Below are 44,486 nucleotides of genomic sequence, written 5' to 3'. Positions count from 1 at the left end.
TTGCATAACACAAACCGAAGAGCCTTTATTGTAAACCAATCTTACACAGCCCAAAGTGCGCCGCAATAGCGACTCTTGTTCGGGTGTGGGGTAAAATCGAAACGAATAGGCTTTTTCCATGTCTCACATTCTAGCATATATTTCGTAAATGTTCTAATATTTAACAGTAAAGCCGTCGTAGAACGACGGGGTTTCAGACCCAAATTTTCGATGACTGCGATAATCATACCGTTACTGCGGTTTAGCACTCTGTGTAAGGTTTTTACGACCTAAGAGTAGATATACGGAAGGAACAAAATATAACGCTATTAAAGTGGCGCCACCTAACCCACCAACAATACTAATCGCAAGAGGTGGCCAAAAACCACTGGGATCAAATAATAAAGGGATAAACCCGATAATCGTGGTTAAGGTGGTTGCTACCACATGACGAGTAGCTCGCATAACCACATTTCGAGTTGCTCGACGTGAACCAAGGCTGGCTTGAGCATCATGACGCAAAGCGTCAAGAATTACGATTGAATCATTAACACAGATTCCTAACAGTCCAATGATCCCTAAAATCGCTGTAAACCCAAAAGGATAATTAAACAAGGCCAATGATCCTAAGCCTAGTCCTAAGGATAAAATCGCAACAAGAATAATAATACTTGCCATACGGAAAGAATTAAAAGTGAGGACTAAACTGGCCACCATAACGATCGCTAAAACCCCAAGAGTTGCAATCAAATTACTTAAAGCATCCTGACGTTCTCCTTGTTCTCCGCCAAAATCCCATGAATAACCATAGGGTAACTGAAAATTACTCATTTCTAATCGTTTTTCAAACTCAGAGAGTACTTGTTCCGGTAATACACCAGCCGGAATAAAACCCTGTATGGTATTCATCCTTTGGCCATTACGACGTGAAATAGCAACAATATCGGGGACAATTTCCACATTTCCCACCGCTGATAAGGGAACAATTGTCGATGAAGTTGCAGAATTTCCTGAAGATAAGAGGTTTAATGAGCTAATTTCAGCTAGATTGCTCCGTTGACTATTAGAAGTCCGAACTCTCACAGGTAGTTCTTTTGTTCCTTCTAAAATCGAGCCTCCGACTGTTCCCTCTAAACTGGTGTCTAATTGACGAGCAACGGCTCTTTTATCTAACCCTGCTAAACGTAGCTTTTCTTCATTAAGATTGACAGCTAATTTGGGCAAACTTTCGCTTAAAGTGGCGCGAGTATGGATAATATCAGGGGTTTTAGCTAATTCGGCGCGAACTTGATCGCCTAAAGCCTGTAATTGGGCTAAATCTGACCCATATAAGCGTAATTCAATCGGTGCATCAAAAGGAGGACCCTGTTCTAATTGTCGGACAATAATTTGCGCTTGGGGAAAGGCTTGATCTAATTCTTGCTGTAAGGTGCGAATTAACGCACCCGACTTGACGTTTTTCTGAAGTTGAACAATTCCTTGAGCATAATTAGGAGATTGTTCTCGATTTTGTAAGACATTGTAGTAAAAAGAGGGCGCACTTTTCCCAATAAACCATTGAACGTCTTGAATTTCAGGATGCTGTAAGATTAACTTTCGGGCTTGCATCACTTGAGACTGGGTTTCGGGTAAAGACGCACTGATGGGTAATTCAAAGGTTAAATGAAATTGTTCGCGATCGGTGGGGGGAAAAAACTGTTGTTGTAGGGTAGGAAAGCTCATAAAACCCCATAAGGGAAGAATAAGAATAAGGGCGATCGCTAATAAGGGACGTTGAAAAGTGCGATCTAAACTCCACTTATAAAGATAGGTTAAACGAGAATGGGTAAATCCGCTTTGCCACCAATATCCATTTGTGGGGGTTGGTTGCCAATGATGTAATCTTCCCGCTAAGGCAGGAATCACGGTGACAGATAGAATAAACGAGCTAATTAGGGCTAAAATTACGGTTACTCCAATCGTTCCCGTAAATTCTCCAGTTGCTCCTGAAGCGGTAGCAATGGGCAAAAAAGCGATAACACTGGTAAAGGTAGAAGCGAGTAAGGGAATAAAAATATGATGTACGGTAGTAGCAACGGCTTTGAGCGGTGATATACCTTCTTCTTCTTTTAAAGCCATTTGCACCTCATCAACCACAATAATCGCATTATCAATTAATAATCCCAAAGCGATAATTAACCCTGTCACCGAAATTTGATGTAGGGGAATGCCTAACACCTTCATACTGCCAAAAACCATCAAAACTGATAAAGGAAGGGATGTTCCCACGATTAAAGATGATTTCCAGCCCATGATCACAAAGGTGATCCCAAAAACTAAGACAGCCCCCATGATCAGGTTTGATAAAACCGAGTCCAGTTGTTGCTGCACATAACGACTTTGATTAAAGATAATGTGTAGGCCAATTCCTTGAGGAAGGTTTTTTTCAAATCTTTCTAACTTAGCCTTGGCGACTGTCATCCAAGAATCTAAGCGTCTATCAGATTCCACAAAAGCAGTAATTGCGATCGCCCGTTTTCCCTTAATCATCGCGACTTCTCTGGGCGGATCTTCAATTCCTTTACTAATATTTGCAATATCACCTAATCGCACTACTTGACTAGACGAACCTGATTTAATTGATAAACGATTTAAACGGTCTAAAGAATCTAATTCTCCTTCAATTTCCAGCAATAAGTTACTTTGTTCGCTTCGTAATTGGCCGGCAGCAACTTTGGCATCACTTTCTAAGATTTGTTGAGATAGGGACTGTATGGTTAATCCTAAATGGGTTAATTGTTGGGGAGCAACTTCAACTCGAATTTCCTCCGTAGGATTGCCAAATAATTCAACTTTTTCTGTTCCTTCAATTAACCGTAAATCATCTTCTAATTCTTGCGCCCAACGGCTCAAAATGCCATAATTCGGAGGGCTTGATAATTGCCAAGTTAAAGCAACAATTAAGGCGTTGGCTTTGGGTTTTGATTCTTCAAATTCAGGGAGAGAAGTTCCCGATGGTAATTGAGAAACAGCATCATTGACTTTATCACGAATTTGTGACCAAACGGGATCAACATCGGTAATTTGGTCATTTAATTCAATGGTAATGCTGGAGAAGCCAAGCTGAGAGGTAGAATCAATATTTTGAATTTCTTCGACTTCTAGTAAAGCTTGTTCTAATTTATCAGTAACTAGCGTTTCTACTCGTTCAGGGGTTGCGCCTGGAAATTGGGTGTTAATGACCGCAAAACGAGGGGTTAATTCGGGATCTTCCATACGAGGTAAACTGAAAAAGGAAGATAAGCCCCAAACGGCGATCGCCAAAATAGTTAAAACTAATAATCGGACGTTTTTATAAAAGATGGAAGACATAGGAGAATGATGAATTAAGAATTGAGAATTATGAAGTTCGGGGGAGAAAGTAATAAGTAATAAGTAGGGTTTGCGGCAAAAAGTTTTTCCTGGGGGCAGGGTGTGGGGTGTAGGGTGTGGGGTGTAGGGTTTTACCCATTTTCAGGTGGTCAATTACCTAATTTTCAGGGAAAAAGTCCAGGAATTTTCTCCGCGATCACTCCCAGATCTGGTACTTTTTGATTTCCCAAAAGTCTAAAAGTCTTACCCAACAAGGTTTTTAGATTTATTCAGCAAACCCTAAGTAGGGAGGCACAATTATTTGTCGGATGGGTTAGCGGTAGCGTAACATAATCGGGCGTTGGGTTTCATGCTTCAACCCAACCTACGTTCTGCTCACTGTTTACTGTTTACTGATTTTTACCTTTTGCCCCGAAATAATGCGATTTGTGCCATTAGTAATCACTTTTTCGGTTCCGTCTAATGTTCCTCGCACGAGAACTCGCTCCCCATCGGTGTATAAAACCTCCACATCCCGACGTTCTACGACAAATCCTTGGGCTGCATTCCCATCTCCTAGGACATAAATCGACCATAATCCTCGAATTCCCTTAACAAGAGCGGTACTAGGTAGCCAATAACCCGAAGTATTAATGTTTTGTTGCCATTTCCAGGTGACAATTTGTCCAGTGGTTAGCAGCGGTGAGGTAGCCTCGCCGCTACTTCCTGCTCCTTTAACTTGAAAAACCACCGTCACGGTACGACTGGCAGCATCTAGTTCAGGTAAAATTGCCTTAACGGTCGCTGAATAAGATTTTTGGTCAATTTTTAGGGTTTGTGATTGTCCGATCTTAATCTCAGAAGTCAGGGACGTAGGAACACCAATATGGGCTTTAACGCCGTCTAATTGTACCAAACGCACCACCCCTTGACCCGCTTGTACCGCCGTTCCTTGATCGAGATAACGTTTTTGAATTTTGCCCGAAAAAGGGGCTTTAAGAACGGTCTTTTCTAAATCAAGTTCAATACTAGCTAAACGACTATCTAGCTGTTTAATAGCTGCTTTTTGGGCTTCAATCACTTCCCTGCGAGTCCCTGCTAACAACTCATCCAGTTGACTTTGAGCCTGTTTAACCCTTGCTCGCTGTTGAGTTAAGATTTCAGGGCGTGTTCCTGCTAATAGCTCATCTAATTGGCTCTGGGCTTCATTAACCCTTGCCTGTTGACTATCCATATCTGTGACCACTTCGTCAAACTGTTCAAGAGAAATAGCCCCTTGCGTATAAAGATTCTGTCGTCGCTCCCGTTTACTACGAGCCAAAGCTAATTGTGCTTGCAGGGTTTTCAAACGCGCTTGGGCTGCCGCAATGGTTTCAGTGCGAGGTCCCACTTCCATCTCTTGTAGTTGAGCTTTTTCTTGAGCCAAATTTGCTTGGGCTGCGGCAATCGTTTCAGCACGAGAACCCGCCTCCATTTCCTTTAATTGTGCTAAAGCCTGTTGTTTTTGGGCTAATAAGTCTTGTGTTTGGGCGATTAATTGACGGTCATCTAAACGAGCAAGGGGCGTTCCTTGATTCACCCATTGTCCTTCTGTCACCAGCAGTTGAGTCATTGTTCCTCCTCGTTCAAACCCTAAATCACTGGTATTTTGAGCGACAATTTCCCCAGTGTAAGTTCGAGACTGTTGATAAGCATTGACCTGTACTAGCCGGTCAATTTCAACGGGGAGAAGATGTTCATTTTCGGCAACCGAAGGGGCGATTGGTTGAGTTGGTTGACTCATTGACCCAATCCCATAACCAACTCCTAACAATAAAAGTCCCCCAAGATACCATCGCCGAACCCCTTGGAAACGGCGTTTTGATTGTTTTTGAGGTTCAGAAGAGGTGGCAGTGATTTTTAGGGGATATTCCGACATAGGAGGTGACATAGGATGGTTATCTGGCATAAGTCTATTCATTAAAGAATTTAACGTGAAGACGGGGATGGGTCTCAGCTTATCTACAACTGCTGTCCTATTCTTTCCGAATTTTATTTTTCAAACGACACCCTACGGCAATAATGCCTAAACTCATTAAGCCAAGGGTAACAGAAGGTTCAGGAGTCGAAACAATTCTCAGTTGCAGGGGAAATTGAATAGAAACCACGGGATTTAATGGGCCAATTGAGGGATCGATAAAAACGTCATCTGGGACAACGGCGGCATCTTCACTGACTAATTGTACTTTATTAGAACCCACATCGACTAAGAAAGCATTGGCTAATCCGTCAAATTCTCCGAGCAGGCCAGCTACCTTAGAAACACTAAAGGGATCACTAATAATCGCTTCAGAGTCATCATCAGGAGCGGTGGTTGCGCCATATTCTAAGAATGAATAAATATCGCTATAACCAAAGCTAAGAATTTTAGTGTTGTCCAACAATAAAAAGCTTTCCACTTCCTTAGGATTAGCGGCATAAATGCGTTCTTCTAGAGAAGACGTAGGAGAGGAAAAATAGTTCTCTCCATTAATATCATTTCCTAAATTCCAACTCTTGGTAAAATCCCCGTTTTTAGGACCAAAACTAAACCCAATACGATCGACATTAATACTGTTATTGGTGAGGAAAGTCGCAAAGTTAGAAAATCCTGTAATATTATTTAACAATGTGGCGGCTCGGGTTGCTCCTAAAGGATTAACCAAATTTTCGGGACTAAAATCAATCCCCGCAGCATAATAGGGGGCTGGATTTCTGGGTGAATTTAAAGCGGTTTCAGTGTGACCGGCGCCATAGCCCACAAATCCTTGAGGAGTCGGGTCTGTTCGTTTTCCAAATAACCGCAAACAGTTATTAGAAGCAATAGGCCGAGTTGCAATAAATTGGATGGAACTAAAATCAAATAAATCACCTGTTTCACAACTAGCAGCACGAGTGGGAAGGGGAGCTAATAAAGTGGCTGTTCCAGCGGTAGTTAGCCCAAGCAATAAAGCAAAATGACGCATAGACATGAGTTTTTTCCTAATTCAAAATAGAGAGATTATGAAAAACCTTTTGTGGTTTTTGCTGATCAGCATACTTCTAAATTGCTGAAGATTAGAGATTTAGATAGATTAATTTTAGATTTGATGATTAAGTTTTTTTAAGTTCAATCTATCTAGACATCATCTAAGTAGGGAGGCACAATTATTTGTAGGATGGGTTAGCGGTAGCGTAACATAATCGGGCGTTGGGTTTCATGCTTCAACCCAACCTACGTTCATCTTATATTTAATTCCACCCACCCACTTATATCTAGTTTAAAATAGGAAAGTCCTCAGCAAAATGGAGAATCTTTGGCAGAAGACGACTTTGACTGCGATTAACAGCCCGAAGGTATCGACTAATGTGAATCTCTTTCTTCCTTTGGCTCTTCGGTTTGTGTTATGCAATGGACTGGGGTTATAAAAGATGGAACCCTTATATACAAGGGCATTTGGCGATTTTTCTCAATTGTTTTTGATCTAGAGCGAACTAATCAATTAAATCTCTTGCCAGATAAGGATTTAGTCGATTTATGCCCCCATATCGAACCATACCAAGTCCCGAAGAGCCCTTCCTTTAATCCGTTTCCCCGCATCATAACCCACCTCTTGATTAATCATCGTGGCGGTTTTGACCGATTGGCTGTCTAAAACTCCCGCGCTCGCCGCCGTTAGATGACCTTCCATCGTCCTGACGTAATCCCGGAGACAGTTATGGATTTTCAGCCATGTTCCGTCTTGAGTCCACTTTCTCAAGTAGTAGTAAGCTAAGACGCATCTTAACCGCCTATCCTTAGATTAGCTAAATCTCCCCTAATCCCTTTACTTTTGCCTCTTGCAAGAGTGCAAGAGTGCAAGAGTGCCTCATCTCAACAAGCAATTTAAATGCGCGGGCAGCTTATACTGTCCCGTCAGGCGGGTAGTCCTGGGGCAGCCACCGCCACGCGCATTACCTACAGAGGACGTAAAATAGGGCGTTGATGACACCGATGCAAAAGTTAGTTCGGGTCTAGGTTTTAAGAAATTCCGCCCAAGAAGATTCATATCTCAAATCAGCAACGCCTTGCATGACTACTTACTATAATTTGAAGTGCGGAATGTGGGTTTTAAAAATTTGCGGAAAGACGCATCTCCGCTTGTAGATCAAAGACAAGCTCAATACAACACTTTCCGAGACGGAACATCCCATGCAATCACCGAAAGGCTTACTGTATAAGCACTTCAACCCTAGTAGTTGTACTTGAGCGATCAGCCAAGTGCTGTAATTTCCTTATCAAGAATTAAGAAGATCAGGAAATCAGTTTTGTCTGTGATGGAGTGAAAACCATCTTTTGTCAAAAAATTATCTATTTTGAAAATTATAGGAACAGTCTCATGCTTTTAACTCCAAACTGTAACCCTCTTAACTCCCTTAACTTCTCTCATTCTACGACTAACTTTCTTAATTCCGTCCCTCAGCAAGAAATAGCTGAATCCATATCTGTTATTCAATATTTAATCAATCAAATCCCTGAATCTGTATTGTGGATCGATTCCCAAGGACGGATTAAGCATTACAATGATGCGGCTTGTGCTTTATTGGGATATTCCAGAGAACAGTTATCTAATTTGACTATAGAAGAAGCTGCTCAAGATTTTTTAAACTCAGATTGGTCTAGATACTGGAAATTAATTCAACGTCGAGGTTTTGGACGTTTGATCACACACCATCCTTATTATGGGGATCATCAATCCCTCGATATTACGGTTAACCTTCTCAAATATGGAGATCAAGATTATATAAGCATAGTAGCTCGTTCCTTAAATTTTCTAGAATCTGAAAAAGATGGCTACGCTTGCAGAATTCATCCTTCTGTTAACTCAAAACAAGCTCCTCAATCGTTGATACAGCCTTCTTCTACCCCGCAACCGAATTTCTTTGATTCTTTGGCTTCTTTCTACCCTAATAGTTCTCAATTAAAACCCGTTTTTGAGTTTATTGAGGCAAATTATAGTCAACCGATTACCCTCAATGATGTGGCTGGAGCGGCTGGTTATTCTCCTGCTTATTTAACCAATTTAGTTAAGCGTCGCACCGACAAAACGATTATTCATTGGATTGTGGAACGAAGAATGCTAGAAGCCCGATCCTTGTTACTGAAAACCCATGAGTCAATTACCAAAATTGCCGCCACCGTTGGGTTTACTGACCCCTATTATTTTTCCCGTCGCTTTAGTCAGTTACATAAAGTATCTCCTAAACGTTGGCGAGAAAAATATCAAACTCAAGTAGCTTAAATGATGGCTGAGTTTTAGGTTTTAGGTTCTAAGTATTTAAACTTTACACCTTACATAATCATGATTGAGGTGGGCAATGCCCACCTTAGTAGTGCTTAAATTATCCCTGTTTGATGGCAGAAAGATAAGGAGATTGACGAGAGAGTGAAAGGGTAATACCTAGTTGGGATAAATCAACCATTTTATCTTTTAGGATAAACCCTAAGCCATATTTTTCTACCACAGGAAGCGGTAATTTGGCGGCATGACTATAAACCACTCTAACGGTATCTTTGCTTCCTTTATTGGGTAAATTATTAGGTTTTTTTTGAACAGATTCACCTAAAAACTGGAGAGAGCTACAGGTTTTATTTGCTTGTTGGGCAATGTGGAGAAATTCAGAAATTGCTTGCTCTAATTCCTGTGTCAAGGCATTAATCTTCTCACCAACTTCCAACAGTTGATACTCCTGTTTAGATAACAGTTTTTCTAGCTTATCTTGCAGTTCTGTTTCAAGCTGTACAACGGCTGAAGTTAATAATTCTTGGAGCATTTGCGGAGATTTATGAGCGGTTTCAATCGGTTGAGTAGTGGAATAAATCTCTGTAACAGATGGGTTAAGAACATGAGTCTCTATCATAATTTTTACCTAGTAACTAGCAACTTAACTTTGTTACCTTTTATTGTAAGAAAAAAGGAGTTGAAATTTAATGGATAATATTTTGTATTGTCTGCTAGGTTTTTCGATTATATTTATATGGTAAAAATGTACTAAACTTGACCATAAAAAATAGGAATAAAAAAAATCCAGTTTTGGCGAAAAATAAAACATGGCTGATCAATGGATAGAGGAATAAACTAGGAATATAAGTTAAGCAATCTTAGTTTGCTAAAACACTTTTTTCACGTTAAAGGAACTTAACCCATGATGACAACTGTTCAATCTCCTTCTACCGTTGAAGACATTCAAAACTGGCTCGTTGATCAGTTTGCTCAACAACTCGATGTTGACCTTGATGACATTGATATTGAAGAACCTTTTGATAATTATGAACTCGACTCACGAAAAGCGTTAGTTTTATTAGGACGCTTAGAAAAATGGCTCGGAAAGGAATTAAATCCTGTGGTCATTTTTAACTATCCCACCATTGCTGAATTAGCAACCCGATTAGGGGAATTATATCTTTAACTTTTTCTTGTATTCTTTCTTATTCACTCTCTTCCTCATCACATTTTAGGAGAATTTCACCAATGGTTGCTACTAACACTAATGAGTATGATGTTGTGATTATGGGAGCAGGTTTCGCCGGGGTCTGTCAAGCAAGACACTTACTTCTAAATGTTCCCAACATTAAAATTGCACTCATCGATCCTCGTCCAGAAGAAAGAACTAATAAAGACCTCAAAATTGGCGAATCAATGGTGGAAATTGCCACCCTATTTGTTTGCAAAGAATTGGGGTTATATGAGTATATGATCGAAAATCATCCCCCTAAATATGCTCTTAATTTTCATTGGGCAAAAGATGCATATAAAACTGACACCATTGATGATTATTATCATATTTGGGCGAATCGACAATTTCCCCTTGGCACGTTTCAAATGAACCGGGCAAAATTTGAACGGGATCTCCTAAAAATGAATAAAGCGATGGGAGCAACTTTTTATCAAGGTCGAGTTGTAGATGTTGATTTAACCTCAAAAGATGAACTCAAAACCGTTATCGCTAAAGTCGAAAATGAACAGATAACTCTCAAAGCAAAGCCCGTTATTGATGCCGCAGGACGGAAGTTTATTATTGGTCAAAAAACCGATAATCTCCTATTTGGAGCAGATAATCTTTTTGGACTTGATACCGGTTCTGTTTGGGTTAGAGTTAACAATATTGATCGCACCATTTTTCACGATGGTTATGATCCTTATGGTACAACTTGTAGCCATTACTATGCAACCAATCATTGGTTCGGTCATGGTCATTGGTTATGGATGATTCCTACCGAGAAGGATAGTCAAGAAATTTCCATTGGCATTGCTTATCATCGTTCAGCGATCGCTGATTATCAAATTAACACAAAAGAGAAATTTTATGATTTCTTAAAAGCCAATCATGAAATTCTCTATCGTTTAGTGACCAGTGGTGAAAATATTGATTTCCACTATTTGCCGCGGCCAGCCCATACCAGCAAAACCATGTTTTCAGCCGATAATTGGTATGTAATTGGAGATGCCGCTTGTATTTTTGATCCTTTTTATTCTTTGGGATCTAGCATGATTTCCTATCAAATTGAATGTACGACAGAAATTATTCGCAGTAAATTAGCAGGAGAAGCTATTGGCGAGAAAAAACAAGCGGCGTACAATGATTTTATCCTAACTTACACGCGGTTTAATAACCATCTAATCAAACATCATGATCAACAGTTAGGAGATGCCAGTATTATGAGTTGGCGCATCTATCATGATTATATCTGGTGGTTTGGTGTCCAAGTTCCTATGTACACAGGAAAATGGTTTCTAGACTTGGATTTTCTAGCACGATATACCCTTGGCTTAAAAGAACATCAAACAGGATATTGTGAACATCTTTATCAACAATTTAATGAAGTCATTAAACAAGGAAAAAATTTAGGTTTTATGGATTGTTATCGAGGCGATCAACTTTGGGGAGATTATCATACTCTTCAACATTTTGATAACTTTGTCGAAAATAGCAAACTTGAACCCAAACGGTCTAATGTCTTTGCATCTATGAAATGGACAAATTTCTACACAGCAATTTGGTATGCTAAATTTCTCTGGAAAGGTTTTGGGTGGCGTGGCTTTTTAAATGGGAAAAATCTTTACTATTTGGCCGAACATTTTGTTCATATGCTGCAAGCAATGATCGGTGAAATGTTTTATAAACATTTTACTAAAGGGATTCCTGATAATAGCCAAATTGAACAAATGCGTCAAGAATTTACCAACTATCGTTATCGTCCTCAACTGAATTCTTGGCTAAAAGAAGAAGTGAAAAGATCGCCCGAAAAAATGCCTATTGGTGTCTAAATTTGGGTTAATCACTTAGGCATAGCTAAAAGATAACATCAAAAATCACAAGATAGCATCTTTTACCTTTAACCCTACGCAATTACTGTCTATTAATTACGGATATCTCAACTATGAAACCTATTGCAATTATTGGGATTGGCTGTCGTTTTCCTAAAGCCAATAATCCTCATGAGTTCTGGCAATTATTATCAAATGGAATTGACGGAATCACCGAAATTCCTAAGGAGCGCTGGAATATTAATGAATATTATGATGAGAATCCTGAAACACAGGGAAAAATGAATTCTCGTCATGGGGGATTTTTATCGCAAGTTGATGGGTTTGATCCTAATTTTTTCGGGATTTCTCCTAGAGAAGCCTTATTAATGGACCCTCAGCAACGCTTACTCTTAGAAGTAGCTTGGGAAACCATTGAAGATGCAGGAATAACACGGGAACAATTAGCAGGATCGAAAACAGGTGTATTTGTGGGAATTGCCACAAACGATTATAGTCGCATTCATGCAGGATATAGCCACCAACCTCAAGGCTATGATTTAACAGGAAACTGCACAAATATCGCAGCCGGTCGTCTTTCCTATCTTTTTAACTTAAAAGGTCCTAGTTTAGCGGTAGATACGGCTTGTTCTTCCTCTTTGGTCGCAGTGCATCTCGCTTGTCAAAGTTTATGGAATGATGAGTCTTCAATGGCGATCGCAGCAGGGGTTAACCTGATTTTATCCCCTATTGGTAATATTGCGTTAAGCAAATTGAAAGCCTTGTCTCCTGATGGACGTTGCAAAACCTTTGATGAAAGCGCCAATGGATATGTGCGAAGTGAGGGAGTCGGTTGTATTATTCTCAAACCGTTGGCTCAAGCGATCGCAGATAAGGATTCCATTTATGCGTTAATTAGAGGAACTGCTATTAATCATGATGGACGCAGCAAGGGGTTAACGGTTCCCTATGGACCGGCACAAGAAAGCTTGATTCGATCAGCCTTGAAAAATGCCGAAATTGAGCCAAAAGAGCTTAATTATGTGGAATTACACGGGACGGGAACATCTTTAGGCGATCCCATCGAAGCGATGGCCTTGGGAGCTGTGTTAGAAGAAGGACGAGACAAGGATAATCCTTGTTTGGTGGGATCGGTAAAAAGTAATATAGGACATCTCGAAGCAGCGGCAGGAATTGCCAGTGTGATTAAGATGGCACTTTCCCTGAAAAACAAGCAAATTCCGCCCAGTCTGCATTTTAACAAGCCGAATCCTTATATTCCCTTTGATAAGTTACCCCTTAAGCTTCAATCATCTTTAATTACCTGGCCACAACAGGAAACAACCGCCAAGGTGGGAATTAGTTCTTTTGGATTTTCGGGAACAAACGCTCATCTTATCTTGGAAGAAGCTAATTTATCTCACCAAGAACCAATTTCCTTAACTTTCCCTCATTTACTTCCTTTATCTGCCCATAGTCAAGAAGCGGTTAGAGATTTAGCTCAAAATTATGAAGATTTCCTGAAAGATCAAGCTTTAACCGCTGAATTTGTCCAGAATCTTTGTTATAGTGCTAGTTTAAGACGGACTCATCATGCTCATCGTCAGGCAGTTCTGGTTCATTCTCCTGAAGAATTATTGAAGGGTTTAAAAGAGTTAGAAACGATTGATTTATCGACTCAATCTAAGCCTTCAAAACGTAAAACCAACATTGCTTTTGTCTTTTCTGGCCAAGGACCTCAATGGTGGGCAATGGGACGGGAATTATTAGCAACAGAACCGGTTTTTCGCTCTGTTATTAAACAATGTGATACTTTGATTCAAAAGTATGCTAACTGGTCATTATTAGCGGAATTTAATGCGTCTGAAGCTCAATCTCGTTTACAAGAAACAGAAGTTTCTCAACCTGCTTTATTCGCTTTACAAGTTGGATTAGCTAAATTATGGCAATCTTGGGGGATTAATCCTAAATCTGTGGTTGGTCACAGCTTGGGAGAAGTTGCAGCCGCCCATTTTGCGGGAATTCTAACTCTTGAGGAAGCCATTCATTTGATTTGTCAGCGCGGACAGTTGATGCAGCAAGCAACAGGAAATGGAAAAATGCTTGCGATTGAATTACCTGTTAATGAGGTAGAAAATTTAATGGCTGCTTGGGAAAATAAATTAGAAATTGCTGCCATTAATAGTCCTTATTCAACGGTTGTATCTGGGGAGTCTCAATCGCTCGATCAATTAATTGCTGAATTGTCCCAAAACCATCCTCATATTTTCTACAAAGAACTCCCTGTTAATTATGCTTTTCATAGTCAACAAATGACTACTTTTGCGGATAAGTTAGTGAAAAAATTAGGAGAGCTTAAGCCTCAAAAAAGCACCATACCAATTTTCTCAACCGTAACAGGTGATCAACAAGAGGGGACATTATTTAATGCCGCTTATTGGGGACAAAATATGCGTCAGACGGTACGTTTTAACCCTGCGATTGAAGCAATGATTAAATCTCGTCATACTATCTTTGTTGAAATCAGCCCCCATCCTGTTTTATTGGGATATATTAAAAGTACCTTGCGAGAACAAGATACTGAGGGATTTGTTTTACCCTCTCTAAGACGAGAACATTCTGAACGGGGAACGCTATTAAATTCTTTAGGAAAGCTCTACACTTGGGGACAGTCGATTAATTGGGAAAAATTATATCCCGAAAATTGTCAGTTTGTTAAGTTACCGCTTTATCCTTGGCAACATGAATCTTATTGGGTAAGTGATGCTAAACCTCAATTTAAGTCTGTTTCTTCTGCTTCTAGTTTACTTAATTTATTAGTTGAAGGCAAAACTGAACAACTAACAGAACAGTTAAATCAAAGTGATCAATTATCACCTGAAGTCAAGCAGTTTTTACCACAATTATTACAGTTATTTGTTGGGGAAGATGCAACAATAACAGGCAAAATGCCTATCCTACAGGATGTGAGTAAAAACTGTTATCAAGTGGAATGGCAACTCAGTCCTTTAAACTTAAAAAATAAGCCTTCTCAAGGAGAACGGTGGTTAATTTTTAATGATAATCAAGGAGTTGGTAAAGCCTTAGCAACAACGCTAAATGATGCTTATATTTTGGTGTCTTCTGGTCAAACTTATCAGAAGTTGGTGTCAGGTCATTATCAAATTAATCCTAATAATGTTAAGGATTTTCAACGGTTGTTACAAGAGCTAACTGAACCGATCACCAAAGTGGTCTATTTATGGGGGTTAGACAGCGATATTAACTCCCAACCCTCTCAAACTCGTTCTTATGCCAGTTTATTGTATCTAACACAAGCTTTAGCTGAATGTAAAACTAAAGAACCCCCTAAACTTTGGGTCATAACACAACAAGCACAACCGGTGAATGATGCTGTTAAACCGCTTAAAATAGCACAAACGTCCTTATGGGGAATGGGTCAAGTCATTGCCCTTGAATATCCTAATTTATGGGGAGGATTGATTGATTTAGAAGAAAAACAACCATCGTCTCAAGCAATTATTGCTGAAATAACAGAAAATCTAGGAGAAGATCGCATCGCTTTTCGGGATCATCAACGATATGTTGCCCGTTTAGTACCTAATAAAGCAATAAAAAGCTCAAACATCAATTTTAAGAAGACAGAAGCCAGTTATCTCATTACTGGTGGCTTAGGCTCTTTAGGATTAAGTTTAGCAGATTGGTTAATTGAAAAAGGTGCAAATCATTTAATCTTAACCAGTCGGCGAGCCTTAGCTGACCATTCAACGGATAAACAGGTAAAAATCAAAGCTTTAGAGGATAAAGGGGCTACTATTCAAGTAATTGCCGCTGATGTCAGTGATTATCAACAAACCCGTCAACTTTTTCACCAAATTCAAGAAAATTGTCCTCCCTTACAGGGTATTATTCATGCGGCAGGGGTTTTAAGCGATCGCACCATTGACAAGATGGATTTCCATTGTTTTGAGAGCGTATTTAATCCTAAAGCAGCAGGGGCGTGGAATTTACACCAACTTTCTCAAGATTTATCCTTAGATTTCTTTGTTTGTTTCTCTTCCATATCTGCTTTAATCGGATCACGAGGTCAAATTCACTATGCCGCTGCCAACCATTTCTTAGATGGTTTAATGCACTACCGTCGAGAGTCTGGACTCACAGGGTTAAGCATTAACTGGGGACCTTGGGCTAAAGGGGGAATGGCCACGCAAGGCTATGAAGAAGGCTTAAAACGCCTGGGAATCAATCCATTACAACCTAATTTAGCCTTGGATACTTTAGATGCTCTAATCCATGGTAATGTTACTCAAACAATGGTAGCAGAGATTGATTGGTCTAAGTTTAAAACGATTGTTGCAGCAAAAGGACGGGTGGCTTTCTTAGAAGCGTTATTCAAGCAAGATCAGGATAATTTTGGGCAAACGGTCGAGAATTTCCCCCAAACCATCCAAAAAAACCCTCCTCACCGACGAGTCACCCTATTAACCACTCGTTTACAGCAAGAAGTAGCGCAAGTCTTAGGAATTCACGGAGATACTTTACCAGATACTGATCAAGGGTTCTTTGAGATGGGAATGGATTCTTTAATGTCCGTAGAACTGAAACATCGTCTAGAAGGCTTATTTTCTGTCTCTTTACCTTCCACCTTTGCTTTTGAGTATCCCACTATTGGTGATGTGGTGCAGTATTTTGTCCAAGAAGTATTTGCTTGGCAAGATAATTCAGAAAATTCTCAGATTTCTTCGGAAACCGAGTCAACGGACGTTGTAGTACTCCACCAAGCCCTTGCTGAATTGGAGTCGCTGTCAGAAGTAGAAACAGAAGCCCTAATGGAGCGAGAATTGGCGGAATTAGAAGCATTACTTTAACAGTTATCAGTTATCAGTTAAGTAGGTGGGTGGAATTAAATATAAAATGAACGTAGGTTGGGTTGAAGCATGAAACCCAACGCCCGCATGGGTTACGCTACCGCTAACCCATCCTACAAATAATTGTGCCTACCTACTTATCAGTTATCTGAATACCTAACACCTCACACCTAATATCTAAGGAGCATTTTAACATCATGGGTTCTCATCACCAGAAAACAGAATTAACGCCGTTACAAAAAGCAGTTATTGCGCTTAAAGAAGCTCGTAACAAGATTGAAGCCTTAGAACGGCAAAAAAATGAACCGATCGCTATTATTGGCATGGGGTGTCGTTTTCCGGGGGGTGCAAATAGTCCAGAGGCGTTTTGGGAGCTATTATCAAGGGGAAAAGAAGCAATTGTCCCTGTTCCTAGCCAAAGATGGGATGCTGAGGCTTATTATGACGAAAATCCCGATCTTCCTAACAAAACTTATGCTCGTTATGGTGGGTTTATTGACGCGGTAGATCAATTTGATCCGCAATTTTTCGGGATGACTCCCCGGGAGGCGATCGCACTAGACCCTCAACAACGATTATTATTAGAGGTAAGTTGGGAAGCGTTAGAAAATGCCGGAATTGCACCTCAGAAGCTGACAGGGACGCAAACAGGCGTATTTGTGGGCATTGGCTTGGATGATTACGCAAAACGGCAAATTAAGCAACAAATTCCCATTGATGCTTATACGGGATCAGGAAATGCGTTTTGTTTCGCTTCAGGTCGCTTATCCTATTTTTTAGGGCTACAAGGACCCAGTTTAGCCATTGATACCGCCTGTTCTACCTCTTTAGTCACGGTACATCTGGCTTGTCAAAGCTTACGCAATAGAGAGTCAAATTTAGCTTTAGCAGGGGGAGTTAGTTTAATGCTATCCCCGGAGGTGACGTTATATCTTTCTAAAACCCGCGCTTTGTCCCCTGATGGTCGTTGTAAAACCTTTGATAAAGATGCAAATGGCTATGTGAGAGGGGAAGGCTGTGGAATGGTGGTCTTAAAACGCTTTTCTGATGCTATAAGCGATGGAGACAACATTTTAGGCGTAATTAGAGGCTCGGCGGTCAATCAAGATGGCCCCAGTAGTGGTTTAACGGTTCCCAATGGATCAGCGCAAATGGCAGTTATTCGTCAAGCATTGGAGAATGCAAAAGTAAAACCCGAACAAATTAGCTATTTAGAAGCACACGGGACAGGAACAGCGTTAGGCGACCCTATTGAAGTACGGGGGATTAACAATGTACTATGCAAAGATCGTTCCACTGATAACCCCTTAATGGTGGGTTCAGTAAAAACGAATATCGGCCACCTAGAAATTGCAGCCGGGATGGCCAGCCTATTAAAAGTCATTTTATCCCTAAAAAATCAAGAAATTCCCCCCCATCTTCATTTTAAAGAACTTAATCCTGATTTAGCGGCTGCTGCAACCGCTCTCAAAATTCCTACCGCTTCTCTGCCTTGGCAGCGAACAGAAGAACCTAGAAGGGCCGGAATTAGTGCATTTGGATTAAGTGGCACAAATGCCCACATTATCATCGAAGAACCGCCTCAATTAAGCTTTAATCCTTCTGAAGTGGATCGTCCTGCTCATTTACTCACTCTATCAGCGAAAAGCGACGATGCTTTAGATGATTTAGCGCAAAAATGGGTCAACTATTTAGAGAAAAATCCTCAATTAAACCTAGCAGACTTAGCTTTTAGTGCCAACACGGGACGAGGACAATTTAACCATCGTCTGGCAATTTTGGCAAAATCAACCCTTGAAGCCAAGGACTCTTTAACAGCATTTACGCAAAAACAACCTTGTTTGAATGTTTTCAGCCAAGCAGTTGCAAAAAGTCGTCAAAATAAGATTGCTTTCTTGTTTACAGGACAAGGTTCTCAGTATGCAGACATGGGACGACAACTGTATGAAACTCAACCCACCTTTCGTCATGCCTTAGAGGAATGCGATCGCTTATTGCAACCTTACCTAGAAAAGTCCTTATTAGAGGTTTTATACAGTGATTCTAGCTTATTAGACCAAACTGCTTATACTCAACCCGCCCTATTCGCCATTGAATACGCATTATATAAATTATGGCAGTCTTGGGGCATTAAACCTGATGGGGTTTTAGGTCATAGTGTGGGGGAATATGTGTCCGCTTGTGTTGCAGGGGTTTATTCTCTCGAAGAGGGAATCAAGTTAATTGCCGAAAGAGGACGCTTAATGCAGTCTTTACCCCAAAAAGGCGCAATGGCGGCCATATTTGCCCCTATTGAAACAGTAAAATCTGTTATTTCTCCTTATGGGGATCAAGTTGAGATTGCCACTATCAATAGTTCGGAAAATATCGTTATTTCGGGTGACAAGGAAGCGATTAATCGGATTAAAGCGGATTTAGAATCACAAAGCATTGAAGTGCGTCTGCTTCAGGTATCTCATGCTTTTCATTCCGGGATGATGCAACCGATATTAGCAGAATTTAAAGTGATCGCTGCTAAAATTAGCTATAAAACACCCCAATTAGATTGGATTTCCACCGTCACAGGTGAAGAAATCAGCCAAGCAGTAACAGAGGACTATTGGTGTCAACAAGTGCGTCAATGCGTCCAATTTGCCCCAGCAATAGAAACCTTAGCCAGCCAAGGTTATAATCTATTTATTGAAATCGGCTCTCATCCGATTTTAACGAGATTGGGTCAAAAAACCTTAGCAAACCCTGATTATCTGTGGTTATCTTCCCTACAACGAGGACAGGATGATTGGCAAATTTTATTACAAAGTGTGGCAAAATTAGCCGTTTCTGGGGTTAATATTGATTGGAATGGCTTTGATAAAGATTATGCTCGTCTTCGTCTTCCTTTACCTACTTATGCTTTCCAAAAACAACCCTACTGGTTAACCGTAGGGGAGCCTAGTTTGCGCCCAACCCAAGGGACAGAAACCTTAGAAGGGCAAGACTTACACCAAAGCCAAGAAAGAGAAACTGTAGGGGTGCCAGACTTGCGCCCAACCCAAAAACAAAACGAAACCAAGGCTGAAAGCTTAGAAAGTCAATTAATTGCTTTAATAAGTCAAATTACGGGTTTAAATCCTCAGCAATTGAGTTTGAATGTTTCCTTAGAAGCAGATTTAGGGTTAGATTCTATTATGATGACCCAATTAATGAACGGGTTACTATCATTAATTCCTGAAGAGCAACGTAGTCAATTTAGTGAAACCTTTTCCCTACGCCATTTAATGCAAGTCTCCAATCTTCAGGAATTATTAACCATTCTTCAATCTCATACTTCATCCCCCAAACCTCAAATCTCTAACCCTAAACCACAAACCAAAAACCTGAAAACACAACCCTCGAATCTGGTTCCTATTCTCCATAGTCAAATTCCCTTGTTAATGAGTTATTGGAGTCTCAATTCTAATAGTTTATTTACTAAGGTTAAAATTGCAGGAGAATTTGACTTAAATATTGCTCAACAAGCATGGAAACTGTTAATTAATCGACATCCCATGTTACGGGCGCAATTTCAGATTCCAGAGGATGCCACCTGCTTTGCAGACTATCAATTAGAAGTGCTAGAAAACCCCATTCCTCCTGAAATTATTGTTAAAGATTTCACCACTTTAACTCCCGATGAACAAGGGGAGAAAATTGAAGAAGAAATCTATCATTGGTTAAACTATAACTGGTCTTTAACGCAATGGCCACTGCATGGATTTTCTGTGCTTAAATTATCCGATCAAATTCATCAATTATTTTTAGGGAATGAACACTTAATTTCAGATGGGTTAAGTAACCATGTCATGATGCGGGAATTCTTGGAAATTTACCGGGCTATAGTTGCTAAAGAAACGCCAAATCTTCCCCCTACATTGACTGTAGAAGATTATCGAAAACAGGTTCAATTAATGAACGATTGGCAAGATATTGAGGAAGATCGAGCCTTAGCAGAATACAATAATGCTGTGTCTGGAATGTCCTATCGTTGGCAACCTAAACAGCAGAAAAATGCTCAAAAATCTCCTCTCTTTTACAATCAAAAGTATCTACTTTCAGCAGAAACTACCTCTCAATTAATCGACAAAACCCGTCAATGGCGAGTCCCGATGAATGCACTATTATTAGGTGCATTTCTAAAAACTATGTCACAAATAGATTCAAAAGCTGAAAATATCGGAATTTCGATTCCCACCAGTGGACGAATTTACCCCGAAGTAGATGCAACAGGTGTGGTTAGTAGTTTTGCTCAAAATCTGGCATTAAGTTTTGCTAAACCTCAATCTGAGCAAGATTGGCCGACCTTTTTAAGCCAAATTCAGCAAACTGTACAACAACATATTGGCACCGGTTTAGATCGGGCGCAAACTCGTCAAATGGGAACAATTTTTCGAGACAATATTACCCTAGAAAAGGGTAAAATTCCCCCTCATAGTCTTTCTTTAATACAGGAGGCTTTAAAGTCTAATTTATACCTTCCTTATACGGGACAAACTCACCTGCAACCTCAGTATGATGCTTTATCAATTACTGACTATCAAGCAGGAGGAATGAACGCAACTGGAACAATTGATATTCTGCAAGAAATCTTTAATAATCGTCTTCATCTATTTGCAAGTTACGATTACCATCACTTTGACTTATTGCTAATAGATCAATTAATGACAGCCTATGTCAGCCAAATTGAAGAACTAGCCAATTTACCCGTGCAAGATCAAGTTATTATTTCTCATTCTTTCTCTATTTCTCTTAATACAGAGATTGAAGAAATGCTACGACAAATAACTTCCGAAATTTGTCATTGGACAATTGAAGAAGACGAAATAAGTGATGATTTGGAGGCAGATTTAGGACTAGATTCTTTAGAACGCATTCGCCTTGTTACCAAGCTAGAAGGGATTTATGGCAAACAATATCGCCAAGACCTTTTAAATTGTCGTACCTTGCAAGAAATGGCTGCTATTTTAGCCCCATCTCAACCTTCAATCCTCAACAGCTATCGGTAAAATACAGTCTGACAAATTAATATTAGGAAAAACAAAAATATGTCATTTCTACTTAGATAGGAATCCACAAATATTTATGATATTCTGAACTTTTTTTGTCCAGCTATACCTCAATCAGCGAAGGTTCGTAATTAGTCCTTAATGGCTACCTGCTAAAAAACCAATGGGCGCAGGCTTTGCGCCCCTACCACCTAACATCTAATAGAGGATTATTCTTATGGCTTTTTCCCCCGAAATTCCCTACTATAAAATTATTAAACAAGCACAATTAACCCCTGATGCGATCGCTGTTTTAGATGAGACTTGTCCCCTAACTTATCAACAATTAGACCATCTTTCTAATCAAGTTGCTGCTTATTTACAGACTCAAGGTGTTAACCCCAATACCAGAGTAGGAATTATGACGGAACGAAATCCAGGCATGATTATTGGTATTTTGGGAATTCTTAAAGCCGGTGGCTGTTATGTACCCTTAGATCCCGATTATCCCGTCGAAAGATTGCGTTATATTCTTCATCATGCCACTATCGAGATTTTACTTACCGAACATCAGGTAAGTGAACAGTTAATTTCTTGTGTGACAGAACCTTTACCCTTGCAAACCGTCCTCTTTTTAGATGAAGGAGAAAGATTAAACAAAATTAATGATTTAACTCAGATTACCACTTCTATCTGGCAAAAACACAGTAAAGAATCCATAAATCTTTGTAATCGTCCTGAGGATTTAATGGTAATTCTTTATACGTCTGGATCAACAGGACGGCCAAAAGGGGTAATGTTAAACCATCGCGGTTATATGAATCGTCTAGAATGGATGCAAAAGACATTTTCCCTGAAAACAGGCGATCGCATCGCACAACGCACCTCTTTTTGTTTCGATATTTCCGTATGGGAAATTTTCTGGACGTTAATGGAAGGTGCAACAATATGTCCCGTCAAACGCGAAGTAGTCTTAAATCCTTGGGAATTTGCTGCCTGGATTAAAAAGACTAAAATTAATGTAATGCACTTTGTTCCCTCCCTCTTTGGGGAATTTATCAGTGCGATTGAAAACGAATCTTGGACATTTCCTGATTTACGCTGGTTAATCTTTAGTGGGGAAGCTTTACCCATGTCTTTTATCCAAAAATGGCTTGATTGTTATGGATTAAAGACAGGTTTAGCCAATCTTTATGGACCGACAGAAGCCTCAATTGATGTGACTTACCATATTATTACAGAACGTCCTGACGAACGCACCAGCAGCCAAATTCCCATCGGAAAAGCGATCGATAATGTCTATCTCAAAGTGTTGGATGATCAGATGCAACCTGTTAAACAAGGGGAAATGGGAGAACTTTGGCTTGGTGGCGTACAATTAGCGTTAGGATACCTCAAAGATCCTGAAAAAACCGCTAAAGCGTTCTGTTCTAATCCTTTTTCTGATGTCTCTGGTGACTATATTTATCGGACAGGTGATCTAGTCAAGGAATTACCCGATGGTACGCTGGAATATCATGGACGTATCGATAATATGGTCAAAATTCGGGGTTTTCGCATTGAATTAGGGGAAATTGAGAGCATCTTAACCACTCATCCCAATGTCCGCGAGGCCGCCGTTTTAGCTATTGATTACGGTGAAGGACAAAAACGATTAATTGCTTGTTTATCGGGGGATAAAATCAAAAACCGAGTTCTCAAAGCACATTTAGAACAAAAACTCCCCCATTACATGATTCCTCAACGATTCGCTTGGTTTCCACAACTTGCTAAGAATCATAACGGAAAGTTAGACCGTAAAGCATTAGCCGCCGAATTACTTGCTCCTCCCGCTGCTCCCCCTACTCCTTCTCTTGTCCCCCTTGGACCGGCACAACGTTGGTTAGTCAACTATTTTGAACCTCCCTATCAATGGTTCGGTTATACTCGTTTTCTCTATCATCAGTCTTTGAATCTTGATATTTTCAATCAAGCTGCTAATCTTTTGGTGCAACGTCATGAAGCTTTTCGGACGGTTTGCCTACAAAATCAAGGTAAATGGCAGCAATACTTGATCAATGATCCTCAACCTATCCTGGCAGAGTATTGGGATGGAAGCCACTTAACAGAAGCAGAACGTAATGCTAAAATTCAAGCTCAAATGTCAGATTTAGCTAAAAAAATCCAGATTGACCGTTGGCCACTCACTGCCACTCTTGTCGTTAAAGTTAGTCCCTATTGCTACGATATTACGATGGTCGCTCACCACATCATTGCTGATATGTTAAGTGCAACCCTCTTGTTTAAGGAACTTTGGAGTGCCTATCATCAATTATTGGTAGGAAGTGAGCCGACTTTTCCTAACCCTAATCCTCAGTCTTACTTAGATTTTGTGCAAGTCTTGAGGGATGAGGAGAAAAAAGGAACAATGAACGAACACTTGAATTATTGGAAGGAACAATTTCCCGATGCAGAGAGTCGCTTTGAAGTCCCCGTCGATCATGTCAAAGGCCCAAATATTGAAGCTTCTGCCGAAAGTGAGCGATTTGTCCTAAGTAAAGCGCAAACTAAACAGTTATTAAGCCAAGGCAAGGTTTATTATCAGTCTAACTTTTATCCTATTCTCCTTGCTCCTTTATACCGTTTATTAGGTGATTGGAGTCAACGCCAACAGGTGGTTATCAGTCATCGTAGTCATGGGCGAGATTTAGGCGAAGGTCAGTCTTTTATGGAAAGTATGGGCAATTATGCTGTAAATTTTCCCATAGGCATTAATTTATCCACTTCTACGACTTGGCAAAAAACTATCAGTACCATCAATGAGCAGTTTGAAAGCTTACCAATGAATGGCGTAACTTATGATTGGATAGGTGAGTCTTTACCTGAATATCTCTATCCTGATAGTAATTTAACCCCAGTAAGGGCTAATTATCTGGGAAATCGTTCGGTTCCTCTCTCTGACTTGTTTGAGTTTGTTTATGGCGAGCGCGATTGTCGTTTATCGCCACTGGATCAAAAACGTACCACATTGATTGAATTCTTTTTCCTAATCATAGATGGTCAGTTAGAGATAAGAATTGAATATTCTCGTAATTTCCATCTTCCTACGACCATTGAAAAAATCGGACAAGATTACCTCATTCTTCTTGAGGAATTAGTGCCTATTGGTGTTGCTGATTCCTAACCTTTCAGGGGGGAGTGTCAAGCAGTCCGTGGCATTGACTCATATTAAATCCGTTTGATTAAGTCAGGAGAATACTTTGGCAAAAGTGCTACCTCGAAAATGTCTTGACTATCGTACCCCGAATGAGGTATTCCCCAAAGGTAGATCAGATAGTGATGCAATTCAGACTTGAATTGGCGTCACCAAGAGCGTGATGGACTGCTCTAGTTACCAGATTTTTCCCCCCCCGAACGCTTACTAAAAATCATCCATTTGTGAGAGTAGATCATCCATTGTATAAACTTGGAACTCTGCCTAAACTGAAGCTAAAGGGAATCAAACAATTCTTTGTTCATTCTTTAAGAACTATTCGTTGTCTCTACAGACTGCTATATTATTGATTGGAGAACACACCTACAATGTCTGCTCAATCCTCAACCTCTAGCCTAACTGCTTTACAAAAAACACCGATCGCTATTATTGGAATGTCGGCCTTATTTGCTAAAGCCAAGAATTTACAGGAATATTGGCAAAATATTCTCGGTAAAGTGAATGGAATCACTGAAGTGCCAGAAAGTGCCTGGAATTTAGAAGATTACTATGATCCAGACCCGAAAGCACCAGATAAGACCTATGGTAAATGGGGGGGCTTTTTGCCTAAAATTGATTTTGACCCCTTAGAATTTGGTCTGCCACCTGATACGTTAGAAGCTTTAGATTCGGCTCATTTACTTGGTTTAGTGATGGCTAAACAAGCTTTAGAAGATGCGGGTTATAACCAAGGAAAAGAGTTTAATCGAGAAACAACAGGGGTTATTTTAGGAGGAAGCGGACTCTGGAAAAGCATTACTCCCTTAACCAGTCGTCTGCAATATCCTCTCTGGAAGAAAATTTGCCAAAAAAGTGGTTTATCTCAAGAACAAACCGACAAAATTATCGAAAATATGAAGGCTGCCTATGTGCCTTGGCAAGAAAATTCTTTCCCCGGTATGTTACCAAACGTCGTAGCAGGTCGTATTACTAATCGCTTTGATTTAGGAGGAACTAATTGTGTGGTGGATGCAGCCTGTGCGAGTTCCTTAAGTGCTTTAAAAATGGCGATCAGTGAATTAATTGAAGGCCGTTGTGACATGATGCTTACAGGGGGCTTTGACACGGATAATTCCATCCTTAACTATATGTGTTTTAGCAAAACTCCAGCTTTTTCTAAGAAAGATTGTCTCAATCCCTTTGATGCTACCTCCGATGGCATGATGGTAGGGGAAGGATTGGGAATGCTGGTGATTAAACGGCTTGAGGATGCAGAACGAGACGGAGATCGCATCTATGCAGTAATTAAAGGCATCGGGACTGCTAGTGATGGTCGTTTTAAAAGTATCTATGCACCGCGTCCTGAAGGTCAAATTAGAGCCTTACGGCGTGCCTATCAAGAGGCGGGATTTTCTCCCGCTACCTTGGGGTTAGTTGAGGCCCATGGTACTGGAACACCAGCAGGAGATTTTTGTGAATTTACAGCCCTGAATGAGGTTTTTAGCGAAAATAACGCAGAAAAGCAAACGATTGCTCTGGGTAGTGTCAAATCTCAAATTGGTCATACCAAGGCGGCGGCGGGTGCTGCAAGTTTAATTAAAACGACTTTGGCCTTACATCATAAAATTCTTCCTGCTACCATTAACATTACCGAACCCAACCCTAAATTTAAGATTGAAGACTCGCCTTTTTATCTCAACACCGAAACCCGTCCTTGGTTGTCCAAAGGAGAGACACCGAGACGGGCCGGGGTTAGTTCCTTTGGCTTTGGGGGAACAGATTATCATGTGGTGTTAGAAGAATATACGCCCAAATTACCCCAAGGAGAAAATCGAATTCATCACCGTCCCCAATCAATTTTACTCTGGGGTCAAAATCCTGAAGAATTAAGACAAACTTGTCAAAAAGCTCTAGAACAGTTGCAATCTCCCCAAGGGTCACAAGTTTATATTGAACTACAAAATCAAAGCAAATCGGCTCAACTTCCCTTAAAGGTTGCTAGAGTGGGCTTTGTTGCGACTTCCTTGGCGGAAGCTATTAAATTACTGCAAGCAGCCGTTAAACAGTTGCAAAAACAGCCTCAAGCAGAGGCATGGGAACATCCCCAAGGTATTTATTACCGTAAGACGGGGTTATTACTGGAGGGAAAAGTCGTAGCATTGTTCCCCGGCCAAGGTTCTCAATACCTGAATATGGGTCGAGAAATTGCCCTAAATTTGCCAGAAATCCAAACCGCTTATCAAAAATTGGACATATTGAGAGCTAAAGCGGGTTTAACGCCCCTTTCAGCAGGAGTATTTCCGATTCCTACCTTTAACGAGGTGGACGAAAAACGGCAAACCTCTTTACTGCAACGGACGGAAAATGCTCAACCTGCGATCGGGGCTTTCAGTGTAGGACTGTATAAAACGTTGCAAAAGACGGGATTTAAGCCAAATTTTGTGGCCGGTCACAGTTTTGGGGAATTAACCGCACTCTGGGCCGCAGGCGTTTTCACCGACGACGATTATTATTACTTGATCCAAGCTAGAGGCCAGGCTATGGCCGCACCGAAAGGAGCCACCCCTCAAGGGGCGATGTTAGCGGTGACTGGGAAAGTATCTCAGATAGCGCAATGGGTTGAAGGAATGGCCAATGTGCAGATTGCTAACTATAATGCACCTGAACAGGTGGTATTATCGGGATTAGCCTCAGAAATTGCCACTATTGAGAAGATTTTAAGCTCTCAAGGCTATCAGGTTACGCCTTTACCCGTGTCTGCTGCTTTTCATACTTCTCTAGTACGTCATGCTAGTCAACCCTTTGGGAAAGCGTTGGATCAAGTGACGTTTCATGCGCCCCAACTTCCGGTTTATGCTAATGTGACCGCGGCCCCTTATCCCAAAGATTTATCAGGGATGCGTCAGCTTTTAGAAGCTCAGTTGTTGAATTCGGTTCAGTTTGTCCAACAAATTGAAAATATTTATGCTCAAGGCGGATATTGCTTTGTGGAAATTGGACCGCGCCAAATTCTCACTAACTTAGTTAAACAGATCTTAGGCGATCGCCCTCATCTGGCCATTGCACTCAACCCCAGTCGGCAAAAGGACAGTGATGTTCAACTCTCACAAGGAGTAATGCAGCTTCGAGTTTTAGGTTTACCGTTAAACGATCCGGAAAATGCAGCTTTGACGGTGAAGACTCCTTCAAGCAAACGCAAAGGTATGATCCTGAAGCTGAATGCAACCAACTACATCAGCGATAAAACCAAAGCTTTGATCGGAGCTGCATTACAACCTGATTCACCTGCGGAAATAGAACCGTCAGTTGATTCCCAAACGGTTGAATCTAAGTGTGAGGAAGTGAAAGGGTCGGAAAACGAGGAAATTTTAGCCTCTATTCCTTCCGTCAACCCTTATCCTTCTGATTCTCAGCCTCTTTCAGAGGAAATTCCAACACTCAATTTATCTATCGTTTCTCGAGATCAAACTGTAACCATGACTATGAACAACGCTATTTCTAACAACATCAACCCTCTTTTACAGGCATTCTACCAATATCAACAGAGTCTTGCCAAGGTTCACGAAGAGTACATTAAACATCAATCCCAGAGTTTTCAATCAGTGTTGCAGTTATTCAAACAAAAAGAGATGACAGCAGTTGCTCAAATTGACGAACTCTCTACTCCTGCTGCTGCTTCGGAGAATTCAAAATTTGATCGGCAAAATTCAGAGGTTTCCTCTGTTAGCTTTCCTGATCCTACCCCTTTTAAGTCTGAACCTCAGCCCTTACGGACTCCAGAACCTCAACCTTTAAACACTGCACCTCAACCCTTACCGACTCCCGAACCTGAACCTGTTCACATTTCCCCCATTGTCAACTACTTAGAACCTCGTCAACCCATTGCAGCCATCTCTACACCTGAACCTGTGTCAGAAGTGAGCGAACCTTCTTTAGACTCCATTCAAGATGATGCACTAAGTCAAGCCTTATTAGAGGTTGTCAGTGAAAAAACAGGCTATCCTACGGAAATGTTGGAATTAGAAATGGATTTAGAGGCAGATTTAGGCATTGACTCGATCAAACGGGTAGAAATCATGGGAAGTCTGCAAGAAGCTTTCTCTGGGTTGCCCAAACTTAGCCCTGAAGCATTAGCAGAAAAACGTACCCTAGCCCACATTGTTCAGTATTTGAGGGAGAAAATGATGGTGACAGAAAAAAAAATAGCTTAGTTGTTACCTCTACCCAGTCTAACCATCGAAAACACGGTGATATTGGACGTTATCAAATGAAACTGAAGCCCCTTGCTGCACCTGATTATTGGGATTTTCCCTCAACCCCTGATCAAACCTGTTTGGTGACCGATGATGGTTCATCTACTACTGCCCAAGTTGCTCAAAGTTTGCTAAACCAAGGCTGGCAAGTTGTGGTTCTCAGTTTCCCTCAATTCCTTATTCCTGTGCGTTCTTCTCTTCCTGCGGGGGTTCGACATTTTGTTCTCAATCATTTAAGTGAAGAACATTTACAAGCACAATTGGGAGATATATTTAAAACTTGTGGACTGATCGGCACATTTATTCATTTACATCCTCTCTCTCAGGGGTTTAATCAAGATCAAGAGACTTCAATTAATTCTGATCAAGCGATTGTTAAACAAGTGTTTTTACTAGCCAAACATCTTAAATCTTCTCTGACGCAAGCGGCCAGTCAAGGACGCAGTTGTTTTCTCAGCTTAACCCGTTTAGATGGAGAATTTGGTCTCAGTGGAAAACGAGAATTTAGCCCTATTAGTGGCGGTTTATTTGGCTTAACGAAAACCTTAAATCTAGAGTGGGAATCGGTCTTCTGTCGCGCTCTAGATATTAGTCCCGACTTAGATGAAATGACAACGGCTCAAATTGTTTTAGCTGAATTGCATGATCCTAATAGCTTAATTCAAGAGGTGGGTTATACCCCAAAAGGTCGAATGACTTTGACTTGTGAATTAGCTTCTTTGAGCAGTAATTAGGGAAAAGTTAATAGTTAGAATAAAATTAGCTGGGCGCGAGCATTGCGCCCCTACAGAATTATATTTATTCAAATAAATTACGGTATAAATTCTGATTTTTAGCTAATATATACTAACTATTAAATATCAACTATCAACTATCAATTATCAACTAACACGGTATGTTCCCCATGATTAATGATACTCAACTTAATTCATCTTCGGTGGTTATTGTCAGTGGTGGTGGCCGAGGAATTACGGCTCAATGCGTTATCTATTTGGCGCAACAATATCATTGTAAATTTATTTTATTAGGTCGTTCGCAAATTTTAGATCCTGAACCTGAATGGAGTCTTTCTTGTCAAGATGAATCTGAGTTAAAGAGGCAAATTATGCAACATTTAGCAACTCAAAATGAAAAACCAACTCCGAAAAAAGTTCAAGCACTGTATCAACAACTCTGTCAAAGTCGGGAAATTAAGCAAACCTTATCAGAGATTGAAAAAGTAGGAGGAAAAGCCGAGTATTGCAGTGTTAATGTTACCGATTCACAGCAAGTAAAAGCAACTTTAAGACCGATTATTCAACGTTGGGGAGAGATTACGGGCATTATTCATGGTGCGGGAACGTTAGCAGATAAATTAATTGAAAACAAAACTGAACAGGATTTCGATAAGGTTTATAGTGTCAAAATTGATGGGTTAAATAGTTTATTAGGTTCCCTAGAAGTTAACCGATTAAAATTTATTGCCTTATTTTCTTCTTTTGTTTCATTTTATGGCAATATCGGTCAATCTGACTATTCTTTAGCTAACGAAATTTTGAACAAGTATGCTTATTTACTTCAACAAAAATATCCTAAATGTCATGTGGTTTCTATTGGGTGGGGTCCTTGGGATGGGGGAATGGTGACACCACAGCTTAAACAGTTGTTTGAGCAGCAAAATATTAAGGTTATTCCTCAACAAACAGGGGCGCAAATGTTAGCAGAAGAATTAACCCAAACTCAAGCTAAAACCCCTCAAATTATTGTGATGAGTAACCCTATTTCTCCTTCTCCTAAACTGGTTACACCGCAAAAGCATAGTTACCGTTTATATCGTCGGTTGACGTTACGAGGAAACCCTTTCGTTTATGATCATGTCATCGGGGGAAATGCAGTTTTACCCGCGATGTGTGCCTTAGCATGGATCACTAATAGTTGCGAACAACTTTATCAAGGATATCGTTTTTTAAGTTGTCATAACTATCAGGTGCTTAAAGGAGTTGTCTTTGATAAAAGTTTAGCTAATTTGTATTGTTTGGATCTGACTGAAGTTGATAAAACAGAAGATGAAATTAAATTTGAAGCCTTAATTTGGAGTGAAACCGCTAAAGGAATTCCCCTTTATCATTATCGGGGGATTATTAATATTACTAAACAAGTAATAGCTGAGAGAAAACTTGAGGAAAGTATTCAGACTGTTACGGAATCTTTCCTTAATTTACAACCCTATCAAGCAGGAGTTCTTTTTCATCAGCCCAGATTTCAAGGAATTAAGAAAATCTTAGAAATTAATAAAAACGAACTTGTTTTTAACTGTTACTTACCTCGAATTTCTGCACAAGATCAAGGACAGTTTAGTGTTCAATCCTTTAATTCTTATACGGCTGATCTCTTGTTTCAATGTCTTTTAGTTTGGGTCAGAAAACACTACAATTCTGGTAGTTTACCCCTAAAACTAAATGAGCTTGAGCAGTTTAGTTCCCTCCCTTTTAATCAAGAATTTTGGATCAAATTATCCATTAATGAACATAGTGATACTAAGGTAATTGCTAATGCACTTGCTTATAATTCTCAAGGGAAAATTTATTTAGAAGCAAATAATATGGAGGTTACTTTGAGTTCTTGTCTTAATGTTTTGTTTCTTAACAATACGGTGAATTCATCGAATACTGTTTGCTTGTAATTTTTTCTCAATTGATACCCTATTTACATTTTCACAGGAGATATTATGAAACCTTCCAAATTAGCGATCGCTGGACTAAGTGGCTTCTTTAATCAACTGTTAACCAGTCAACAACTATCAGCTTTAATTTATCAAGGAAACTCCCTTGATTATTCTAACAAACCGATTAGTGATCATTCTTGGTCTATCTTATCAAAGATGTCTGATCAAGGGTTAAAAGATTGTACTTGTAAGATAGGAAAAAAAGTCGCTTTAATTACTGCTAATAATATTAGCAACAATCAAGAAACTGAGCTTAAAAATATTAGTTATCAATTGGAAAGATTATGGAATTGTTCCATTGTTCCCTTTCAATTAACCCAAGGATCTGATTCTTTATTAAAGTCTCTCGAATTAGCCCAAATTCTCTTAACCGCCAAAGAAGTTGATACAGTTATTATTAGTGCGCTTAATAGGAATTGTGAGTCTATTATTGGCGGAGCTTTAATCCTCAAAGATTATGAAACAATCCCCAACAATAATAATACGCTTTTTTACGGGATTATTGATAGCTTTAGTAAAATAGTTAACCCCTTATCTTCTCCATCAGTTGCGATTAAACAAAGTTGTCAGCAAGCATTTAAAAATGCTAAGATTCACCCCTCAAATATTGGTTATTTAGCTGTTTCCTCAAGAGAGATAGATCAAGGGTTATTAGAAGCTTATTATGCTAATCATAATAACCTAACTTGTGCAGTTGGAACAGTCCAAGAGAATAATAATAACTTAGGGATAACTGAAGATTTAATTAGCTTAATTAAAACAGCACTTTGCTTAAAAAATCGTTATCTTCCTGCTTCCGCTCAACTGTTAACTTCTAATCTTACTCAAGAATGGCAAAATAGTTCTTTTTATCTACCTGATGTATCACTTCCTTGGTTTCTTGAAAAAGGACAAGAAAAACGCTATGCTGCGCTTAATTTAGTCAATCAAAATAATACTTATAGTCATTTAATTTTATCGGAAGCAACTCCTCAAAGTACACCCAATAATGGCTATTTACCCTATGCACCATTTTATCTATTTCCCCTCGCTGGAAATGATAGTTCATCTTTACAAAGTCAGCTTGATAACTTAACCCATAGTATTGAAAACAGTTTCTCCTTACCCCATCTTGCCAAAGAGAATTTTATTCAGTTTCAACAGAATTCTCAGTCTCCTTATGTTGTAGCAATTGTTGGGAATAACAAAGAAGCTTTGCAAAAGGAAATTAAACAGGCTAAAAAAGGAATTGATAAAGCCTTTCATACAGGAAAGCCGTGGAAAAGTCCCCAAGGAAGTTATTTTACCCCTAAACGGTTAGGAAAAGTGGGTAAAGTCGCTTTTGTTTATCCTGGTGCGTTTAACTCCTATTTAGGAATGGGAAGAAATCTTTTTCAATTATTCCCTAAATTATGGGAGAGAGCAGAGAGTTTAATTAGTGATCCTGCTACCTTTTTTCAAGCAAACTCTCTTTATCCTCGCCGTCAATCTCCCCTTTCTAAACAAGACTTAGAAACCCTAGAAACTCAATTCATTGCTAACCCTTTATCTCTCTTAGAAACGGGAACGGGTTTTGCGGTTTTATTCACCGAAATTATGCAGAAATATTTCAAGATTAAACCTGATGCTGCCTTCGGTTATAGCATGGGAGAAAGTACCATGATGTATTCATTAGGAGTGTGGCCAAATGCGGATCAAGGAAGTCAATTTGTTCATTCTTCTCCCCTATTTAAAACCCGTTTAATGGGAGCTAAACAAGCCGTTGCAGAATCTTGGGGTCAACCGATAGATGAAAATTCATGGAGTAGTTATGTTTTAATGGCTACAGCTGAAGCAGTTCAGGAATGTCTAAAAACAGAAAGTAAGGTTTATTTAACCCATATTAATACCCCTCAAGAAGTTGCGATCGCAGGAGATTCTCAAGGTTGTTTACGGGTGATTGAAAAATTACAATGTGATCGGTTTCGTTCGCCTTCTGATATGGTTTTACATTGTGAAGTTATGCAATCAGAATACAATGAGTTTCTTAAGCTAAATACGGTGACAATAGGAACACCACCTGATACTATTTTTTATTCCTCTTCTCATTATGATTCTCTGGCCTTAGAACAAGAGAAAATTGGTGAGCATTTAAGTCAAGGAATGTGTCAAATGTTAGATTTTCCTCGCTTAATTGAACGCACTTATCAAGACGGGGTAAAAATTTTTCTAGAATTAGGATCAGGAGGAAGTTGTTCTCGTTGGATATCGGAAACTCTTGGTCAAAAAGAGCATCTTGCATTGTGTATTAATCGTCGAGGTGCTGATGATTTAGCGACCATTATTAAGATGTTAGCACAATTAGTCAGTCATGGGGTAGAACTAGACTTATCCCCTCTTTATTTAACAGATGAAGCAGAAACCTTAGAGGCGATTTTTAAGACAGTGTTAACCACAGCACCCAAAGCTAATATTGAACCCCAAACTGAGCAACAAAATTCAATTATTCGAGAAAATACTGCTTCTCAAAAAGTCGCTGCTTTAGTCGCTTCTTCTACTCAACTTCTTTCCCAAGTTCCAACCATTTCTACAGTTGATCATTTAAGAACAAGCGTTATTTCTTCTCATCCTAAAACCGTTAGACCTTGTTTATTTGATCAACCTGAGATTCTCGAATTTATTGAAGGTAAAGTCTCTAAGGTTTTTGGTCAAGAATATGAACCCATTGATCATTATACCCAACGAGTCAGAATGCCGTCTCCTCCCTTTTTGTTCGTCAGTCGGGTGACTCAATTAGAAGGAAAATTAGGTGATTATAAATCAGGTTTCATCGAAACAGAATATGATGTACCAGAAGATGCTTGGTATGCAGTAGATGGTCAATTAACGGTAGGAATTTGTAAAGAAGCCGGCCACGGACTCCTGATGCTATTAAGTTATATCGGGACAGATTTTGAAAATCAAGGAAAACGCTCTTTCCGTTTATTAGATTTATCTGCAACCTTCTTATTTGAACAACCTGAAAATGTTAAGTTGTTACGGTGTCGAGTTAAGATCACCTCTTCGGTTAAAACTGATGATAGCTTATTAATTTTCTTCCAAGGAGAGGTGTTAATTGGGGATCAAGTTTGGATGAAACTTCATGACGGTTGTGCTGGACTCTTTTCTGATGAAGAATTAGAAAAAGGACAGGGAATTGTGCTAAAAGAGGCTGAAGAAAAAGAAAGAAACTTGATTAAAAGACAACAGTTTACTCCTCTTTTAACTTGTTCTAAGTCATTCTTTAAAAAAGAAGAACTTCTTAATCTAAGTCAAGGCAATATTGAGGCTTGTTTAGGGAAAAACTATCAACAAAATGGCTTAAATTCTTCCCTCAGATTACCCCCAGAAAAACTCTTAATGTTAGAGAAAGTGATGATGGTAAATCCTCAAGGAGGAATAGCTGGACTAGGGTTAGCAGTGGGAGCAAAACAGATCACTCCTGAGGACTGGTATTATTCTTGTCATTTTAAAAATGACCCCACTTTACCGGGGAATTTAATGATTGAAGGAAGTATCCAACTGGTGCAATTTTATTGTTTATGGTTAGGGTTACAAACTCACAGGAAAGATGCTCGTTTTCAGGTGATTCCTAATCAAACCCAAGCAGCCCGTTTTCGGGGACAAGTGACTCCCCAACATGGAACTTTAATGTATCAAATGGAGGTGTTAGAAATTGGACTTTCTCCTCAACCTTATCTTCTGGCTAATGTGGATGTTATTTTTGGCGGAAAAACCATTGCTACTATTAAAAATATTGGTGTTCAACTGGTAGAAAAAACAGACACCATTCCCAGTATTTTCCCACCCATTGAGTCAGGAACATTCCCCCATATTTCCCAATTATCAAAACAGTCATCGGTTTTATTTAATGAAAACCAATTAAAAACCTTTGCTAAAGGATCAGTGGCTGCCTGTTTGGGATCAGAATTTGACATTTATGAAAATCGTCAATCGGTTCGTTTACCTAACGGGGAGTTTCAGTTAGTCAGTCGGGTATTAGACATCGAAGGTAAACGTCATGAATTGCAAAAACCATCGGAAATTATTACCGAATTTGATGTCAAAGAAAATGCTTGGTTTTATAACCATAATGCCTATCCCACTTTGCCCTACTGTACTTATATTGAAATTGCCGGTCAACCTTGTATTTTCTTAGGGGTTTATATGGGAGCAACTTTATTATTCCCAGAAGATGATCTTCATTTTCGTAATTTGGATGGACAGGGAACAATTCTCAAAGAAATTGACCTCCGTAATAAAACCATTACGGATAAAGTTCGTCTCCTTTCTACCACCGCTATTCAAGGGGCAATTATTCAAAAGTTTGAGTTTGAGTTATCTTGTGAAGGTGAGCCTTTTTATCGGGGAAATATGGTCTTTGGAGACTTTAGCACAGCCGTGTTAGCGAATCAAGTGGGACTTGATGGTGGAAAACGTCTTAAACCTTGGTATCAACTGAATAATTTATCCGATTTAACCCTACAGGAAATTAATTTACAAGATTCCTTAACTCACCAAAACTTCTATTCAGTAAATCCTGAAAAACCCCACTATCGTCTTTCTCAAAATTATCTTGATTTTATCGAAAAAGTTTTCCTAATTGAAGATGGGGGTAAGTATCAAAAAGGATATATTTATGCCAGCCAATCAATTACTCCCGAAGATTGGTATTTTCCCTTCCATTTCTATCAAGATTCCGTGATGCCTGGTGCCTTAGGCGTTGAGTCTATTCTTCAAGCTATGCAAACTTATGCGCTGCAATTAGACTTAGGCAAATCTTTCAAAAATCCTCGCTTTGGTCAAGCCATTAATCATCAAATCACCTGGAAATATCGAGGACAAATTACACCCGAAAATCGTTTAATGTCTTTAGAAGTGCATATTTCCGATATTCGAGTCGAAGATGATGTAATCACAATTATCGGAGATGCCAGTCTTTGGAAAGAAGACTTAAGAATTTACGAAATTAAAGACATCGCCCTGTGTCTATTAGACAGTGAAGAGTGAACAGTTAACAGAGACCAGTGTATCTCGACTACTCGGTTAGTGCATTAACCATCGAATTGGGATAACCCCAGTTACCAGTGAATAGTAAACACCCATCTTTCTTTTCCGTCAGTTTAAAGTCAACAACAATGGAGAAATAAACCCCATGTTAACTAGCCATAACCCTCTTACTAGCTCCCCTAAACCATCTATCTCCTTTGATAGTGAAGGAATTCGAGAAAAATTAGCCAATTTAGAGCAGCCTTGTTATGTATATGTCAAAAATAACCAGATAGGACTTTCTCACGAACCTAATGCTGATATACTGCCCCGTAGCATGATTAATGCCCTATCACCCCAACAATTAGGCGATCGCGCTTTTTGTGACTTTCATGGTTTAGACTATGCTTATGGGGCGGGTGCAATGGCCGGGGGTATCGCTTCCGAAGATTTGGTGATTTCTCTGGGAAAAGCGGGATTTTTAGCCAGTTTTGGGGCAGCCGGGTTAGTTCCCCAACGGGTTGAAAAAGCCATTCACACCATTCAAGAAGCTTTACCCAATGGACGATATGCCTTCAATTTAATCCATAGCCCCTCAGAGGAAGCCCTAGAACGGGGTTCAGTGGAACTTTACCTCAAATATGGGGTAAGAACTGTTGAAGCCTCTGCTTACCTGGATTTAACCCCCCATATTGTCCGTTACCGAGCATCAGGATTACATCTAAATTCTCAAGGCGATATTGAAACCCAAAATAAGATCATTGCCAAAATTTCTCGGACCGAAGTTGCTCAGAAATTCTTAAAACCTGCTCCCCCTAAACTGCTGAAAGCTTTAGTTGAACAGGGACAAATTACAGCCTTACAAGCAACTTTAGCTGAAAAAGTTCCTTTAGCCGATGATATAACCGTTGAAGCTGACTCTGGTGGTCACACAGATAATCGTTCTTTGGTTTGCCTTCTCCCTTCTATTATTGCCTTACGCAATGAGATTCAACAGCAATATCAGTATGAGCGTTCTATTAGAGTGGGGGCTGCTGGTGGGATTAGTACTCCAGAATCAGCCTTAGCGGCCTTTATGATGGGAGCGAGTTACATTATCACAGGTTCGGTGAATCATGCTTGTATTGAAGCGGGAACATCTGAACATACCAAACAATTACTTGCCCAAGCAGCAATGGCCGATGTGGTAATGGCCCCTTGTGCTGATATGTTTGAAATGGGGGTGAAAGTTCAACTCTTAAAACGGGGAAGTTTATTCCCCATGCGCGCGCAAAAATTATATGATTTGTATCAAACTTATGAGGGAATTGATGCCATTCCGACCGAGGTTCGTCAAACCATAGAAAAGCAAATTTTCCAAAAACCATTAGAGGCCGTTTGGCAAGAAACCCTTGCTTATTTTCAAGAGCGAGATCCCGAACAAATTGAACGAGCAAATAATAATCCTAAACGGAAAATGGCTTTAATTTTTCGCTGGTATTTAGGGCTTTCTTCTCGTTGGGCAACCAGTGGACAGCCACAACGAACAATGGATTATCAAATTTGGTGTGGTCCGGCGATGGGTTCATTTAACGATTGGGTTCGAGGAACTTATTTAGAATTTTCCGAAAATCGTCAAGTGGTGGATGTAGCAACTCATATCATGCGCGGTGCAGCTTATCTCTATCGTCTGCAAAGTCTGAAGTTACAGGGGGTTAATCTTCCGTCTCCCTATCATTTTTATCGACCCACGCCTCTTTAAAAACCCCCTTATGAACCTTGTGCTGGAATTTTCCCATGATGACTAAAAATGCCAATTCTCCCTTTTCTGTTGGACTTCCCGCCCTTTATTTAGTGGCCTTTTTATCGGGAATTTCCCTAGGGTTATTTAACCCCTTTGTTTCTACCCTTATGAAAGAAAAGGGTTACGACAATATTGTTATTGGGGCAAATTCTACTCTTTACTTTTTTGTCATTGCCGCAGGAACACCAATTGTGGCTAGTATTCTTCGCCAAATTGGATTAAGAAAAACCATGATGTTAGGATTCCTTTTAATGGGAATAACTGCACCTCTATTTGCCTTTACTACTCAATTATCTCTTTGGTTTATCATTCGTGGCGTTATGGGTTTGGCCTGTTGTTTATATCTGATTTCTGGACAAACCGCTATTAACTATTTTTGTAATGATCAAAATCGAGCCATGGTTAATGGTTTAGATGCTTTAGCTTTTAGCTTAGGTTTTGGTATCGGTCCGATTATGGGAGCAGTCGCCTATAATCTTTCTCCTAAGATCACTTTTTTATTAGGAAGTGGCTTGATTTTAAGTGGAATTGTTGTTGTCTTTTTTGGATTACCAGAGAAAACGGTTAAGTTTCAAAAGCCCAATTTTAGCATTATTCAAAAGCTCAAACTTCCCCTACAAGGAGCTTTTGCTTATGGCTTCAGTGTTGCCACCTTAGTTTCTCTTTATCCACTTTTTTTACTCGAACAAAACTATGGTATTGAGCGCATGGGTTTAATCTTTGGCTTGTTTATTTTAGGCGGATTAATTTCAACCGTTCCTATTACTCATTTAGCCGATAAGATGGGTAAAGTTAAGGTTTTAGTCGGTAGTGTAATTATTGTAATTGTTTCAGTTTTTGGCTTATCTTTAATCGAAAATCCCATGATTACCCCCTTTTTAGCTTTTGTCTCTGGGGTAGGAATGAGTCCCATTTTTCCCTTATCATTAGCCCTGATTGGTTCTACCGTTACCCTTAATGAATTATCCTCCGGGAGTGCTGTCTTTACCTCAATTTATAGTGCAGGTTGTACCGCCGGTCCCATTCTATCAGCTATTGTCATGACCATGATGGGAACTCGGTATATCTTCTCATTAATGTTAGTCATTTTTGTCTTATTTTTGCTGAGTTTAAGTCAGTCCCAAAAGTCCCATCCTGACTATCAACATTCTTCGGAGAATAGTTAGGAAAGTTTCTTGAATTTTAACCACACTAATTAACCCCATTCACAATTTATTCAAGGACAAAATCATGGAAAAATTAGCAATCATTGGTTCGGGTATTTCTGGCTCTCCCATCGCCTATTATCTTCAAGATCAATATGAGGTTGATGTCTATGAAAAAAGTAGTCGTGTCGGCGGTCATGCTCACACCTTAGATTTGGATGAAGATGGTCAACGGATTTCTTTTGATACGGCTTTTGTGGTTTGTAATAAACCTAATTATCCCAACTTGATGAAATTTTTTGCTGATTTAGGAGCAGAGACTCAAGATCATTTAGGCGGATTTAATTTTTATAATTTGGATACTGGAATGCAGTTTAATTCCCTAGATCTAGAACTGCCGATGGAAGAATTCGCTCGTCAGCAACCTTCAGAATTAGTCGCTTGTTATCAAGAAGCTAAACGTTTTTTTTTAGAAGCACGGGCTGATTTTTGGGAAGGAAAAACGAGAATTTCTATGCAAGAATATCTAGATAAAAATAACTATAGCCAAGCCTTTCGAGATAACTTTGTCATGCTAATGGGGTCAGCCGTTTGGTCAATTCCTACTGATTTATTAATGGAGTTTCCCGCTTCAACTTTTATCAGCTTTTTTATGACTCATGACCAAGGCGGTTTAGGGGGAAAAACGGTCGAATGGCAAACCGTTAAAGGGGGAAGCAGTCGTTATGTTGAAAGGGTCAAAGATGCTTTAAAGAAACCCATTCGCACTGAACAAGAAGTGATTTCCGTTAAAAAAAGAGAAGACGGAAAAGTAACGATAAAAACGACCACAGATGAAGAAGTTTATGATAAGGTGGTTATGGCTACTCACGCTGATCAAGCATTAGGAATACTTGCTGAACCAACTGAATTAGAACAAAACATCTTAGGCTGTTTTAAGTATAATGAAACCGCCGTAACTGTTCACACTGATCCAGTTATTATGAACCCCGATCGCAGTAAATGGCAATCCTGGAATTATGGGCAAGTAACTAAAGAAGGAAAGCTTTATACTTATGTCACTTATTATGCCAATAAAGTACATAATTTTACCGCCAAGAAAGATTATTTTGTTTCCTTAGATACCCCCCCCATCGCCATTGATGAAGATAAAATTATCCGCATTCTTAAGTATCGACATCCAGCTTATGACATGAATACTCTAGAGGCGCAAAAACAAATTTATCAACTCAATGAAACTGGCCCTATTTACTTCTCAGGGACATATTTCCACATCAAAAAACGAGGCATTGATTCCTATGGCTTTCATGAAAGTGGCATCGGTTGTGCGGTTGAATTAGTTGAACATTTGAAAAAAGGATAATGTTTGGCAAAATACAGAATCAATAATCAGCAACTATACTCAAGTATTTTTCTTGACTCTTTTGAGTAAATTTAACTACAGCTAACTGTTAGTTTCTTAAAAGAAGTTGAAAAATTCTGCTCTTTGCTGAAACCTCCTTTAGGATAGAGAAAACATTCTTGACTACAAACTCTAAAAAATTGACACAGGAGATTTAACAATGAACTCAAAACATCTAGCAACTCTATTAGGATTAACCTCTGTAATCGCTCTTAATCCTGTTCTTCCCGTTAAAGCTGAACCCGTTATTTATATTGAAACAGGGGGGAAAGACAGTCTTCACTTTGATCCTAATGTACTAGCCGTGTTGGAAAGTATTGGTTTATCTTTGGCATCGGTTGAGAATACTGATACTCCCGCACAGGGATATGATTATGCTTTTGATATTCTTCCTCCAAGTTATGACCCTAATATAAGAGGAACGGATTGGGTATTTAGTTACGATGGAGAAACAGATAATTATGAGGCGATTAGTGGAACAACTGAATTGACTGGAAGTGTCTTTTTCAACGTTGATCAAACTAAACTTAATCTTCCTCCTGTGTTCGAGATCGGGGATTTTTCTGCCTTCTTTGAAGTTAATACCGATCCCAATATTCCTGAGCCTTACTTTGTTTTTGTGAGAGATACAGCCAACACAGGTCTTCCAGTTTTTAGCACCGTAGCACCCGGCTTACCTAATGTTGATTTGGTCAATAATACTTGGATTCTAGAACCTTTAGGAATTCTTTTAACGAAAGAGTTTAGTGATTATTTAATAGCAGCAGGAGCAACACAATCGGTTGAAGGATTACAAGTTGCTGTAGCCAGAGGAGATCGTACTTTTATTCCTTTTGCTACTTCTGTTCCCGAACCTACGAATCTTGTAGGAATTTTTTCGATTGCTGGCTTAGGGTTAATTATGAAGCTCAAAAAGTCGGTTTAGTTAACCTCTGCATAACTAGAGGGCTCTCTTGGGTTTGGTGGGTAAAATGTGTTCTAAGATACAGTCCTGCTGGCGAGCGAGTGGAAGGAACCACAGAGACACAAAGGACACAGAGATCGATCACTCCTATATAAGTTAAACTTATCACACAAAGAATAAGAGAGCCACTAGAGTTGTTGTGTAATAATTAGAAAAGCTTGAATCTCTGCCACAATCGAGTGTTTAGTAATTTTAAACTATAATTTCTGTCACTCCACTCAATTAAAGTAAGAGATTCAGCCGTTTTGATTGTTACTTTGCAACAACTCTAATGATTACTTGTCATTTTGCTATATAGGGAAATTGTTCATGAATTCTTTGTTTTCATCTATTGGATTAGCATTAATTGCAACCACTTCTGCAATGTTCGTTCCTGTAACTACTATAGCAGCGACGTTTGACTATAGCCCATCTTCCGCACTTCTTAACATTCAATTGATAATTTTTACTAATACATTGCTTACAACCCATTGCCAGTAAGGATTATAGCTACAATGATGGATTTTTATCAAGGTGAAGAATTGTAATTGGTTTTCTCAGAAAAAATCAATTATTGAAAATAGTTCTTAATAGTATTCTCTACAATGACAGTTTTTCGTAAAAACATCTTGGGGAATGTAAAAACATATAAAAATATATGAAGATGTGCGGAATGTCGGCTATAGTAAACTACAGTTAATTTCAACACGACCTATTGAATCTAATCATGTTCTCAGCTTTTTTGGTGATCAAGCACAAAATGAGGGGTTTTTAGCTTTTGCGAATGCAGATTATTCTGCACCAGATGCTGGTCATACAGGAGGACGAGAATTAAATGCAGGAACAACCTCTTATTATACGGCTGGTCGAGAAACTAATTTAATTGCTAGTGGAGCAACTCGTTCAGCAAGCTTGAATGGAATAACTGGTTTTTCTAATTTCTTGAATTATCTAGACACTAATAATATTGCCATAGATAATTTAGGAATTAGCTATGGTCCTAAAGTGGGAAAAGATATTACAACAACTTGGAATTTAGGAGATGATGAATTCGGTAAAGATTGGTTTTTTACCAAAGATGGGGAAGTTGAAATCGAAGAGCTAATTTATCGAGCCAATCCAGATGATGTGGAGATATTTTTGTCATTAGGAAATACCAAAATTGTTAGTTTTGGTTATTCTCCTAATTATTTTATTTCTACTAACGAAATAGATGGAAATATTGTATTTGGACGTAATCTTCTACTGCTCGATCCAGTACGAGCTTTTAAGGAATCTGGTCTAGATTCTTTAGAATCAGGGTTAGCAGATGCTTTTTTAGAAGATGTTAATGCTGCTGGCGGTTGGGTACAACTTTTCTCTGATGGAGTCGTCAATCCAGCCACTGATGTTACCTTTACTATCGAGAATGGTTATCGAGTTTTAACCGTCTCTTTTCCTTTGGAATTAAGGGCTGTGGGTGTACCTGAACCCAGTTCACTATTGGGATTATCTCTATTAGGATTAGGTGCTATTATCTATCGTTGCTGGCGAGTTTTCTAATTGATTTCAATGAAGCTTAATTAACTTAACTCGCTTTTTCTCAGCAGGAAACAAAGAATCTACAAATTGTGCCAAAGATTCTCCATTTTGCTGAGGAATTTACCATTTTAAACTAGATATAGATGATGTCTAGATAGGGTTGGCTGAATAAATCTAAAAACCTTGTTGGATAATATTTTTAGGCTTTTTTGAAATCAAAAAGTGCCAGCCATTGGAGGGATCGGGGGGGAAATTTAGGCTCTTCTCGACTTTCTGTGATAATTTTTGCTTATGGAATCGTGAAATGTTTACTGAGAAAGACTTTTGGGACTATTTTTCTGAAGAAACTATCATTATAGACCTCATTTCCACACAGAAACCAGAAGAGCCAAATTTAGGCACTTTTTCCCTGAAAATTAGGTAATTGACCCCCTGAAAATCGGTAAAACCCTACACCCTATCCCCCACACCCCACACCCTACCCCCACCGAAAAACTTTTTCAGCAGACCCTAAATGCAAGGCTGGGGAGACAAATCCCAATCCGTTCAGGATAATCGCTTTCACGACTTGCCCAGCTGTGACAATTTCTCCTGGAACCCATTGATACTTGTTCGTTAATAATTTCAACGATTCCTATTTCATCTATAATTCCAGCTACTAATCCTAGATGGTCTAGATTTTTAACTTGAATTTCTGTTGATTAAGTCATGGTCGAACAGCCCACTCGCCTCAGTTTTCCAAGAATATGACGGTTAAAAACGGCGATTTAACTCAATTGAGGTAAATTACCGAAAAAATGCCGATCATCAACCTTAATTCTCAAAAACTGGTTTAAAATTGATTCATAATTTCCATATAAATATGTTCTAACTGTACGGTCTGACGGGCGATAGAATCAATATTAATGCCGTCGAATGCCCGAATAATCTCGCTTAATTCTAGGTGTTCATCTAACCAAAAAGCTAAATCTTTGCCGTAAAATTTGGGAGTAAATCCTAATTGTTTACCTCGATTTATGGCCGCTTCTTGATCCTGGGTATCCATGATAATAATTTCTTTCGCAGGAATGTGCTGACGCAGCTGATTTAAATTACCTTCGGCAATAATACGACCT

21 protein-coding genes and 2 pseudogenes are annotated in these 44,486 nt (G+C 39.4%); 16 read left to right on the top strand and 7 right to left on the bottom strand.

Going from position 1 to position 44,486, the window contains the following annotated elements; all coding sequences use genetic code 11:
* The 4 genes from PX481_RS05575 to PX481_RS05560 form a co-directional block, all read right to left on the bottom strand.
* Nucleotides 1-120: helix-turn-helix domain-containing protein (locus PX481_RS05575; protein WP_288093930.1), on the bottom strand; the 120-nt coding region annotated here is incomplete at its 3' end.
* Nucleotides 121-231: 111 nt separating this feature from the next.
* Complete coding sequence (locus PX481_RS05570) at nucleotides 232-3,330, bottom strand: efflux RND transporter permease subunit (RefSeq protein WP_002761896.1); 3,099 nt, start codon at nucleotides 3,328-3,330, stop codon at nucleotides 232-234.
* Nucleotides 3,331-3,712: 382 nt separating this feature from the next.
* A complete protein-coding gene (locus PX481_RS05565; protein WP_223213057.1) occupies nucleotides 3,713-5,239 on the bottom strand; it encodes an efflux RND transporter periplasmic adaptor subunit in 1,527 nt (508 codons plus the stop codon).
* 85 nt (nucleotides 5,240-5,324) lie between these two features.
* Complete coding sequence (locus tag PX481_RS05560; protein WP_002761899.1) at nucleotides 5,325-6,299, bottom strand: hypothetical protein; 975 nt, start codon at nucleotides 6,297-6,299, stop codon at nucleotides 5,325-5,327.
* Nucleotides 6,300-6,713: 414 nt separating this feature from the next.
* Between PX481_RS05560 and PX481_RS05555 the strand changes: the two genes are divergently transcribed.
* Both PX481_RS05555 and PX481_RS05550 read left to right on the top strand, forming a co-directional pair.
* The gene (locus PX481_RS05555; protein ID WP_288024099.1) at nucleotides 6,714-6,962 is read left to right on the top strand and encodes a hypothetical protein; all 249 of its coding nucleotides are present in this window, start codon (nucleotides 6,714-6,716) and stop codon (nucleotides 6,960-6,962) included.
* Between the two features lie 723 nt (nucleotides 6,963-7,685).
* Nucleotides 7,686-8,588, top strand: a complete 903-nt coding sequence (locus PX481_RS05550) for a helix-turn-helix domain-containing protein (RefSeq protein ID WP_288024096.1) — start codon at nucleotides 7,686-7,688, stop codon at nucleotides 8,586-8,588.
* A 100-nt stretch (nucleotides 8,589-8,688) separates the two neighbouring features.
* Here PX481_RS05550 and PX481_RS05545 read toward each other — a convergent pair whose 3' ends face one another.
* Nucleotides 8,689-9,207, bottom strand: a complete 519-nt coding sequence (locus tag PX481_RS05545; RefSeq protein ID WP_002761905.1) for a hypothetical protein — start codon at nucleotides 9,205-9,207, stop codon at nucleotides 8,689-8,691.
* Nucleotides 9,208-9,492: 285 nt separating this feature from the next.
* On the opposite strand from PX481_RS05545, the gene PX481_RS05540 reads away from it, so the two are divergent.
* The 14 genes from PX481_RS05540 to PX481_RS05475 all read left to right on the top strand — a co-directional run bounded on the left by PX481_RS05540 (nucleotide 9,493) and on the right by PX481_RS05475 (nucleotide 43,392).
* Entirely contained in the window at nucleotides 9,493-9,756 is a 264-nt protein-coding gene (locus PX481_RS05540; RefSeq protein ID WP_002761907.1) for an acyl carrier protein, read from the top strand.
* A gap of 62 nt (nucleotides 9,757-9,818) precedes the next feature.
* Entirely contained in the window at nucleotides 9,819-11,615 is a 1,797-nt protein-coding gene (locus PX481_RS05535) for an NAD(P)/FAD-dependent oxidoreductase (protein WP_002761909.1), read from the top strand.
* A 113-nt stretch (nucleotides 11,616-11,728) separates the two neighbouring features.
* Complete coding sequence (locus PX481_RS05530) at nucleotides 11,729-16,462, top strand: type I polyketide synthase (RefSeq protein ID WP_288093928.1); 4,734 nt, start codon at nucleotides 11,729-11,731, stop codon at nucleotides 16,460-16,462.
* Between the two features lie 197 nt (nucleotides 16,463-16,659).
* A complete protein-coding gene (locus PX481_RS05525) occupies nucleotides 16,660-21,483 on the top strand; it encodes a type I polyketide synthase (RefSeq protein ID WP_002761913.1) in 4,824 nt (1,607 codons plus the stop codon).
* A 217-nt stretch (nucleotides 21,484-21,700) separates the two neighbouring features.
* Nucleotides 21,701-24,625 (top strand): amino acid adenylation domain-containing protein, encoded by a 2,925-nt coding sequence (locus PX481_RS05520; protein ID WP_288093927.1) that lies wholly within the window; start codon nucleotides 21,701-21,703, stop codon nucleotides 24,623-24,625.
* Between the two features lie 398 nt (nucleotides 24,626-25,023).
* A complete protein-coding gene (locus tag PX481_RS05515) occupies nucleotides 25,024-28,845 on the top strand; it encodes a beta-ketoacyl synthase N-terminal-like domain-containing protein (RefSeq protein WP_288093926.1) in 3,822 nt (1,273 codons plus the stop codon).
* A 56-nt stretch (nucleotides 28,846-28,901) separates the two neighbouring features.
* Nucleotides 28,902-29,621 carry a Rossmann-fold NAD(P)-binding domain-containing protein gene (locus tag PX481_RS05510; RefSeq protein ID WP_287109102.1) on the top strand — a complete coding sequence of 240 codons (720 nt, stop codon included), beginning with the start codon at nucleotides 28,902-28,904 and terminating at the stop codon, nucleotides 29,619-29,621.
* A 170-nt stretch (nucleotides 29,622-29,791) separates the two neighbouring features.
* Nucleotides 29,792-31,549, top strand: a complete 1,758-nt coding sequence (locus PX481_RS05505) for an SDR family NAD(P)-dependent oxidoreductase (RefSeq protein ID WP_288086608.1) — start codon at nucleotides 29,792-29,794, stop codon at nucleotides 31,547-31,549.
* Between the two features lie 45 nt (nucleotides 31,550-31,594).
* Nucleotides 31,595-36,598, top strand: coding sequence for a short-chain dehydrogenase (locus PX481_RS05500; RefSeq protein WP_288093925.1), 5,004 nt, complete (start codon nucleotides 31,595-31,597; stop codon nucleotides 36,596-36,598).
* Nucleotides 36,599-36,743: 145 nt separating this feature from the next.
* Nucleotides 36,744-38,318, top strand: a complete 1,575-nt coding sequence (locus PX481_RS05495) for a PfaD family polyunsaturated fatty acid/polyketide biosynthesis protein (protein ID WP_052277695.1) — start codon at nucleotides 36,744-36,746, stop codon at nucleotides 38,316-38,318.
* Nucleotides 38,319-38,353: 35 nt separating this feature from the next.
* Entirely contained in the window at nucleotides 38,354-39,526 is a 1,173-nt protein-coding gene (locus PX481_RS05490) for an MFS transporter (RefSeq protein WP_288093924.1), read from the top strand.
* 64 nt (nucleotides 39,527-39,590) lie between these two features.
* Nucleotides 39,591-40,868 (top strand): NAD(P)/FAD-dependent oxidoreductase, encoded by a 1,278-nt coding sequence (locus tag PX481_RS05485; protein ID WP_288093922.1) that lies wholly within the window; start codon nucleotides 39,591-39,593, stop codon nucleotides 40,866-40,868.
* A gap of 199 nt (nucleotides 40,869-41,067) precedes the next feature.
* The gene (locus tag PX481_RS05480) at nucleotides 41,068-41,832 is read left to right on the top strand and encodes a hypothetical protein (RefSeq protein ID WP_052277696.1); all 765 of its coding nucleotides are present in this window, start codon (nucleotides 41,068-41,070) and stop codon (nucleotides 41,830-41,832) included.
* Between the two features lie 684 nt (nucleotides 41,833-42,516).
* Entirely contained in the window at nucleotides 42,517-43,392 is an 876-nt protein-coding gene (locus PX481_RS05475) for a PEP-CTERM sorting domain-containing protein (protein ID WP_288093921.1), read from the top strand.
* 490 nt (nucleotides 43,393-43,882) lie between these two features.
* On the opposite strand, the pseudogene PX481_RS05470 reads toward PX481_RS05475, so the two are convergent.
* Together PX481_RS05470 and PX481_RS05465 are read right to left on the bottom strand one after the other, a co-directional pair.
* Nucleotides 43,883-44,063, bottom strand: a pseudogene (locus PX481_RS05470) (DUF4277 domain-containing protein); the annotation flags it as partial.
* 140 nt (nucleotides 44,064-44,203) lie between these two features.
* Nucleotides 44,204-44,486, bottom strand: a pseudogene (locus PX481_RS05465) (ABC transporter ATP-binding protein); the annotation flags it as partial.

The sequence above is a fragment of the Microcystis sp. M53603_WE2 genome (assembly GCF_030065435.1).
This window is presented reverse-complemented; position numbering and strand designations above follow the sequence as displayed.

What these genes read in the sequence shown, in the direction of transcription:
- PX481_RS05570 (WP_002761896.1), bottom strand. Translation starts at nt 3,330, where the DNA reads ATGTCTTCCATCTTTTATAAAAACGTCCGATTATTAGTTTTAACTATT.
- PX481_RS05565 (WP_223213057.1), bottom strand. Translation starts at nt 5,239, where the DNA reads ATGTCACCTCCTATGTCGGAATATCCCCTAAAAATCACTGCCACCTCT.
- PX481_RS05560 (WP_002761899.1), bottom strand. Translation starts at nt 6,299, where the DNA reads ATGTCTATGCGTCATTTTGCTTTATTGCTTGGGCTAACTACCGCTGGA.
- PX481_RS05555 (WP_288024099.1), top strand. Translation starts at nt 6,714, where the DNA reads ATGCAATGGACTGGGGTTATAAAAGATGGAACCCTTATATACAAGGGC.
- PX481_RS05550 (WP_288024096.1), top strand. Translation starts at nt 7,686, where the DNA reads ATGCTTTTAACTCCAAACTGTAACCCTCTTAACTCCCTTAACTTCTCT.
- PX481_RS05545 (WP_002761905.1), bottom strand. Translation starts at nt 9,207, where the DNA reads ATGATAGAGACTCATGTTCTTAACCCATCTGTTACAGAGATTTATTCC.
- PX481_RS05540 (WP_002761907.1), top strand. Translation starts at nt 9,493, where the DNA reads ATGATGACAACTGTTCAATCTCCTTCTACCGTTGAAGACATTCAAAAC.
- PX481_RS05535 (WP_002761909.1), top strand. Translation starts at nt 9,819, where the DNA reads ATGGTTGCTACTAACACTAATGAGTATGATGTTGTGATTATGGGAGCA.
- PX481_RS05530 (WP_288093928.1), top strand. Translation starts at nt 11,729, where the DNA reads ATGAAACCTATTGCAATTATTGGGATTGGCTGTCGTTTTCCTAAAGCC.
- PX481_RS05525 (WP_002761913.1), top strand. Translation starts at nt 16,660, where the DNA reads ATGGGTTCTCATCACCAGAAAACAGAATTAACGCCGTTACAAAAAGCA.
- PX481_RS05520 (WP_288093927.1), top strand. Translation starts at nt 21,701, where the DNA reads ATGGCTTTTTCCCCCGAAATTCCCTACTATAAAATTATTAAACAAGCA.
- PX481_RS05515 (WP_288093926.1), top strand. Translation starts at nt 25,024, where the DNA reads ATGTCTGCTCAATCCTCAACCTCTAGCCTAACTGCTTTACAAAAAACA.
- PX481_RS05510 (WP_287109102.1), top strand. Translation starts at nt 28,902, where the DNA reads ATGAAACTGAAGCCCCTTGCTGCACCTGATTATTGGGATTTTCCCTCA.
- PX481_RS05505 (WP_288086608.1), top strand. Translation starts at nt 29,792, where the DNA reads ATGATTAATGATACTCAACTTAATTCATCTTCGGTGGTTATTGTCAGT.
- PX481_RS05500 (WP_288093925.1), top strand. Translation starts at nt 31,595, where the DNA reads ATGAAACCTTCCAAATTAGCGATCGCTGGACTAAGTGGCTTCTTTAAT.
- PX481_RS05495 (WP_052277695.1), top strand. Translation starts at nt 36,744, where the DNA reads ATGTTAACTAGCCATAACCCTCTTACTAGCTCCCCTAAACCATCTATC.
- PX481_RS05490 (WP_288093924.1), top strand. Translation starts at nt 38,354, where the DNA reads ATGATGACTAAAAATGCCAATTCTCCCTTTTCTGTTGGACTTCCCGCC.
- PX481_RS05485 (WP_288093922.1), top strand. Translation starts at nt 39,591, where the DNA reads ATGGAAAAATTAGCAATCATTGGTTCGGGTATTTCTGGCTCTCCCATC.
- PX481_RS05480 (WP_052277696.1), top strand. Translation starts at nt 41,068, where the DNA reads ATGAACTCAAAACATCTAGCAACTCTATTAGGATTAACCTCTGTAATC.